This window comes from Thalassococcus lentus, from assembly GCF_028023555.1.
GTDB lineage: Bacteria > Pseudomonadota > Alphaproteobacteria > Rhodobacterales > Rhodobacteraceae > Thalassococcus_A > Thalassococcus_A lentus.
Genome location: NZ_JAQIOY010000004.1, coordinates 172553 through 227516, shown reverse-complemented (window position 1 = coordinate 227516; position 54964 = coordinate 172553). Strand labels below are relative to the sequence as shown.

Here is a 54964-nt window from a genome sequence, read left to right as displayed (position 1 = left end):
TTCTGGATCTCAAGAAAATCGATGACTTTCTCGACCTTTTCGCGGTTCGCGATCTCTTCGTCCCGCGCCTTACCCCACCAAAGCGCCTGACTGAAAACACCGGCCTTCATATGGGTCAGACGCCCGGTCATGACGTTGTCCAGAACGCTCATGCCTTCAAAAAGGGCGATGTTCTGAAACGTCCGAGCCACCCCCATGCGAGCCACTTCAAAAGGCTTCATCGGCGGGCGCTTGGCCCCCTTGTACCAAAGCTCTCCAATAGTCGGTGTGTAAAACCCGCTGATGATATTCAGCATCGACGACTTCCCGGCACCATTGGGTCCGATGATCGCGCGGATTTCCCCTTCCCGAATATCAAAAGAGATATCGTTGATCGCGGTTACCCCGCCAAACTTCAGGGTAATGTCACGCATCTCCATCAACACGCCACCAATCTGGCGTCCGTCTTCGGTGACGTACCCTTCGCTAGTATCCAGCATCACGCACCCTGCTTCTTCTTTTGAAAAATACGCATAGAACCACCCGCCTCACAGGCTGCAGGTCCACCCGCAAAAGCACCTGCGGGATGGCGGGCGGGGCGATGTTCGCAGAACAAGCGGCCCGTCATTCCGCTGCCATCCTTTGACCCGCCGGCACCACCTTTGCGTCGCGGATCTCAAGCGTCGCGGTGATCTTGCCCTTACGACCATCTTCATAGGTCACTTCGGTCTCGGTATAGATCTCATTGGACCCGTCATAGAGCGCGTTCACCAGATCTTCGAATTTCTCGCCGATGATCTTGCGGCGCACTTTGCGGGTGCGGGTCAGCTCCCCGTCATCCGCATCCAGTTCCTTGTGCAGAACAAGGAACCGGTGGACCTGACAGCCGGATAGCATTTCATCCTGTGCCACGCTTTCGTTGACCGCTTCGATATGCTCCTGAATTGCACCCAGAACCTGCGGATGACCCGCCAGTTCCTGATAGGACGCATAGGCAATGTTGTTGCGTTCGGCCCAGTTCCCAACCGCCGTCAGATCGATGTTGATAAAGGCAGTGCAGCGGTCTCGGCCCGCGCCAAAGACCACGGCTTCCAGAATGTTGGGATAAAACTTCAGTTTGTTTTCAACATACTTGGGTGCAAACATGCCCCCATCAGCCATTTTGCCCACATCCTTGGCCCGGTCGATGATCCGCAGATGCCCGGTCGCATCTTCGATAAAGCCCGCGTCCCCCGTGGCCACCCAACCTTCAGGGTCTTTGGTGTCGGCGGTGCTTTCGGCGTTTTTGTAGTACTCCACAAATGTTCCCGGCGAGCGGTAGTACACCTCACCATTGTCGGCGATACGCAGTTCGACGCCTGGTGCAGGAACGCCCACGGTATCGCTACGCACCTCGCCATCCGGCTGGATGGTGATAAAGACCGAGGCCTCTGTCTGACCGTACAGCTGTTTGAGGTTGATGCCCAAAGACCGATAGAAATCAAAGATTTCCGGGCCAATCGCTTCACCGGCCGTATAGCCCACGCGCACCTTTGAGAACCCCATTGCATTCTTGAGCGGGCCGTAGACCAGAAACTCGCCCAGACGGTATTTCAGACGGTCCAGCCCATTGACACTTTCCCCATCCAGAATAGCCGGCCCGACCTTGCGCGCATGTTCCATGAAGTATTTGAACATCCGCTGCTTGAGCGGGCTCGCATCTTCCATCCGGATCATGATCTGCGTCAGCTGTGTCTCGAACACGCGGGGCGGAGCAAAGTAGTAGCTCGGGGCGATTTCGCGCAGATCGGTCATCAGTGTATCCGCCGATTCCGGGCAATTCACGCAAAAGCCTGTCCAATAGGCCTGACCGATGGAAAAGATGAAATCGCCCACCCAAGCCATGGGCAGATAAGCCAACACCTCGTCGTCACGGCGCAGATTGTCGAATTCCGAACTGCTTTTGCCACTCTCGATGATGTTGCGGTTGGACAGAACCACCCCCTTGGGTTTGCCCGTCGTGCCCGAAGTATAGAGCATCACGCAGGTGCTGTCGTAGTCCAGCTCAGCCTGCCGGCGTTCCAGTTCCGGTGCAAATTCATCCCGCGCTGCGCAGCCCTGTTCCTGTACGTGGCTGAACTGGTGCAACTGGCTGTGATCATATTTACGCAGGCCCCGTGGGTCGACGTAGATCATATGCTCGAACTGTTGCAGTTGATCCTGGATTTCGATGACCTTGTCGACCTGTTCCTGATCGGCGGCGATGACGAAGCGTGCCCCACAATGGCTCAGCACGTATTCCATTTCTTCGGCCACAGCGTCCTGATAGAGCGGAACCGGAACTGCACCTACCATCTGAGCCGATACCATCGACCAGTACAGCGATGGACGATTGCGACCGATGATGGCGATGTAATCGCCTTTGTTGACCCCAAGGTTCAACAGCCCGAGCGCCAGCGCTTCGATTTCCTCGGCAGCTTCGGCCCAGGTCCAGCTTTGCCAGATCCCAAATTCCTTTTCGCGATAGGCCGGGCAGTCGCCAAAAGCCTTCGCGTTGCGGTGCAACAAAGCCGGAACCGAACGCAGTCCCTCTGCGCCCTCAGACAAGTACCCCAAAATTCTCCTCCCTTTGCCTTTCAGGCCTAAGCCATCGGCATAACCCATTTTCCGGGTAGATCGCTAATATTTCGCGATTCTTACGCGTAGTTGACCAAGGAGAAGCGTCACGGTCAACGCAATAATATTATTTATTAGTGCTGCATCAAATGCAGAGTGTTGCGCTACGGGTTTCGGGCAGCCGATTTAGACGACGATCAAACCACGGCTGAGCGCTCGTGCGACAGCATGGGTTGTGTTCATCGCACCCAGTTTGAAACGTGCGCTTTCCACGTAGACGCGCAATGTGTGTTCCGAGATCGATAATGTATCTGCGGCCTGCGCGCGGCTGTATCCGATGGCCAGCATCGTCATGGCTTCAACCTCTCGTGGGGACAGGGTCGGCGCCGGTTCGGGCGTGCGCCCCGGTTCCAGGTCCAGCGCCTTTTGATTGAAGTAGTGCGCCATCAGGATCAGGTCGCGCCGGCTGCTTTCGGTGAAAACCTCCCACGCCTCGTCGGAACAGGTCGTGCTGACGGTGAAAAGCGCGAACTGCCCGTTCGGGCCACGGATCGGGATCGAAAACCCCTGATTGCCGACCCCATGCGCAATCGCATCACTCAGAAAGGCACGGGCTGCCTTGCCGGACCAGTCCAACCGTTTCCAATCGACCGGATGGAACCGCTGGTAGCACCCCTGCACCACCGGATCGATCCGCAGATAACCCTTTTCCAGATAGCGAGCGACCCAAACAGGGTCATACGTGCCGCAACCGTATTGTTCGCCGGAACTGCTGACCCAGTGATAAACGATGTGATCAACACCGAGCCGGTCCCGCAGTTCGGTTATGACAGCTTGCAACTCATCAAGCGTTTCCGCGCACTCCAGTCGCCCGATCAATGTGTCGAGCTGCGGTATGCTCCCCAATAATCCCAAGAGGCTTTCCCTTCCCAAGGGACGTCATTTCAGCCTGGGCAACAAATGTTGCATCTTCGAGCTGAGCCGCCAAAGACGGCAGCCCGTTCGCGCGCGCAAAGGTCTTCAGGTCTGTCAGTACGTCCAGTATCCAATCTTGTCCCATGGAAAGCCTCGCTCAGATTTAGTTAACGATGAATTAATACAACCATAACATGCGGTGATTTTGGTTAACATTCGCGTAATTCTCCTCCCCAATTCTGGGGAGGGAGCAAATCGGAATGCATTGAATTTGAATAAAACGCCCCCAAAACGGAAACACCCGCGTCGCTCTTTGCGATTCGCGGGTGTTCCAATTTCGCCTTTTGCCGTGTCACACGGCGGGCTTGTTTACTTGCGCGCTTCGAGCGCGTCTTCAAGTGTCCGCAGGCCGGTTGTTGGGGCCTGAACCAGAACCGACATGTTGCCCGGCTTGTGTTCATTGCGCAGCATCTTGGTATGGGCCTGCGGAATTTCGTTCCACGGGAACACCTCGGACATGCACGGATCCAGACGGCGCTCGACCATCAGGTGGTTCGCGGCCGAGGCCTGCTTGAGATGGGCAAAGTGGCTACCCTGAAGGCGCTTTTGGTGCATCCAGGTGTACCGCACGTCAAAGGTACAGTTGAAACCGGTCGTACCTGCGCAGATCACAACCATGCCGCCCTTTTTGCAAACGAGGTTCGAAACCGGGAAAGTTGCCTCACCGGGATGTTCGAACACCATGTCAACGTTGTTGCCCTTGCCGGTGATTTCCCAGATCGCCTTGCCAAAGCGGCGCGCTTCTTTGAACCACGTGTTGTATTCCGGCGTGTTGACGGTTGGCAGTTGACCCCAGCAGCTGAAGTCTTTGCGGTTGATGACGCCCTTGGCACCCATATCCATGACGAACTGGCGCTTGTCTTCGTCCGAGATCACGCCAATCGCGTTTGCACCGGCCGTGTTTGCCAGCTGGATCGCATAAGATCCCAGACCACCCGAAGCACCCCAGACCAGAACGTTCTGACCGGGCTTGAGGTCGTGCGGCGCGTGGCCGAACAACATCCGGTATGCAGTGGCCAGTGTCAGCGTGTAGCAGGCGCTTTCTTCCCATGTCAGGTGCTTGGGACGCGGCATCAACTGCTGCGCTTGCACCTTGGTGAACTGGCTGAAAGAGCCATCCGGAGTCTCGTAGCCCCAGATACGCTGGCTGGGTGACATCATCGGGTCACCACCGTTGCATTCTTCGTCGTCGCCGTCGTCCTGATTGCAGTGGATCACGACCTCGTCGCCGACTTTCCAGCGAGTCACTTTCTCGCCGACTTTCCATACGATCCCAGAAGCATCCGAACCGGCAATATGGTACGGCGCGCCATGCCCATCAAAGGGGCTGATCGGCTGACCCAGACCGGCCCAGACACCGTTGTAGTTCACGCCCGCAGCCATAACCAGAACCAGCACTTCATTGCTGTCGATTTCCCAGGTGTCTACGACTTCCTGCTCAAAGCTCTGCTCAGGCTCACCGTGGCGTTCGCGGCGGATCGCCCAAGCATACATTTTTTTGGGCACGTAACCCAGCGGCGGCATCTCACCGATCTCATACAGATCTTTTTCGGGCGCATCGTACTGTGCGATGCCGTTTTGAACGTCCAGAGCCATGATGGGCCTCCTGTAATTGCGTGCCGTAGAGTGGGCGTTCTGCGCTGCAGAATCGAATTGATGGGGAACGAATACGCGCCACAAAGTAACATTGCAACCGTTTTGCACCCCATTTTGTAATTTTATAACCCCGCAACCGCAGAATACCCTTCGCGCGCGCGGCATTTTTTGTCTCAGGTCCACAGGTTACCTGTTCCGATCGCCCTTTACCTCGTGCAGGCGGCTGCCTAGGCTGCCGGAAACAGGAAAGGCTCACCATGGCAACCGGCAAGAATATTCGGACCTATTTCAACGGCCAATGGCACGATGGCGACGCCATGATCATGCGCGCCGGTGATCACGGTGCGTGGTTGGGTTCATCGGTGTTTGATGGTGCCCGCCGCGTTCAGGGAAAGACACCGGATTTGCAGGCACATTGCGCGCGTGTGAACCGTTCGGCCGAGGCCTTGATGATCACGCCAACCGTGACGACAGAAGACATGGTGCAAATCGCGCTCGAAGGGCTTTCGGCCTATTCAGATGATGCCGCCGTTTATATTCGCCCAATGTATTGGGGCATCCATGGAGACGCGTCAGCCATTGTTCCAAGCAAGGCCGAAACCGGTTTTGCCTTGTGTCTCGAAGAAATCCCAATGGCACCGGACACCGCATCTGTAACGCTTGGTCGCACCCAGTTCCGCCGTCCTGTGATGGAAGACGCCGTGGTCAATGCCAAGGCCGGATGCCTCTACCCCAACAATGCCCGCATGCTCGCCGAGGTGCGCGCACGCGGTTTTGGCAATGCGTTGGTGGCAGATGCCATGGGCAATGTCGCAGAAAGCGCGACCGCCAATGTCTTTATGGTCAAGGACGGTGAGGTTTTCACCCCCATCGCCAACGGCACGTTCCTTGCGGGCATCACACGGGCGCGGCACATGACAAATATGCGTGCCGACGGAATGAACGTGCATGAATGTGTTCTGAGCTTTGAAGATTTCGAACAAGCTGATGAAATCTTCTTGTCGGGGAACATGAACAAAGTCACAGCTGTGACAGGGTTCGAAGACATTTCCTACCAGTCTGGCCCGATCACCAAGAAAGTCCGTGAGATGTATTGGGATTGGGCCGCTTCGTCGCCAGTCTAAGCAGAGCGCGCAACCGCCCGGGAACATTCCGGCAGCCGCCGTCTGGTTCTGGCCTTTGGGTTCTGGCCTGTGGGTCCTTGCCACTGCCTGAACCCTCGGTCATGATTGCAGCCAAGGGAGATCGCCATGCGCAAGTTTCTAGTCGTGCTCGATGACAGCCGTGAATGCCTGAATGCCATGCGCTTCGCGGCGATGCGCGCGTCTCATACCGGTGGCGGCGTCGCTGTCCTGTCGGTTATCCCGCCCGATGAGTTCAACCATTGGATCGGCGTCGGGGAAGTGATGCGGGAAGAAGCGCGCGAACGTATTCATGCCCATTTCGAGGTCTTTGCCAAATGGATGCGCGACAAACAGCACGTTGATCCCGAGCTGATCATTCGCGAAGGCGACGCGGTGCCCGAGATCATCGCCCATGTTCAGGGCGACCCTGAGGTTGGCGTGCTTGTTCTGGGCGCGGCCTCGGACAAAAAGGGCCCGGGCCCGCTGGTCACCCAACTGACCAAGAACTCTGGTTCTTTGCCGATCCCGATCACGATCGTGCCCGGCGATCTGAGCAAGGAACGGCTTGAAGCCATCACCTAAGCCTTCACAAAGCAAGTTTAGAACCGTTCCAATCCTTGACGCTGGCCCCTGCCGAGCGCATATTCCACCTGACCCCAGAAAAGGTGCGATCCAGATGTTCATTCAAACAGAATCCACGCCAAACCCGGCAACGCTCAAATTCCTGCCCGGCCAGACTGTTCTGGAAATGGGCACAGCGGATTTTCCGAGTTCCGATGCCGCCTCGGCTTCGCCGCTCGCGCAGCGGCTGTTTTCCGTCGAAGGTGTGACCGGCGTGTTTTTCGGAACCGATTTCGTCACCGTTACAAAAGAAGACAGTCAGGACTGGGATCACCTGAAACCAGCCATTCTGGGCGCGATCATGGAGCATTTCCAATCGGGCCAGCCTGTCATGGCCGATGGCGCTGCACAGGCCGGTGGTCATGCCGAACACAGCGGCGAAAACGCCGAGATCGTCGGCCAGATCAAAGAGCTGCTCGACAGCCGTGTCCGTCCGGCAGTCGCGCAGGACGGCGGCGACATCACCTTCCACGGATTTGAGCGTGGAGTCGTTTACCTGCACATGCAAGGCGCATGCGCAGGGTGTCCTTCGTCGACCCTGACGCTGAAGATGGGCATTGAAAACCTGCTGCGTCACTACATCCCCGAAGTGACCGAGGTGCGCCCGGTCGCGGTGTAATGTCCGATCAGGCCGAACAGTTTACAGCGCGCTGCTATTGCGGCGCGCTTTTTCTATCCATGAGCGGGCCAGCGGATCCGGTATGCTATTGCCACTGCAAGGATTGCAAACGGTGGACGGGCGCCGCTGCCCCGGCTTTTGCCACCTTTGACCCGACCGTTGTGCGCTGGCATCCTTCTGAGCCGGAACCCTTTGTCACCACGACCGGTGTTCAACGGTGGACCTGCCAGACCTGCGGATCAGCTATGGCTGCGCGCTTCGACTACCTGCCCGATCAGGTCTATGTTCCGCTGGGTGTGATAGACCAGATCGAGAGACTTGCACCCACCCTGCACTGCCATGCGGAATCGCGGCTGGCTTGGCTCGACGAATCCTGCAAACTACCAGAGCATAGTGGCTCTGGCCGCGACGCCTTGATGCGCGGCCAAGATTGACGGGCACGTCATGACCGAAAAAACAATCGTGGAAAACGTGAATCACCCCGGCCACACCGAACGTGTGGACAGCGCGAAATACTATGCGATCCGGAACCTGATGCTGCAGGCCCTTCCCAAAGGCCCACCCGGCATGACGGCGGCCCAGATCAAGCAGGCCCTGTTGCCGAACGTCCCGCAGGATTTGTTCCCGGAGGGCAAAGCACTGGGCTGGTGGGCAAAGACAGTGCAATTGGATCTGGAAGCCAAAGGGCTGGTGCAACGTGCCGCGACGCGACCTCTGACGTTCTTTGGAACGGAATGACAGTGTTGCGCCCGTTCAGGCACAAGGTCATAAGCGCCCCATGATCCTGGGTTTTGACACATCAGGCCGCTACATCAGCGCCGCACTTTGGGACGGGACAGAAATCGTTGCGGACCGCTACGAGGAGATGGCTCGCGGTCAGGCGGAACGGTTGTTTCCGCTGCTCGACGAATTGCTGACTGATGCCGGACAAACGCTGCAAGATCTGAGTGCGATCGGGGTGGGAACGGGCCCCGGAAATTTCACCGGGATTCGTCTGGCCGTATCCGCTGCACGCGGCTTGGCGTTGTCTTTGGGCGTTCCCGCAGTTGGCGTGAACCTGCTCGAAGCGCTGGCCCTTGGATCGCAAAACCCGGTTTTGGCCTGTTTGGATGCGCCTCGTGACGCAGTTTATGTTCAAGGGTACGGCACAGCGACCCCTATTCAACCGCAGCAAATCAATGCCGCCGAGGTTCCCTTGGGCTGGTCTGAAACGGGACTGACCTGCATCGGCTCGGGCGCCGAGGCAGTGGCCGAGCGGTTAGGCGCGACAGTGTCACCCGCAGCATTTGCACCCGGTTTGGCCATTGCCCGCATTGCTGCGCAACGCTGGCATGACGATCCAGCGCGCCCGGCGCCATTCTATCTGCGCGCTGCAGATGCCGCCCCGTCCAAGGAACAGGGACCCGTTATTCTGGATCACAACGCATGATCACACCTGAACGCCCCGATCCGCAAAGGCTCGCGCGGGTGCATGCGGCGTGCTTTCCCGACGCACCGTGGAGCGCGGATGATATTACATCTTTTCTGGACAAGGACGGAGTGCTTTGGGTCACAACGCCAGACTCCGCCGGATTTGTCTTACTTGGAACGGTGCCGCCCGAAGGTGACATTCTGACGATTGCCGTAGACCCGGCTGTTCAGCGTGAAGGCCACGCGACACAGCTGCTGCATCAGCTTTTCCAGCTTTGCGAGAGCCGTGGGATCGAAACCTTGTTCCTGGAGGTTGGCGCGGACAACACCGCGGCCCGTGCGCTTTATGAAAAAACGGGTTTTGCCGAGGTCGGTCGCCGTAAGGGATATTACGGCAAGGCGGATGGCACGCGTCAGGACGCGTTGATCCTCAAACGAACAATCGAGACGCAAACGAACCCAACGTAAGCCGGTTCGCAGATGCAAAATATCAAGAATCGGTTGCCATCCCCGTCCGGCGCGGCCTTAATTGCTGCATCGCGAAGAGGCGGCCGCTTCAGGCCGCCCAAAACCATCTGGGAGCAAACCATGACATTCTTTGCAAAGACCCTAGGCACTGTTGCTGCTCTGGCCCTTTCGGCCGGTGCTGCACTGGCCGATCCAGCCCTGATCTACGACTTGGGCGGCAAGTTCGACAAATCCTTCAACGAAGCAGCCTTCAACGGCGCTCAGCGTTGGGCCGAAGAAACCGGTGGCTCCTACCGTGATATCGAACTGCAGTCCGAAGCACAGCGTGAGCAGGCCCTGCGCCGCTTTGCCGAAGCGGGCTTCAACCCGGTTGTGACAACCGGCTTCTCGATGTCTTCCCCGATTGCGGCCGTCGCAGCTGACTACCCTGACACCAAGTTCGTCACCATCGACGGATTTGTTGATCCCGGCGAGCACCCCAATGTTCTGTCGATCCTTTTCTCTGAGCACGAAGGATCGTACCTCGTTGGCATGATGGCCGCGCAGGCGTCCACCTCCGGCACAATCGGTTTTGTCGGCGGTATGGACATTCCGCTGATCCGCAAATTTGCTTGCGGCTATGCGCAGGGCGCCAAGGCGGTTAACCCCGACGCAACCGTTATTGCGAACATGACCGGTACAACACCAGCCGCGTGGAATGACCCGGTCAAAGGGTCCGAACTGGCCAAGGCACAGATCAGCCAAGGCGCTGACGTGATCTTTGCTGCTGCTGGCGGCACCGGTCTGGGTGTTCTGCAAACCGCAGCAGACGAAGGCATCCTGTCGGTCGGCGTAGACAGCAACCAGAACTACCTGCATCCGGGCAAGGTTCTGACGTCCATGCTCAAGCGTGTGGACGTAGCTGTGTTCGAATCCATGACGCAAGGTGCAGATCTGGAAACCGGTGTCAAAGTTCTTGGCCTGGCACAGGAAGGTGTCGGCTATGCACTGGATGACAACAACGCCGCTCTGGTCAGCGACGACATGAAAGCAGCCGTAGACGCGGCCCGCGAGCAGATCATCGCAGGTGACCTCGCGGTTCACGACTACACCAGCGACGACAGCTGCCCGGCGCTGAATTTCTAAAATACCACGATTTGTGGCATAGTGCGGGTCGCGCCAGCAGGCGCGGCCCGTTTTGGTTTTGTAGAGCAGGGTTGGCTCATGCTACGTCGTGACTTTTTAAGATCTGGGTTGGTGGCCGGAGCCTTTGGCCTGTGCTTTTCGAACAAAGCCTCTGCCGCGACGGATGGCTTTTATGTTCCGGCGGAACATGCACCGCACGATTTCACTTTGATGCAATGGCCTGCAAGCCGCTTTGTCTATACGGACGCCAACGAACTGGCCGAGGTACAGGCAACCATTGCCCGGATCGCTTCGACGATCTCTGAGTTTGAACCTGTCGTACTGTTGGCGCACGCTGATCTGCACAGCGAGATTCGGCCTCAACTGCCGAGTGCCGTCACCCTATGGGATATCCCGACCGAGGACCTTTGGGCCCGTGATTCCGGACCATTGTTCGCCCGTGATGCACAGGGAAATCTCGCGATCCGGCACATCCGGTTTAACGGCTGGGGCAGCAAGCAGGTGCATCAGAACGACAGCCAAATCGCCGAGCGCGTTGCAAACAGGCTGGACGTGCCCTTGCTGCAATCCACCCTGACAGGAGAGCCCGGCGGCGTCGAACAGGACGGGACCGGAACCTTGATCGCGCACGAAAGCTCGTGGCTGAATGACAATCGCAATCCATCCATGACGCTCGAACAGATTAGTGACGCATTGTTAGAAGCTTACGGGGCAAAGCGTATCCTGTGGGGGCCCGGTGTTTACGGATTGGACATCACCGATTTCCACATTGATTCACTGGCACGGTTTTCTCGTCCGGGCGTCGTGCTGATGACCCTCAGCGAAATGGAAACGGGTGAAGACCCCTTTCATGACGCTGCCGCCGAAATGTTTGATATTCTGAATGATGACAAAGACTTGCAGATCGAAGTTCTGCCAGAACCTGAAACGCCAAGACTACGTGAACTGGACGCCGTAACCGCCTATGCAAACTTCTATGTTTGTAATGGCGCCGTCATCGCCCAGCAATTTGGCGATCCGGAAACCGACAGCATCGCAAAGGACGCGTTGCAGCGGCATTTCCCCGAGCGCGACGTGATCATGCTGAACGCCGATCCGCTGGCCCGGATCGGCGGCGGGGTGCATTGTGCCACGCGTGAAGTGCCCGCCGTCTGAGCGCAATCGCGGTCGACGCTGCGGAAAGCGTTCAAGTGGTGTTGCGCAGCCCGGTCAAGCGCGTAAACTCGCCCCAAGCCATCGACTCCCTCCCTGCCAGCCGGAGCCCCCGACATGACCACCACAGCCCCCGCCATCGAGCTCAAGGGCATATCCAAAGCCTTTGGCCCCGTGCAGGCAAACAAAGACATCTCGATCCGCGTCATGCCCGGAACGATCCACGGTATTATTGGCGAAAACGGGGCCGGAAAATCGACACTGATGTCGATCCTCTACGGCTTTTACAAAGCGGACGCCGGTGAGATCTTTATCGGCGGGAAAAAGACGGAAATCCCCGACAGCCAGGCCGCCATCGCCGCCGGCATCGGCATGGTATTCCAACACTTCAAACTCGTGCAGAACTTCACCGTTCTTGAGAACGTCATCTTAGGTGCAGAAGATGGCGGATTGCTGAAACCGTCGCTGGCCAAAGCCCGCGGCGTGCTCAAACATCTGGCCGAAGAGTACGAGCTGAATGTCGATCCGGACGCGTTGGTCGAAGACCTTTCAGTTGGGCATCAGCAACGCGTGGAAATCCTCAAGGCGCTTTATCGCGAAGCGGACATCCTGATCCTCGATGAACCAACCGGTGTGCTAACACCTGCCGAGGCGGATCACCTGTTCCGCATTCTTGAAGGGCTGCGCGCCGAGGGCAAAACCATTATTCTCATCACGCACAAGCTGCGCGAGATCATGGACATCACCGACACGGTCAGTGTCATGCGACGCGGCGAGATGACCGCGACCGTCAAGACATCCGAAACATCCCCCGAAGAACTTGCCGAGCTTATGGTGGGCCGCAAAGTGCTGCTGCGTGTCGACAAAGTTGCCGCAACGCCCGGCGCGCCTGTGCTTGAGGTCGAAAACTTGCGACACACGGACAGCAGCGGTGTTGAACGGCTCAAAAGCATCTCTCTCAATGTTCGGGCTGGCGAGATTCTCGGGATTGCGGGTGTTTCCGGAAACGGGCAGTCCGAACTGCTTGAAGTACTGGGCGGGTATCGAGACGCGACCGGGACGGTGCGTGTGAATAGTCAGGACATTGACCTGACCGGGCGCTATTCCGACGGACAAAGCCGCCGCGCCCGTGGCATCGCACATGTACCCGAAGACCGGCAGCACGAAGGGCTGATCATGCCCTATACTGCGTGGGAAAACACGGTGTTCGGCTATCACCGCGACCCGTCCTGGCAAAAAGGCCTTCTGATGGACAACGCTGCCATCAAGGCCGAGGCCGCTGCCAAGATGGAGCGGTTTGACGTGCGACCACCGAATCCGAACCTTGCTGCTCGCAATTTTTCAGGTGGCAACCAGCAAAAGGTCGTGCTGGCCCGCGAAATCGAGCGCAACCCCGAGGTACTGCTGATCGGTCAGCCCACACGCGGGGTTGATATTGGTGCAATTGAGTTCATCCACCAGCAAATCGTTGCGCTGCGCGACAGTGGCAAGGCCATCTTGCTGGTTTCAGTCGAGTTGGACGAAATCATGTCGTTGTCAGACCGGATTGCCGTCATGTTCGACGGTCAAATCATGGGCGAACGGCTTCCGTCGGAAACAGACCAGACAGAACTGGGCCTGTTGATGGCCGGTGTCACCGAGATGCCAGCGCGGGCGTCGACTGGGCAATCGAACGGGGCGGAGGCGCAGACATGATCAACTGTCCGACACACCCCGCCCCCAAGCAGGAGCAACATCATGGATAGAATGCCTGCTTGGGCCGACGCAGTCCTCGTCCCTCTGATTTCAATTATTCTGGCGGCGTTCCTGTCTGCATTGGTGATCCTCGCGATCGGGGAAAACCCCATTGAGGCCTTCAAGCTTATGGTCGAAGGCGCGCTGATGAAATCCAGCGGTTGGGGCTACACGCTCTATTACGCAACGAACTTCATGTTCACCGGTCTGGCGGTCGCGGTCGCTTTCCATGCGCGCATGTTCAACATCGGTGGCGAAGGTCAGGCAATGATCGGCGGTCTCGGGGTTGCGCTGGTCTGTCTCTATATCCCGTTTCCGCACTGGGCATTGGCCTTGATCGCCGCAACACTGGGCGCGGCAGTCTTTGGGGCGGCCTGGGCCTATATTCCGGCAATCCTGCAGGCCAAACGCGGCAGTCACATCGTGATCACCACGATCATGTTCAACTTTATCGCGGCCGCGGTGCTCAACTATGTGCTGGTGAACATGCTGCGCCCCAAAGGCGCTATGGAGCCAGCAACCGCCGGCTTCCCCGAAGCCACGCATCTACCCACATTCTTTGACATGTTCGGCAGCCCGGAAAACCCGCTTTTCCGTTCCGCACCCGCCAATGTCACTTTCTTCATCGCTGTCGCGGCCTGTATCGCTGTTTGGGTTCTGATTTGGCGCACGCGTCTAGGCTATGAAATCCGCGCCTTTGGCCATTCGGAAACAGCAGCCAAATATGCCGGGATTTCCCCGACCCGTATCATCGTTATAACGATGCTGATCTCAGGTGGACTGGCTGGGCTTATGGCGCTGAACACCACCATGGGTGAAGCAGAACGGCTGGTTCTGAATGCGCCCGAAGGGGCTGGCTTCATCGGGATCGCAGTCGCGCTGATGGGTCGGTCGCATCCATTTGGCGTGTTCCTTGCCGCGCTGCTCTTTGGGTTCTTGTATCAGGGCGGGGCTGAACTGGCCTTTTGGGCCAACATCCCGCGTGAACTGGTCACGGTGATCCAAGCCTTGGTCATCCTCTTTACCGGCGCATTGGACAACATGGTGCGCATGCCGCTCGAACGCCTGTTTCTCGCCCTGCGGAAGGATAGCTGACATGGATCTCGACACCATCATCCAGGTATTGGACAGCACTATCCGCCTGAGCACCCCTTTGCTGCTGGCCTGTCTTGCTGGTCTTTTTTCGGAACGCGCAGGGATATTTGACATTGGCCTCGAAGGCAAAATGCTCATGTCGGCCTTTTTCTCGGCGGCGGTTGCATTCACCACCGGATCTGTCTGGCTGGGACTTCTGGCTGGCGTCGCCGCGTCCTTGGTCATGAGCGCCATTCACGGGCTAGCGTCGATTACCTTCCGCGGCAACCAGCTGATCTCTGGCGTGGCGTTGAATTTTCTCGCTTCGGGAATGACGGTGCTGATCGCGCAGGACTGGTTCAGTCAAGGCGGGCGTACGCCTTCGCTTATCGGGGCGGGGCGGTTTTCAGAAATCACCTTGCCACTGGCGGAAACATTCAGACCCATTCCAGTCTTTGGGCCCATCTACGCCGACCTGATTTCAGGCCATTCAATCCTTGTCTACGTCGCCTTCGCCTGCGTTCCGCTGACATGGTGGGTTCTGTTCCGTACGCGTTTTGGCCTGCGGCTGCGTGCAGTTGGCGAAGCACCCGAAGCGGTGGATACAGCAGGAATTTCAGTGACTGGCCTGCGGTTTGCCGCAGTCATGATCTGCGGTGTGCTCTGCGGCATTGCCGGGGCCTATCTGGCCACAGGCCTTCAGGCCGGGTTCGTGCGTGAAATGACAGCAGGCCGCGGCTACATCGCGCTGGCGGCGCTGATCTTTGCCAAGTGGCGGCCATGGTACGCCATGGGAGCTTGCCTTCTGTTTGGCTTCCTTCAGGCCATCGCACTGCGCTATCAGAATATCGATCTGGGTGCCTTTACCGTACCCGTTCAGTTCATGGATGCCCTGCCCTACATTCTGACCGTGGTTATTCTGGCAGGCTTTGTCGGCAAGGCTATCCCTCCACGCGCAGGCGGCGAGCCCTACGTCAAGGAACGGTGATCTGTCAGGTCGTTGCCATCGTAAATCAATAGGTCCAGTTTCACTGGCCTCATAAGTCCTAAGCCAGACTGCGGCTTTGCTGCACTTGCAAAAGCACGAAGCTTAGGACTAGGAAGAGCCATGCAGGTCTACCTCCCCATTGCCGAGGTATCGGTCAACGCCTTTCTTTTGCTAGGCCTCGGTGGACTTGTGGGCATCCTTTCGGGAATGTTTGGCGTCGGTGGCGGGTTCCTGATGACGCCCCTGCTGTTCTTTATCGGCATTCCCCCGGCCGTGGCCGTTGCCACCGAAGCCAACCAGATCGTTGCTTCGTCTTTTTCCGGGGTCCTAGCGCACTTGAGGCGAAAAACCGTCGATCTCAGGATGGGGACGGTGTTGCTGATTGGCGGCCTCATTGGCGCTGCCCTTGGCGTCATGGTGTTCAACTACCTGAAATCGCTGGGCCAAGTCGATTTGCTGGTTAAGCTTTGCTACGTCGTTTTCCTAGGCATTATTGGCGGCTTGATGTTCATCGAGAGCCTGAATGCCCTGCGCAAATCCAAGAGCGGCGCAGTACCCAAACGCAAAAAGCACACGTGGATTCACAAGCTGCCCCTGAAAATGCGGTTCCGCACTTCCGGGCTCTATATTTCGGTGATCCCGCCTTTACTGGTCGGTGTGGCGGTCGGCGTTCTTGCTGCAATCATGGGTGTCGGCGGCGGCTTTATCATGGTTCCCGCGATGATCTACCTGTTGGGCATGCCCACCAAGGTTGTGATCGGAACCTCGCTGTTTCAAATCATCTTTGTGACCGCTTTCACCACGCTGCTTCACGCAACCACCAACTACACCGTCGACGTGATGCTGGCTGTCCTTTTGTTGGTCGGCGGCGTCATCGGAGCGCAGATCGGCGCGGTGCTGGGCGCCAAGCTCAAGGCCGAACAGCTGCGCATTTTGCTGGCGATCATGGTGCTGGCCGTGTGCGGGAAGCTGGCCCTTGATTTGTTGCTGCAGCCATCCGAGTTGTTCTCAATTGGAAGCGGAGGCCACTGATGCGCCTTCTGCTTGTTCTGCTGACGCTTTTTGCCCTGCCGCTTCGCGCAGAAGAAGTCGTGCTGGGTCTAAGTCAGGATAGCGTTTCCATCTCGACCAATTTTGATGGCTCTGAAATCCTGATCTACGGCGCGATCAAGCGTGAAGCACCGATCCCCGATGGCGACCCCCTGCAGGTTATCATCGCTGTTGCCGGTCCTTCGCAGGCGCTGACCGTACGGCGCAAGGAGCGCAAGTTTGGCATCTGGGTCAATACAGATGCTGTGGAAGTGGACGCAGCGCCCTCGTTCTACGCCATCGCGACCTCCGCCCCTTGGGACGAGGTGATTTCGGACACCGAGGATCTGCGGCATCGCGTTTCAATTCCGCGTGCTATCCGCTCCGTTGGCTCGGAAATTTCAAATTCCCAGAGCTTTACCGATGCCGTGATCCGCATCCGGACAAAGTCTGAGCAATACCAGTTGCGCGAAAGTACCGTGCGCTTACGGCAGGACACGCTGTTTGACACCGCAATCGCTATGCCAGCTAACCTGACAGAAGGCGAATACCCCACACGCATATTCCTGACGCGCGGTGGGCAGGTGGTGTCGACCTTTGAGACCGAGATCGATGTCCGCAAGGTCGGTCTGGAACGTTGGCTCTATGCGCTGTCGCGGCAGCAACCACTGCTTTATGGCCTGATGTCTTTGGCGATCGCCATCGCAGCGGGCTGGGCCGCATCTGCTGCATTCCGCGTGTTGCGTTCGGGCTAAAGCCAGACTGCCGGGCTTGCATCTGCGCCTTAGGGCCGCCACCAATGGTCTTACCACGCCTAAACGCACAGCAAGAGACAGCCCGCCATGACGCGACAGCCCCCCGGAACCCGCGCGCAGTATCATGACTTTCGCATCATGCCGACCCGCTGGATGGACAACGATGAATACGGCCACATGAACAACGCGACCTATCTGTCACTGGTGGATACCGCCGTATCGCTTTGGCAGATGGATCAGGGACTGACCATTCGTGGGGCGGATGCCTTGCATTTTCTCGTTGTTGAATCGGGATGCCGCTACCATGCCGAAGTCGGTTTCCCGGACGAAATTCATGCCGGGATTCGGATCGCGCATCTGGGCCGGTCATCCATGCGATTTGAAGTTGGCCTGTTCCGAAATACCGATGACCAAGCCAGCACAGAAGCATTCTTTACGCAGGTCTATACCCAGCATGGCAGCCCTGCCCCGATCCCAGACCACGCTCGAAAGGTTTTCCAAACCATATTGGTTTGACGGACGCATCGGATATGGCAACAGCCAAAAGAAAAACGCCCGCTGACATCAGCGGGCGTTTCACTATTCTGGTCTCTGGCCGCCTTAGCGACGAATACCCAGACGTTTGATCAGGTCCTGATAGCGGGCCTCATCTTTTGCCTTGGTGTAGTCCAGCAGCTTACGACGCTGAGCAACCAACTTAAGAAGACCACGACGCGAGTGGTTGTCTTTCTTGTGGGTTTTGAAGTGCTCAGTCAGAGTGGAAATACGGCTGGTCAGGATGGCCACCTGCACTTCAGGCGAACCAGTGTCGCCTTCTTTGGTGGCGAATTCCTTCATCAGACGCGCTTTTTCTTCCGGCGTAATCGACATCGGGGTCTCCTTTCAAATCAAAGGGTTATGGCACAAGCCGGGATGTCGTCCAGCAAAGCCCATGGAGTATCTGTTCGTGCGATTGCGCGAACGGATGCGCGCGTATAGGCGATTCAGTTCCGTTTGCAAAGGGGGGTTAGGCCAGATTGGTCGCTTCAAGCCCTTGGATCAGCCAAGCGATAGCGCCTGTGCCGTGCTTTCGCCAACGAGCACCACAGCGTCCAAACCCGGCGCATCTGCGGTCGGCAGGGTGGAAACCACATGCCCGTCGAGAACAATTTCCGAGATGTTTGGATCATCTGCTGACAGTCGGATATCCAGTTCTGGTTCATCATTGGTACTGTCGTCATAGACGATCATGATCTGATCCTCGGCACTGTCGAAATCGACTAGTTCCGCGGCATCACCCGTGATCCAATGGCCCAGCACCATGGTGTCTGCGCCATCACCGCCGCTTACGACATCAGCCGTTCCAATCGCAATGGTATCGGCCCCGTCTGCCCCGTTGAGAAAGTCCATGCCATCTGCATCGGTACCGTCTGGGCCACGCTCCACACCGTTGAGCATATCATCGCCCCAACCGCCAAAGAGCGTGTCCTGACCCAGCCCGCCATCCAGTGTGTCTGCCCCTTCCCGGCCAAGCAGCGCATCATCGCCAGCGTCACCATGCAAGGCGTCATCACCAAGCCCGCCCTGAAGCGAGTCGTTTCCATCACCGCCCTGCATCAGGTCAGAACCAGAATGACCGAACAACGCGTCATCCCCGCTGCCGCCAGAAATGGTATCCCAATCGCCTTCGCCATGCAGCGTGTCTGCACCGGCATCGCCTGACAGATTGTCGGCACCAGCACCGCCGACCAATTCGTCATCATCACCACCGCCGGACAGCGTATCGTCACCGTCCGCGCCCCCGAGTAGGTCGGTCTGATCCGTTCCATTCAAAAGATCGTCACCGCTACCGCCTTCTTCGATGCGGCCAGTGCTGTCTTCTTCAACCTGGTCAACCAATCGAAGTTGCTCGAACAGGGATCCCGTAGCGGTCATGTCATCGCCGGCCTGAAGACCGGTGCCGGATGCTTCGCCTGTGCGGTCCATGGAGTCGTCTTCGGGCTCAGGGTCAGCGGTGCTGACGACAGCAACCGACCCAAGAACCATCATCCCGAGAAGACCCGCAAGAAAGAACATAAACCACGCCCTAGGTTTGAAGACCCCTGATTATCCCAGATGGCCCTGTATCAGGCAACGTCATTCGCAGATCTGGGTTAACAGGAGGCTTAATTTGGCTGCGGTGTCTGGATTTCGTCAATCAATCGGGTGGCCCATTCGCCAAGGATGGGAATGAATTCGACCTGTCCAAGCAACAATACGAGAATCGACACCAACGCCGTAGCCCCCAGAACCGATCCCAGACCAAACGCCAGACCGCGAAGAAACTGAAACCACATCAGCGCAAAAACCGAATTGTGGATACGGACAAAGCGGTGATCGTTGAAGCGTTTCACCTCTTCGGTCAGGGCCGTGACGTCCACCTGTGGTCTTTGCTCGTCTGTCATGGATATCGTGCCTCTCGTGGCCATGCCTGCGGCTGGGTATCATAGGATACATACAATGGATGGCGCGGATGGCCGTCTCGGGTCAGGCCCAGATGTCGGACATCACCGGGCAAACGCGGGGCCAGTTCCGCTGCCCGATCCAGCAATGCCCCATGAACGCCCCATGCCGCCAGCGTCATATCCGACTGCTCTGCCCAATCCATCAACAGCGCATCGTTGTCCGAACCGACGGGATCCTTCGCCTTGCGCAGGTCCTGCGGCTTGGTTGCCCGAAACGCGAAAAGGTTGGCAATCCGAAGCGCACCAAATCCAAGCGCAACAGCGCGCCTTTGACACCGTTCGATTGTCGGATCGTTGCGTTCTTCGGTAGCCGTCGAAGGGTTCAACATCACATAGAGCAACGAAGGCCCGTCGCTCCAACGGCGCTCTAGGCCGTAGCGGTAGGCCTCGCAAGACGAGTACCATGCCCTGCTGGTCTGATCCTGGTTCTGATGCGCCCGTTCTATCATTCCCGCACGCTACGCAAGGCCCGCGCCATTGACAATATCGCACCACTGAGGCCCCTTTGACGCAACCACGAAAGGCCCATCACATGAACATCGAAATGATCGAAGCCGCCGCCCGCCGACTGGAAGGCCACGCCCATCGCACCCCCATGCTGTCTTCGCCTGCGCTAGACGCTATTGCGGGACGGCGGGTCCTGATCAAGGCCGAATGCCTTCAGCATACAGGCAGCTTCAAATTTCGCGGTGGTTGGTCTGCGGTCTCTGCGTTGCCAGAGAAGGTGCGCAGCAACGGTGTGATCGCCTTTTCCTCCGGCAACCATGCACAGGGCGTCGCGAACGCGGCCCGCGCCTATGGTATCCCGGCTGTAATCGTCATGCCGTCAGACGCGCCGAATGCCAAGATTGATGGCACGCGTGCCTTGGGCGCTGAGGTGGTTCTGTATGACCGCGCCTCCGAAGATCGCGATGCGATCGGTGCAGAAATTGCAGCGGATCGGGGCCTGACTTTGATCAAACCCTTCGACGAGCCTTTGGTTATCGCAGGACAAGGCACCTGCGGGCTGGAGATCGCGCAACAGGCCGCCGAATTGGGCGTCACAGAGGCTGAGGTGCTGGTCTGCTGTGGCGGCGGTGGATTTGCATCGGGGATTGCGCTGGCGCTCGAGGCCAAAGCGCCCGCGATGCGCGTGCGCCCGGTGGAACCCGTTGGTTTTGATGATGTGGCCAGATCCCTGATCAGCGGCAAACGAGAGCGCAACGCCGTTACCTCGGGCGGGCTGTGCGATGCGATTATCAGCCCCTGCCCGGGCGAAATCACTTTTCCTATTCTGCACCGCCTGTGCGGACCGGGTGTGCTGGTAACAGACGACCAGGCACTCGAGGCAATGGGGCTGGCCTTCCGTCACCTGCGGGTCGTGGCCGAACCGGGCGGCGCAGTGGCACTGGCAGCAGCCCTGTTCAAGCCCGAAGCCGTGCAGGGCGACGCCGTTATCTGCACGATCTCGGGCGGGAACGTGGACCCAGCTGTATTTGCGCGCGCGCTTGAGACGCTTTAGCCTGCGGGCCTACTGATCTGCCAGAGCATGCTCGATCAACGTAAACCCCTCCTGAGGGGTTGGCGGGACAAAGTACTGCGAAACGCTGTGAAACTGCTCTTCGGTCACCTCGAATGGATGATCATGCCGCGCGTTCCGGTGTCGCAGCCTGTCCAGACACACCGCATCGGGAACGTTTAGCACATGCAACTCGTGCGCTGCATCCGCCGCCTCGACCAAACCGCGCATCCAACGCCGCGACTCAATCGTGTTGGCCTGAAAGTCCAGCACCACCGAAACCCCGCTCTGCAACAGCGCAACAATATGGTCTGTCAGGGTCGCGCGCAGCTTGCCGGAACAGCGCATGAAATCTTTGAGCGTTTGCATCTCATCGCCAAAGAGAATTTCAAGCCAACGATCTTCGCTGATCAGGACAGCGTCTTTGCTGGCCGCCAGTTCAGCCGCCATGGTTGATTTGCCAGAGGCAATCTTGCCGCACAGCATGAACAGCGTCGCCTGAGATCGAGACATATCAAGCCTCCTGTCACGTTCATCACTCATCGCACCGGCCCCCATTGTGCTCCTGATGGCCCAAGCACTGCCTGCGCCGACGCGCTGGACCGCCCGACGATGGCTGGCGCCTTATGGATCAGTCTATCATCGGTCAGGGCGTGGACCATGAATAACGCGAAATCCGTACGCCGGGTCAGGTTGGATGCCAAAACCGGGTCACCCACGTGCTCCGCCCAGACAGGCAGGCCTTCGCTCGGACCTTCTTCAAGGTCCGACCCGCGCACCACGGTCCAAAGACGATCCGAACTGAATACACGCTTTGTGGCTTCGATCTGATCATTCAGATCAACAACCCGCAACACGGGCCCGATCACCGTCACAAGTGCCGCAAAAGCACGCAGTTTCAGGCTGTAGCGATCCTTGCCGTCCTTTGAAATGTGCCAGCCGCAGGAAAACACCAGCCGTGCATCTGGCTCGGCAAAGTCCAGCACGGCTTGTGCTGTTCCGGACGCGTAATTGTGCACGCCCCATGGCGCCAGAACGACAAGCACACCATCACACCCCGCAACCGCGCGGCGCACAACCTGCCGATCATCCGTACGGCCGGGAAATAGCGTGATCTTGCCCTTCAAATGATCCAACTTACCGACGCTTTCGGGACGGCAGACACCGACGACCTCATATCCCAGTGCCAGCGCATGGCGCGTCATGTACTGCCCCAGCTTGCCAGAGATACCGACAATGCAAATCCGTTTCATGCCATCGCTCCCACTGCTGCTGTTTTTGTACCCGGCGCTCGGACCACCAGCCAAAGCGCAAAACCGACTTCGGACAGGGTGACAATTGCCAACAGCACAGCGCGTGTCATCGCCAGCAGGCTCGCATCAGGGAAAGCAAAGGCATAAACCGAGTCGAGCAAGTACCCACCGGCTCCAAGGATCAGCCCATAACCGATGATCTTTGGAAAACGCTCGGACCGGATGACGAGATAACCCAGAAGCACCAGATGCAGGAAAAAAAACACCTGCCAGATCCATACGCCTGCTCGGTGCATCTCTAACAACAGCCCAGCAACATCGGCGCGTTGATCGGCGCTGAAATGGATCATGACATCATTGGAATGCGCCAAAAGATCCGCGCCGGCATGGAAGAACAGCATCGCAGACATGACGCTGACCATGCTCAGGCGCGCCATGGCGGCCGCAAAGGAAAGCGTCGCAGAGACCGGACGGAACATGAAGTACAGCATGGTCATCGCCATGATCTCAAAGATCACTACCACCAGATCAGCGGCGATCCCCAAATGATAGAGGCCAGTCCGCGCCCGAATATTGGCAACAGTCGCAGCGGCATCCGCAGCCACGACGATTTGGGAGGGAACATAGGCGATCGAAAACCCGCCAAACACGGCAATGCCGAGATAGAATAGGCCAGCCCAGCGGGCGTATTCGCTGGACGCAGGATCAGAAAACCTTTGCATCACAATTCCTTTCTGCAAAGTGCACGGCTCCGTTGACGGCCAATAGGCCGCCTTGGAAACCTTTGAATTTCGGGTCTGTTTCGCTGGAACGGCCAGCGATAGATCATGAATACAGAAGACCAAACCTCAACAAAATTGACCTAATTCGCAGTTCTGGTATGCATTTTGGTATGGATTGGAATGCTGTCTCATTCGACTGGAACCGCGCCCGCGCCTTTCTCGTGACGGCCGAAGAAGGATCGCTGTCTGCTGCAGCACGGGCATTGGGGTTGGCCCAGCCCACCTTGTCCAGACAAGTCGAAGCTCTGCAGCAGGAATTGGGTGTCGTCTTGTTCGAACGCTTTGGCCGGGGTCTCGAACTGACGCCCGCCGGTGCGAACCTTGTGCAGCATGTGCGTAAGATGGGTGAAGGCGCTATGGCCTTGTCGATTGCGGCACAGGGACAAAGCGATGAAATTTCAGGCCCTGTCACGATCTCAGCATCGGATGCCTATGCAGGACTTTGGTTACCGCCCATATTGCAGGAACTTCGCCAGCGCGAACCCGGACTTGCCATCCGTGTCCTGGCCGAGAATTCCGCATCCGATTTAATGCGCCGCGAGGCCGATATCGCCATACGTAATTTCCGCCCCAAAGAGCCAGAACTGGTGGCCAAGCGCATCACTGAAACCGGGGCCGCCTTTTACGCGTCCCACGCGTATTTGGACGCAAATGGCACGATCGAAACCCCGAAAGACTGGGAAGCCGCCAATCTCGTCGTGCCGGGTGATGGAACAGATTTCGTGAAGTCACTGCAAGCCATGGGAATTCCTGTTTCCCAGCGTTCAATTGCCTTTGAGTGCAGCAGCTATCTGGCCATGTGGGAAATGGTGCGACAAGGGCTGGGAGTCGGCGTTCTGGATGTCCGGTTGGGCGATGCGGAACAGACCGTGGCGCGTGCGGCACCATCGATGGCGGATCTGGTCTTTCCGATCTGGCTGGTCGCGCACCGCGATATCCTGTCGAACCGAAGGCTCAGACTGGTGTTCGATTTTCTGGCCGATGCATTGAAAAAGCCGCCCTACAAAAGGCCTGACGCACCGTCCGGTCTAGGCTAAACGCAGCGCCGCTAGTCCAACGCCCGCGCTTCGTCGATCAGCATAACCGGAATGCCATCGCGGATCGGAAACGCCAGCCCTGCATTCTTGCTGATCAATTCCTGACGTTCTGCATCATAACGCAATCCGGCATGGGTAACCGGGCAGATCAAGGCTTCGAGCATACGGACATCGAACAGTTTTTCGCCTGTGGGCATCGGCTCACTCATTGCAACCTACCTTCTTCGCTGCCTGTGCCGCTTCGCAAAGCGATCTCGATCAGTGTAACCAATGTTTCACGCCGTGTGGACAGCGAAGGCGCTTCCAAAAGCGCTTGTTTCTCTTCGGGATCGAAATCCAGCAGCATCGACAGCGAATTGATCAGCAGTTCGTCCTCTGCCTCGCGCAGCGTATCCCAATCCGCCGACAGATCCCTTGCGGTAAAATACCGATCCAGCAATCGCATCATCGCTTCGCGGTCGAAACCCGGGTCCGCTTCGGATGAAGACTGATCGCGATCAAAGCCCTCCCAACTGACCTCGCATTTGCGATAGGGCGTAAATCCCTCAACCTCGGCCAGAACCCGAAAGCGCGAAACCCCGGACAGCGTCACCATGTAACGCCCGTCTTCCGTTTCGGAAAACTGGGTGATGCGGCCGGCGCAACCGATGCGGTGCAACCCATGGCCTTCGCGGCCTTCGATTTCATTCGGTTGCACCATCCCGATCAAACGTGTGTCGGTCTTGAGCGCGTCATCCAGCATGGCCAGATAGCGCGGTTCGAAAATGTGCAGAGGCAATCTTGCGCGCGGCAGCAAAAGAGCACCGGGCAGCGGAAAGACCGGGATCAGGTCCGGCAGGTTTGTCAGTCTTGTCATGCTAGCAAAAATAGCCCGCAGCGCAGGTCAGGCAAATATCATCGACGACAGTTTACGACGCCCGTTCAAAGCCACCGGATCATTGGGCTTGAGTGCATCGAAAATCGTGAACAGCTGCGTCTTGGCAGCGCCGTCATTCCATTCGCGGTCCCTGCGGAAAATCTCCAGAAGGTGCTCTACCGCAGCTTCACCATCCCCCTGCGCATAGAGCGCCTGGGCCAGATCGTGCCGGGCCTGGTGATTGTCAGGATCGGCTTCCACGGCGGCGGTCAACTCGGCCACCGGGCCAGCATCGGCCGCCTGCTTGGCCAGTTCCAACTGCGCATGAGCGGCCTCGACCTCGGGGGATTCCGAAATTTCAGCCGGGGCGCCGTTCAGGATCGCCTCGGCCTGTTCCAGATCGTCCATGGCAATATGTGCCCGCACCAGACCGCCATAGGCTTTGGCGTTGTTGGCGTCTTCGCCCAGAATGGCCGCAAAGGTCTGCGCGGCGTCAACAGCCGCCCCCTGCTCCAGCATTTCCTCGGCGGCTTCGATGGCTTCATCCAGACCGCCCGAGGCGTCGCCGCCCGAAGCCTGAACGACACGATCTATGAAGGCCTTGATTTCAGATCCCGGCAATGCGCCCTGAAAGCCGTCAACTGGCTGTCCCTGCCAGAACGCGTATACCGTCGGAATCGACTGGATCTGCAACTGACCCGCGATCATCTGCGCCTCATCAACGTTGACCTTGACCATCTTGACCGCACCGCGCGCCGCGGTCACAGCCTCTTCGAGCAAGGGACCAAGCGTTTTGCACGGTCCACACCAAGGGGCCCAGAAATCCACGATCACCGGGGTTTTCATCGACGCATCGACAACCTCGGCCATGAACTCTGCCTCGGAAATATCCTTGATCAGATCACCGGCTGGCGCCGGTCCACCATTTCCACCACCAAGTTCGATCATCGTCGCCTCCATCGGCCTGCATACGTGTTGTTTGGTAGATGGCGCAGCATGGGGCCGGATGCAAGGGCAGGCACGTAGCTCAGGGCCGCTTTACAGATCCAGTGTCGCAAAGACCGGCGCGTGGTCTGATGGTTTTTCCCAGCCCCGGGCGTCGCGCAGGACGCGGCTGGAGTGCGCCGCATTCGCGATGTCAGGTGTGGCCCAGACGTGATCCAGACGGCGGCCCTTGTCTGCGGCGTCCCAATCCTTGGCGCGGTAGCTCCACCATGAATAAAGCTTGCCCTCTGGCACATCCTTGCGCGTGACGTCGACCCAGGCCCCTGCGTCTTGTGTAGCACCCAGCGCGTCGACCTCGATCGGCGTGTGCGAGACAACCTTGAGCATCTTCTTGTGGTCCCAGACGTCTTCTTCCAAAGGGGCAATGTTGAGATCGCCGACGAGGATCGACTTTTCCGGGCGATTTGCGTGAAACCAGTCGCGCATCTCCGACAGGTAGTCGAGCTTTTGACCGAACTTGATGTTCTTTTCCCGATCCGGAATATCGCCGCCCGCCGGGACGTAAAAGTTGTGGATCGTCAGGCCATTGTCCAACTGCCCTGCCACGTGTCTGGCATGGCCCAGCTGGGCGAAATCTTCGGCAGCCACTTCTCGGATTGGCAGTTTCGACAAGATCGCAACACCGTTGTAGCCCTTTTGCCCGCGGGCCACCATATGGCCGTAGCCCAGCGCTTCAAAGCCTTCCATGGGGATCTTGTCGACCGGGCTTTTGCATTCTTGCAGACACAAGACATCCGGCGCTTCTTCGCGCAGCAGTTTTTCAACCAGTCCAGCCCGCAAACGGACGGAATTGATGTTCCAGGTGGCAAGGGTGATAGGCATGGCGGCTCTCCTGTCAGCAAGAGCCGCAACTTGCCTTGGTGCATGCGGGACTGCAACCGCAGATGCAGTCGTCAGACATCCGATCCGGGAGAATCAATGCCGCCGCCGGTACCGGTCAGTCCGCCACCGCCGTTTCCACCGGTGCCACCACCCGTGTCTCCGATTCCATCCAGTCCAATGCCTCCGCCAGACGCGGACTGGTCATAGCCATATCCTTCGGCTCGGGGGGATGGGAATTCGGCCAACATCAGATTTTGCCATTTGCGCAGGTATCGCAGCAGTTTCTTGAATTCAGGATCCGTGCTTTCGATAAAGGCCTTGGTTTCACGCATGGCCTGTTGCTTGCGATCGACCGGGACATGGCTGAGGTCAAAGGTCGTGTTCCAGCGTGGGCCGCCCAGCCATACAGCCGCAAACATCAGTTTGGCTGTTAGGTCAGGCGTGCCGCCAGCCACAAGCCCATCGTAGAACATGATGTGCACGTCTTCCCATCGGCCGTTCTGAAAGTTTGCCCCCGTCTCGTTGCCAACCCCGCAATAGGCATCATGCACAGCGGCCGCATTGATAAATGTCTCAGAGGTCGGGTCGCCAACGATTGCTGTGAAGATCGGCGGAATGGACGCACCATCTGTCAACGTGCGCGGTGGCGCGACCCACTGCCGACCGCGCGCATCGACAAAGCGGAGCTGCTCAGCCGTCGGAAAGAATTTGTAGGGTCGCCGGGGAATAGTCACCGGCGTATCCAGCACCCGAAGCGGCGCAAGGTTAAAGCGGCAACCACCCGACGCGTTCGTCGCGCAGGTTACCGATGGGCCGTCAACGGATTCCAAGTCTTCAAGAGTGAGAACCGCACAGCCGGAAAGTCCAAGCGCAAGCGCGCCGCAAATTGCAAATCGAAGCATAAATTTCTTCCACGTGTTCTAATGTGGCAAAAAGCTAACGGATTCGCGGCTTGTCCTGCAAGTGCTCCAAACCGGTCAGGGGGGATAGAATGACCCAACGTTACGAAAACAGGCAAATTGCACTGCATTGGATCATCGTGGTGCTAATCGCCCTGCAATTCGTGTTGCATGATCCAATTTCCGAGGCCTTTGACGAGGTCGTAGACGGCGCTGCGCCTGCCTTCAGCCCGTTTGTCGGATTGCATATCTTCGTCGGGTTTTGCGTTTTTGCCTTGATGCTGGTGCGTCTGAACCTGCGCATGTCACTAGGTGCGCCCCCGGCCCCCGATGCAGAACCCCCGCTTTTTCAAAAGCTGGCCAAGATTGCCCATTGGGCATTCTACGCGCTGGTGATTTGCATGCCGGTCAGTGGCGCGGTTGCGTGGTTCAGAGCGTCAGAATCCGCAGCCGATGCGCATGAGGTCATGAAATTCCTGCTGCTGGCCCTGATCGCTGCACATGTCGGCGGTGTGGTGGTTCATCAGTTTGTCTGGAAGACAAACCTGATCCAGCGGATGTTGCTCAAACGCTGACAGCTGGGTGCTTAAAAGGCCACGCCTGCGTAAAGCACGATATTGGCATAGGGCGTTGCCTCACCGGTGCGCACAACGGCGCGGGCGTCGCCGCACAGCCGTTTCAGCGTTTCGTGCGAAACGCGTTCGCACTGCAGTCGATCTTCAAAACCCGACGCAACCGGGCCTTCTGCTTCGCTTGCGATGACGGCCCGTTCCGTCACCATTTCCCCCAGGACAGCATCCAGAACCGGCCAGATCGCCGGTGTTCCGACCGTCACCGCCAAATCAATGCACGGCACCCCTTTCGGGACAGGCAGACCAGAATCGCCGATCACCAGACTGTCACCATGGCCAAGCGCCGCGATCAGGCCTGCAAGTTCTCGTTGAAGGATGCCGTGTTTTTTCATTGTCCGCCCTCAAGCTCGTCCAGCAGGCCCTGTGCGCAGCTTTCGATCAGCCGCAACGCCCCATCGAAATCACGAGTAAAATACGGGTCGGGCACATGATCCATGCCCAGATCTGGCGCATAGTCGGTAAAAAGGACCACAGGTGCGCCTTTGGACCCAGCCAAAGACTGCAGATCCGACATGTTCTCCGTATCCATGGCAATGATCTTGTCAAAGGATTCGAAATCCTGCGGCCGGACCTGCCGGGCACGCAGCGAAGACAAATCGTAGCCGTACTGTTCGGCCGCCTCTTGCATGGGCGCATAGGGGGGCTTTCCCACATGCCAGCTTGCGGTACCGGCGCTGTCCAGAACCACGTCGATCCCGCGCCGCACAGCCATGGTGCGTACGACGCCTTCGGCGGTCGGAGACCGGCAAATGTTGCCGAGACAAACGAAAAGGATACGTTGGGTCATACCCCGGCCTAGCGTGGGGCAAGGTTCAGAGCAAGGGAATAGCCATGGCAGACAAGATCGTCATCCTGACCGGCGCGGGCCTTTCGGCCGAAAGCGGGCTGGGAACCTTTCGCGATGAAGGTGGGCTTTGGGCACAGCACAAAATCGAGGACGTCGCGACCCCGGAAGGGTTCCAGCGCAACCCGGATCTGGTGCATGCGTTCTACAATGCAAGGCGCAAACAGGCTGCAGAAGCCACCCCCAATGCGGCGCATGTTGCTTTGGCGAACCTGCAAGAACAGCACAAAGGCGAGGTCGTGATCGTCACTCAGAATGTAGACGGTCTGCACGAAGCGGCCGGTGGCCGGGCCATACATATGCACGGCGTGCTTGACGGCGCGCTCTGCGCGGCCTGCGGTCACCGATGGCCAGCGCCTGCGGAAATGGCGACCGGGCAGATATGTCCGGCCTGCAGCGCACCAACCGCACGTCCCGATATCGTCTGGTTTGGGGAAATCCCCTATCACATGGAGCAGATTGCAGATCATCTGCAGGATTGTGATCTGTTTGTCTCCATCGGCACGTCGGGTCAGGTCTATCCTGCGGCGGGTTTTGTGCAGGAGTCGCGAATGTTTGGCGCGTCTACATTGGAGATCAACCTTGAACGGACCGACACATCCGGTGTTTTCGATCGCCATATCGTCGGCCCGGCAACGCAAACCGTTCCGGCCTGGGTTTCGGAAATCCTAGGATGATTTTGGCCCAATGCCCTAAAAAACGGGGGCATTGGGCAGATCAACACGATCAGTTGTCGTGGTTCATGTGATTGTGACCCATTCCGTGTTTGGGCTTACGCTCCAGATCCACCGGAATTTCGATAACCGTTTCGCCTGCGGTTTCGAAGACAAGGGTCACTGAAACAGTTTCATCCTGTACGAAGGGCGACTTGAGCCCCATGAACATCACATGATCGCCGCCGCGGGCCAGCATGTGTTTTCCTCCGGCCGGAATGACAAAGCCTTCTTCGACCTCAGTCATTTTCATGACCCCACCGCCCTGATCGATGTGGGTGTGCAATTCAACGCGCACGGCCGCCTCTGAACGAACGGCAACAAGACGATCATCGGCGTCACCGGTGTTTTCGATCACCATGAAGGCCGCACCCGTCTTGGCATTGGGCGTGGCAGAGCGCGCGTAGGCATCGTGCACAGTGATTTCAGCGATGGCCGGTGCGGCCATCAAAGCAGAGGCAAAGGCCCCCACAAAAAGAGCTTTCAGTTTCATTTCAATAGTATCCCAGTTTGACTCGTTTGTGTTTCGGACTCAAACAAGGACGGGCGGGCCCCGCGCGTTCGCAGCCAACACGGCCTGCGGATCTGCTGCCAGTGATTCTATGACATGAGCGCGTGCAACCGGCACGATGCGGGTCACAAGGATGAACGGATCAATTGCGCTCGTGTCAAACAGCGAAAGCGCACAGTCCGGACACAGGTGCACCGCACCCGTTGGCTGGCCTTCGGCATCCACCAAAACCGTGTAGCTGCCCTGACCGGCGCAGATCACCATCGCGCCGACAGGCGCAGACTGGCCCTTCGCGGCGGCCATGGTCACGCTGGTCATCGTCAGGATGCAGACCAGAAATCCGGTCATTATGCTGCGCACAATCGGCTTCATACAGGTTAGCTATGCGCTCGCTGCCAGAATTCCAAAGCGACAAAAGGAAACAGCCCCGCATCAATGATGCGAGGCTGTTTGCCTTGAAAACGTCTAAGGATCAGGCGGTTGCCTGTGCCTTTGCGATCTCTTTCTTGACCTTCAGAGCGCGGTCGGACAGCTCGGTGTCCTTGGCTTTGGCCAGGTACTTGTCCAGACCACCGCGGTGATCGACCGAACGCAGTGCGTGCGCCGAGATGCGCAGCTTGATGCCACGGCCCAGCGTTTCGGACTGCAGGGTCACATCGTTCAGGTTTGGCAGGAAACGACGCTTGGTCTTATTGTTGGCGTGGCTGACATTGTTGCCAGTCATTGGGCCCTTACCGGTCAGTTCGCAAACGCGCGACATGGGTACATCCTCTTGCTTCGGGCCTTGGCTCATGGGCCCCGGCCAATATCAAAGGGCGCCCCATCAGCGGCGCCCGGAATCTCGTCGCGCTTCCTTAGACCCCCCGCCCCATAGCGTCAAGCCTCAAGCGGGCTGTCCGGCGCTCCGGACGTCGATATCTGCAAGTAGCGCTCCAAAAGCTCAGAAGCTGCGGCCGTCGGGGTGGTCGTTCCGTTTTCAACCTGTACTGCCAGCGCTGCCATGGCACCACTGACCGGCTCGCGCCGCAAGCGGGCCAACAGGCCTTCCTGCACCTCTGCCTCGAACCAGTACCGGGCCTGCGCAGCCCGTCTTGCGGCAAAGTGCCCTTCGGTCTTTCGCCAGTCCGACAGCTCTTGCATATCCTCCCAGGCCTTGGACAATCCGCTGTCTTCCAAGGCCGACACCGTCATCGCGCGTGGATAGCCTTCGGGGTCTTGAGGGCGTTTTCTCAGCAGGCGCAATGCACCTGCGTAGTCGGCGCAAGTGCGCGTCGCGGCTGACTTGAGATCCCCATCCGCCTTATTGACGAGAATCAGATCCGCCATTTCCATGATACCGCGCTTTACGCCCTGCAATTCATCCCCGCCAGCCGGTGCAAGCAACAGCAAGAACAGGTCGGACATTTCCGCCACCACGGTTTCCGATTGGCCCACACCGACGGTTTCGATCAGAATCGCATCAAAGCCCGCCGCTTCACACAGATCGATTGCCTCGCGGGTACGGCGGGCCACGCCGCCCAAGTGGCTTTGACTGGGGGACGGGCGAATGAATGCCAAGGGATCGCGGCTCAGCCGTTCCATCCGGGTTTTGTCCCCCAGAATAGAGCCGCCCGAGCGCGCCGAACTCGGATCAACCGCCAGAACGGCCACACGCAAGCCCTGCCCTGTCAGCATGCATCCGAAACTTTCGATAAATGTGCTTTTGCCCACCCCAGGCGTGCCGGACAGGCCCACCCGCAGCGCCTGCCTGTCGTGCCCGCGCAATCCTTCGAGCAATTGTGCCGCCATGTCGCGGTGCTCTGCCTTTTGGCTTTCCACCAATGTGATGGCGCGGGCCAGTGCGCGGCGTTCGCCGGCAAGAATACGGGATTTCAGATCGTCCAGGTCCATGCCCTTTCCTTTCCCGTGATCGCGAAAATGTCCAGTGTCGCCGCGCGCCCGAGCCTATCTGTCGCGGAAAAAAGCATAAACCCGTTCTGCCAGTGCTTCGCTCACACCTTCGACTGCCTTCAGGTCAGCCAGATTGGCACGGCTGACAGCCTTGGCCGAGCCGAAGTGCGCCAGCAACGCGCGTTTTCGGGCAGCCCCCACACCGGGCACTTCGTCCAATGGATTGGCGCTGACAGCCTTGGACCGTTTTGCCCTGTGCGTCCCGATTGCGAAACGGTGCGCCTCGTCGCGCAGCCGCTGCACGAAATAGAGCACCGGATCATTGTGCCGAAGCGCAAAGGGGCGTTCGCCGGGCCGATGGAATTCTTCCTTGCCCGCATCGCGGTCAATGCCCTTGGCAACACCGACGAACGGAACATCTTCGACGCCGTGCTCTGCCATGATCTCGGCCACGGCGCTGACCTGCCCCGCGCCGCCATCGATCAGCATCAGATCGGGCCACAGCCCCTTGTCCCGGTCCGGATCTTCCTTGAGCAGACGCTTCAATCGGCGATGAAGGACTTCTTTCATCATGCCAAAGTCATCGCCGGGCGTGAGGTCTTCACCCTTGATGTTGAACTTGCGGTATTGGTTCTTGAGATAGCCATCCGGTCCGGACACGATCATCGCGCCGACGGCATGTGCCCCCTGGATGTGGCTGTTGTCGTACACTTCGATCCGATCGGGTGGTCCGTCCAGTTCAAAAGCCTCGGCTAGATCGCGCAGCAACTTGGCCTGCGTTGCGGTTTCGGCCATGCGCCGTGCCAGACTTTCGCGGGCGTTGCGCAATGCACCGTCCACAAGCTCGGACTTCTCACCGCGCTGCGGCACAGCCAGTTCCACTTTGCGCCCCAGCTTGCCGCTCAGGGCCTCTGACATAAGGTCATCATTCTCGATGCCGTGCGACAGCAGGACCAACCTCGCGGGGTCTTTCTGGTCGTAGAACTGTCCGAGAAATGCTTCCATCACCTCTTCGGCGCTGACGTCATCGCCGACACGCGGGTAGAAATCCTGATTGCCCCAGTTCTGGTTTGCCCGAATGAAGAACACCTGAACACAGGCCTGTCCGCCTTCCATATGCAGCGCAATCACGTCCGCTTCGGTGACCCCCTGCGGATTGATCCCTTGCGCCGTCTGAACCTGCGTAAGCGCCCGGATGCGATCCCGAAGCGCCGCAGCGCGTTCGAATTCCATCGCCTCTGACGCTTCGTGCATCTGGTTTTTCAAAACTTCCTGAATCTGGGTCGACTTGCCCGACAGGAAACGCTGCGCATCGGCGACGCTGTCCGCATAGTCGGATTCTGAGATCTTGCCGACACAAGGGCCACTGCACCGTTTGATCTGATACAAAAGACAGGGGCGGCTGCGGCTGTCGAACATGGAGTCCGTGCAATTGCGCAGCAAGAATGCGCGCTGCAACTGGCTGAGCGTTCGGTTCACGGCCCCCGCGCTGGCAAAGGGCCCGTAGTAGCTTCCCTTGTCCTTTTTCGAACCGCGATGTTTTCGGATTTGCGGATAGGCGTGGTCGGTCACGAGGATATTGGGAAAGCTCTTGTCGTCACGCAGCAGCACGTTGAACTTGGGCTTCAATTGCTTGATCAGATTCTGCTCAAGCAAAAGCGCTTCGGTTTCTGTCCGCGTGGTCAGAAACATCATCGAAGCGGTTTCCGAAATCATCCGCGCGATACGCCGGGAATGGCCTGTTGGACGGGCGTAGTTACTGACCCGTGCGCGCAGGTTTCTGGCCTTGCCCACGTACAAAACGCGGCTTTGGTCATCCAGCATCCGATAAACGCCCGGACTGCTGTCCAGCGTCTTCAGGTACCCCTGCACGACCGTGTGTCCACGCTCCGGTGTCTGGTCAGGCACATCCTTGGTCATACTACACCCTCGAAAGGTCGCCCCATAGTTGTCAACGCGCTGATTCCGCCCTTCCGCTGCAACGATGTGCCTCGCAATTCAAGAACGAATACATCCCCGTTAGTTGTGGATAACTCTGTAGGCAAAATCTAGACAGTCCGGTTTTTTCGTTGTTTTCGGCAGACTTCGCAAAAATGCCTATTTTTTAGGCAGTTTTATAACCACTTGATCCTAAACGGAAAAAATTTTGACGTACGACAAGTTATTGAGTTCTTTAAACTTTTTGTAACGCTTTGGTAACCAAAGTGAATGCGGTGCACAACTTACCGTTGGGGCAAGCTATTCAACGTCCACGACGTCAGGCGTTTCCCAAGATAGGTGTTGCCCCCCATCAATGCAAAGCAACTGCCCCGTTACCGATGGCGCATCCAGAAAATACCCCAGTGCCGCAGTGATATCATCAGGGTTCGCGCCGCGCCCCAAAACGGTTGCCGCGCGTTGAGCCGCAAATTGTTCAGCTGTTTGCCGACCGCCCTGCAGGGTCGGACCCGGCCCAATTGCATTGACCCGCACATCCGGCGCCAAGGCCTGCGCAGCTGTCTGCGTAAACGCCCAAAGGCCCATCTTTGCAATTGTGTAACTCATGAATTCCGGCGTCAGTTTGCGCACACGCTGATCAATCATATTAACGACCAGAGCCTGTGGCATCGGCTCTCCGTTATCGTCAACGGTGGCTTTTGGGGTTTGCGCGGCAAACGCTTGCGTCAGAGCAACCGGCGCGCGCAGATTGCTTTCCATATGGCGATCCCAACTGCGCCGATCCGCGGTTTTGATGTCGTCGTATTCGAAAACAGATGCGTTGTTGACCAGAACGGACAATGGTCCGCCCAAACCTTCAACCGCGCTGGGCACAAGGCCCTGAACCTGTGACTCGTCCAGCAGGTCTGCTTGCAAAACCGCCGCCTGACGTCCAAGCGCCGAAATCTCGGCTTTCAGCGCTTCGGCCTCGTCTTTTGAATGCGCAAAGTGGATCGCGACATCGTACCCGCGTCCCGCAAGGTACAACGCCATGGCGCGCCCAAGGCGTTTCGCGCCGCCGGTTACCAGAGCACGGGGGGCTGATGCTTGCATGTCAGGTTCCTTTGTTCCGGGCCGGTCAGGCAACCAGCACAAAACCCACATAGCTCAGATACAGCACCGACAAGAGCACACCCCAAACGAGCGTGAGATCCCGCCGGAAGAAGACAAAGGGGATCAGCGCCAGCGAAGCGGCCAACATCACCCAGATATCAAAGCGCAGCAGAGCCCGGTCAACTTCCATTGGTGCAATCAGGGCCGCAACCCCGATGATCGCCAACAGGTTAAACATGTTCGAGCCGATCACGTTGCCGATCGCCACATCCGCCTGCCTGCGGATCGCTGCCATAACAGTCGTGGCGAGCTCTGGCAAAGAGGTGCCCAAAGCGACGAGCGTCAGACCGATGACCCGGTCGGGAACGCCATACATCAGGGCGATTTCCCGTGCGCTATCGACCAGCAAATCCGCCCCAAGCGGCAGGCCGACAATTCCGAGCAAAAGAAATAGAATGATCTTCCACCACGGCATGTCGGGGTCAGCACCTTCGGGTTCTTCCAGATCCTCGTCGGCTTTGCCGGCGCGCCTGTGGGCCAGTGCTTCGCGCAGTTGATCCCCCAGGATCAGTGCCAGCGCCACCAGCAGAATGATCCCGGCAATCCAGTCAAATACACCACGATATGCCAGCCCGATGAACAGACCGGTACCGAGCATCATCTGGACATAACTCTTGCGGGTGTCGTGTTCCGAGGTGTGCATCACCGCGATCAACGCGGGCACACCCAGCACCAGCAAGACATTGGCAGTGTTCGAGCCGATTACGTTGCCCAGCGCAATACCCGGCACGCCTTCCAACGCCGCTTTGATAGAAATCAGCAGTTCAGGCGCGGATGTCCCGAACGCCACGATGGTCAATGAGACGATCAGTGCAGGTATTCCGACGCGCAAGGACAGGTTGACCGCCCCTTTGACCAGCGCATCGCCCGCCAGAAGCAGGATCACAAGCCCGAGACACGCGTACAGAAATACCATTTCAAGTCTTTCCCTTGCCACAGGCACAAGGGCCGCGCCCTATCCGAAACCGTCCACAGGACGAACACCGCTTGGAAGCGATCTGCTTGGCGCCCGGCACTTTGAGTTTGCCGAACATAGCCAGCACACCCATAAAAATCAGGAAGAGTGATACAATCTTGATGATCACGTCAGAGTCCAAACCGTGCAAACTGCGCACGCTCCTCGATTTCGCCCAAGGCACCCTGAACCGCCTGCACACCGATCCGGGGCAGCAGAGGACGTTTTTGATCAAGACGGCGAAACTGCACCTTGTCTCCGAACCGGCTCTTCATTGTCGGCACCAGATGCCCGATCCCGTCGGCCAGCCCCACATCGACCGCCGAGGATCCGATCCAGACCTCGCCAGTGAACAGATCAGGGTCTTGTGCCAGCTTTTCGCCACGCTGTGTTTTGACCTGACCAATGAATGTTTCGTGCAACTGTCCCAGAAGCCTGTTCAATCGCGCAACGTCTTCTTCTTTTTCCGGGCTGAACGGGTCCATCATCGATTTGCTTTTTCCGGCTGTGTAGATGCGCCGCTCAATACCCTGCCGTTGCAAAAGGACATGCGCGCCAAAGCCGGACGAAATGACCCCGATGGATCCCAGAATTGAACTGGGGTCAGCCCAGATTTCATCCGCGCTGCAAGCCAGCCAGTATCCTCCCGAGGCCGCCACGTCTTCGACGAATGCGAACACCGGCACTTCGGTTTCTTCAGAAAGACGGCGGATGCGCGAGCCGATCAGCGAGCTTTGAACCGGGGACCCGCCGGGCGAGTTCAGTTCAAGCGCGACCGCGGCAGGTTTGCCCCTGCGAAACGCCTTTTCCAGAAGTGGTGCAACCGACCGGTCACTCAGGGAGCCACGTCCACCAACGCCTATCGCGCCTTGCAGGCGCACAACGTTGACCAGCGGGTCCGATTTCACAAAGGGGATCCAGCGTTTCATGAAGCCCCATGTAGAATGAGCCTTGGCGACAAACAAGAGATCGACAAAAAGAAGAAACCGTTGTGGCCCAGCCGCCCGCATTTGACCCGCTGGAAATGCCGCAAAACACTTTGCAACGGGGTGAACCCAAAGTCGCGCGCCGGTCAGAAGAAGCTCTGCGGGTCGATATCAATTGCCATGCGCAGATCGCCCTTGAGTGTGACCTGCGCGGCCCAATCGGCCAATGCAGATTGCAAGGGCGCGCCCTTGTCAGCCTTGACCAGCAACCGAACGCGATGCCGCCCCCGAACCCGCGCAATCGGCGCAGGCGCCGGACCGTACACCTGCGCTCCGATCCGGCGCAAAGGGGCGTCGTTTCGCGCCAGATGGTTCCCCAGATCAAAAACGGACTGCACATCCGGCCCCGACAGGATAACGCCCGCCAAGCGACCATAGGGCGGCATCCCGGCAGCGCGGCGCTCGTCGGCTTCGGCTGCCCAGAATGCCTCTTCATCGCCGCTCAGAATGGCACGTATGACAGGATGCTCCGGCTGAAACGTCTGGAGCAGAGCCTCGCCCGGTTGTTCGGCACGACCAGCACGGCCCGACACTTGCCGCATAAGCTGAAACGTGCGTTCCGCCGCCCGCAGGTCCGACCCCTGCAAACCCAGATCAGCGTCGATCACCCCAACCAAGGTCAGCAAAGGAAAGTTATGTCCCTTGGCCACGAGCTGCGTGCCGATGATGATATCGGCACCCCCGGCAGCGATCGTTTCAATCTGCGCCTTCAGTTCACGCGCGGTTCCATAAAGATCCGAGGACAACACCGCGATCCGCGCATCCGGGAAAACGGCCTGCGCCTCTTCCGCCAACCGTTCAACACCCGGCCCGACAGCCGCCAGACGGTCTTCGGCCTCGCAAGAGGGGCACACATCAGGGATCGGTTTGCTTTCACCGCATTGATGACAAACCAGCCGCTTCAGAAAACGGTGCTCCACCATGCGTGCGTCGCAATGATCGCAACCGATTTGCTGACCACAGGCACGGCACAATGTGACCGGCGCATATCCACGGCGGTTGATGAACAGCAAAGATTGCTGACCCGCCTCCATGCGTTTGGCCACGGCCCGTTGCAAGGATGGGGAAATCCAGCGGTTGGCGGGCAATTCTTCGCTGCGCATGTCGATGGCGCGCATCTCGGGCATGACGGCTTCGCCAAAGCGGGAGGTCAGTGTCAGCCTTTGATACTTGCCTGCATCAGCATTGGCCCAGCTTTCCAGGCAAGGCGTCGCGGTCGCCAGCACCACCTGTGCGCCAATCAATGAGGCCCGAAGCACCGCCATATCCCGCGCGTTGTAAAGAACGCCCTCTTCCTGCTTGTAGGACGTGTCGTGTTCTTCATCGACAACGATCAGGCCCAAACGCTGAAACGGCAGGAACAGGGCAGATCTTGCGCCGATCACCATTTGCGCCTGCCCTTGAGCCACCATTTTCCAGACCCGCCGCCGCTCTGTCAGTGTGACCCCGGAATGCCATTCAGCGGGCTTTGCCCCGAAACGGGCCTCGACCCGTGTGAGAAATTCGGCGGTCAAAGCGATTTCGGGCAACAGAACCAGCGCCTGCCTGCCGGTCCGCAAGGCTTCGGCCACAGCCTCGAGATAGACCTCGGTCTTGCCCGAGCCTGTAACGCCCTTGAGCAAAGTTGTCCCGTAGGTCTGTGCCCGCTGCGCGCTGCGCAGCGCTTCGGCCGCTTCGGTTTGATCGGGCGTCAGTGTTTTTGAACCATAGTCGGCATCAAGCAAGGCAAACGGTGTGTCACGGGGGCTTTGTTCTTCGGCGATTGCGCCGGTGCTGACCAGCCCCTTGACGACAGACGTTGTAACACCTGCGGCTTCTGCAAGCTCCTTCAGGGTCAGCGCTAGCCCGCCCATTTCCCGCGCAGCGTCCAGAACGCGGGTGCGTGCGTCTGTCATACGAGCCGGCTCGCCCTCACCCAGTCGGTAGACCTTTCGCATCGAAGGGGGATCACCCAACCCCGGAGCGCGCGTGGCCAGCCGCAGCATGGCCGACATCGGCGTCAGCGTATAAGCGCCCGCGCGCTCAAGAAATTCGCGCATCTCATCCCGCATCGGTGCTGCGTCCAGCACCCGGATTACACTGCGCGCCTTGGCCAGATCAAACCCACCTTTGCCAGCCCCCCACACCACACCCAAGACCTTGCGCGGACCAAGAGGCACCTCGACGAAAGCGCCAAGATGACAACCACCTTCGGGCGCCTTGTAGTCGAGCGCACGGTCCAGCGGCTGCGTTGTCAAAACGCCGACCAATGTGCCTTCTTCAAAGAAAGTTGCCATTCAGGGCGCCTTTCGCGCTTTAGCAGTGATACCCGGGACGAGCCGATTTGTTAGCGCAAACACCATGCCCTTTCCGCCCGCGCTTATCTGGGTTAAGACACGCATCAGTAAATGCCAAGCCCGCGCGTCCCGAGCGGGCACATCAAGGAGAGCCTCCATGAAATTCTTTGTCGACACAGCTGAAATCGACGCAATTGCCGAGTTGAACGATCTGGGCATGGTGGACGGTGTGACCACCAACCCTTCGCTGATCAAGAAATCCGGCCGCGATATTTTGGAAGTGACCAAGGAAATCTGTGATCTGGTTTCCGGCCCTGTGTCGGCCGAAGTGGTTGCGCTGAAGGCAGATGACATGATCGCCGAAGGCCGCAAACTGGCAGAGATCGCCGAAAACATCACTGTCAAAGTGCCTCTGACATGGGATGGCCTCAAGGCCTGCAAAGTGCTTTCGGGCGAAGGTAAAATGGTCAACGTGACCCTGTGTTTCTCGGCAAATCAGGCCCTTCTGGCCGCAAAAGCAGGCGCGACGTTCATCTCTCCGTTTATTGGTCGTCTTGACGATCTGAACCTTGATGGCATGGACCTGATCGCTGACATCCGCGAAATCTATGACAACTTCGGTTTTGAAACGCAGGTTCTGGCGGCGTCCATTCGTTCGGCCAACCACATGAGCGAATGCGCCAAGATCGGCGCGGATGTTGCCACCGCCCCTCCCGGCGTGATCAAGGCGATGGCCAACCATGTTCTGACCGACAAAGGCCTCGCGCAGTTTGTCAAAGACGCCGAGTCCGCGGGAATCAAGATCGTCTGATCCGAACGTCTGGCCATTTTGTGGTCAGATATTGAACAAGCAATGCGCCCGCTCGTGATCCGAGCCGGCGCATTTTTTCATGAATGGGCTTTAAAGGAGTTCCAGCAATCCCGCTTCGACTGCGATCCAGGCTGCCAAACCGCTAAGAACCGCGCCCAACAGGTAGGGCAACACTGTCAGCAAGACATTCTTGGGCGGACCGGGGAACAACTCGGATTCGATCCTGCGCTTGATCTGGGGCGGCGGCACAACGTCTTCGATCTCTTCCGCAAAGCCGGAAAAGTACAAGGACCATGCGGCGACATCCTGTTCCAGCTGCACATCCGAGGCCAGTCGGACCTCGAACATGGCCCTTTCGTCCTCGGGCAAAAGCCCCAGAACGTATTCGCCCGCAGCGGCATCCCACAGATCGGTTTGAGCGGCATCCATCGACGTGGTCATCAGCTTAGACAATCGCGTAGTTGCAGAAGGCTGGAGCGGATCCAACCGCGCGCGGTTTCCGGGCTGACGCCATCAATCCGGGCGATATCCGAATAGTCCACCCCGTCCAGATATGCCGCCTTCATCATGGCCCCGTGCTCAGGCGGCAAGGATTTCATGCAATAGGCAAGCGCCTGCGCCTCGCTGGACGCCATCGCCAGTGCTTCGGAATCGAACGACAGGCGATCGGGAAAGTCCGTGACGGCCGGTTTCGCGGGCGATCCGTGCTGCTTTAGATGATCGACCGCCGCTTCGCGCGCCAAGGTAATCAACCAAGCCATCGGCGAAAACCCGTTCGCCCGATACTGACCGGCGCCTTGCCAGACCTTGCAATAAACCGATTGAAGGACATCTTCGGCCAAGCCCGGTTCGTGCAAAACCCGAAGGCAGACCGCGAACAACTTTGGTGATGTTTGCCCGTATAGTTTTTCAAAGGCTGCCCGGTCCCCCATGGAAACGCGTGCAATCAATGTCTCTAATTCATCTTTCGACGTCATATTTTTGGCTCGCCTTCGGCCTGCTTCCCCTTGCCCATCGTCTCGATATGAGGCACGAGGGTGCCGACATTATAGGCTTCGGGTAGAAGGACAACTCCAACATGGCGGACGGCACGATCGATATCAACGCGAAACCCACAGAAGAGATTTCCGTCCGCGAAACTTTTGGGATCGACAGTGACATGACGGTGCACGGGTTCCCGGATCGTTCGGATCGCGTTCCGGATCTGGACAGCACCTACAAATTCGACCCTGACACCACACTCGCAATTCTAGCCGGTTTTCGCAACAACCGTCGTGTGATGATCCAAGGTTACCACGGCACCGGTAAATCCACGCACATCGAACAGGTGGCGGCCCGTTTGAATTGGCCCGCGGTTCGCGTGAACCTCGACAGCCACATCAGCCGGATCGACCTGATCGGCAAGGATGCGATCAAACTGGTGGACGGTAAGCAGACCACCCAGTTTCAGGAAGGCATCTTGCCATGGGCGTTGCGCAACCCGACTGCCATTGTGTTCGACGAATACGATGCGGGCCGCGCGGACGTTATGTTCGTGATCCAGCGTGTTCTGGAAACGGACGGCAAACTGACGTTGCTAGACCAGAACGAAGTGATCACCCCGCACAAGTATTTCCGCATCTTTGCGACAGCCAACACTGTTGGTCTGGGCGACACGACTGGTCTGTATCACGGCACACAGCAGATCAACCAAGGCCAGATGGACCGCTGGTCTCTGGTTGCGACGCTGAACTATCTGTCCATCGACGCCGAAACAGCGATCGTTCTGGCCAAGTGCCCGCACTACAACAACGAAAAGGGTCGCAAGACCGTACGCCAGATGGTGACTGTCGCGGACTTTACCCGCCGCGCCTTTATGAACGGTGAGTTGTCGACCGTGATGTCGCCACGGACCGTTATTGCGTGGGCCCAAAACGCGGAAATCTTCCGTGACACGGGATATGCATTCCGCCTGTCCTTCCTCAACAAGTGCGACGAGCTGGAACGCCAGACCGTGGCCGAGTTCTTTCAGCGTTGCTTTGACGAAGAGCTTCCCGAAAGTGCGGCGAGCCTCAGCCTCGGCTGATCGAAACTTACGATTGATGGGAAAAGGGCGGCGCTTGCGTCGCCCTTTTTCTTTGACCCGTGCCCGCAGATGCAAATGACCTTCTGCCTCGGCTGTTACCGGACAGTCACATCTAGTTAAAAGTTTTCATTTCGCTCAACATATAGAACATATTTTACCGCTAATGTTTAATTCATGGGCGGTTTGAAAACATATCTCGCCGGTTTGGCCTTTGCCTGTGCTTCGTTCAGCGCACAGTCAATGCCGTCTGATCCCCGCGAACAGGTCCAGCTTTTTGCATCCTGCGCAGGTCGTTTTTCAGCACAGATGGAATATGCGTGGCTCGTCGGGCATGACGGCGCTGACGAACGGGCGCGGCGGCATACATTTGTCACGCTTCTGGATGCCGTATTCCCGGCCTCGGATACGGGCCTGACCGGCCCCGAAGTTCTGGACATCCGGATCAGGGCCAAGCATGCGCAGGCCCGATTGCTGCAAACTGCACGCTTTGATCAGAACGGCGAACGCTCAGCCCGTGCACGCGCCCGAGCCCAAGAGCTGACCGCGCTGTGCAACGCCCTGATCTTAAGCTGACGATACAGCCTGTCAGCACTAAACCCATAAAATTGCTGCCCCGTTGACCAGCACGCCACGAATGAAGCCGCGTAATTTTTCGTCACTTCGAAAATTGTACGGATGAAAATTGCAGCCCTTTGAATTTCAGTATTCCATTGTATGCCGCACTGCCCTATTGTGTTTCCTATGGGAAACACGTCGCAGAGATCCAGCCAGATCCGCGCAACGCTGATTGCACTTGCCGTCTCGGCTGCGGGCTACATGCCCAATCCTGCTGTCGCCGCTGGCGTCACTGAGCAGGCCGCATTTTTTGCCGCCTGCATGGGGCGCTACACCGCTCATCTCGATCACCAGCGCATGCACGGCCAAGAGGCCCCGACGGTGCGTGAAAAACGCGACATCTATGCCGACTTGCTCGGCGCGATTGAACAAGACGCTCACGCCGCCGGTCTGGATCCGTCAGGACTTTCGCAATTCCTGACCCGGGCACGGACGATGCAAGAACGGCTTTTGGTGGTCGCGCAATACCACGTTGACCCGCGCCGCGCGGATATAGCGGCGGCACAAGTCCGCCAACACATGCGCCAGTGCGATGCGATGATCCTTGGTTAACGGCCCCAGCCTTGCATAAGCAGCCGGAAACCGCGCTGTAAAAACCACGGCGCGAAGCCCTCGAACAGGGCACAAGGCTCTTGCCAATTGCCGCCGGACCGTGGAAACCATGATCCATGGCACAACAGTCCGACAACCCCGCCGATCCCTTTAAGAAAGCCCTTGCCGAGGCAACCAAGGTCATGGCCGACGACCCTGAGTTGTCAGTCAGCTACACGGTCGATCCATCCGGGGTATCGGGCGACTCAATGCGCTTGCCGCAAGTCAGCCGCCGTATGAGCCGCGACGAAGTCATGCTGGCGCGGGGCACAGCCGATGCGCTGGCGCTGTACCGTCGTTACCACGATGCGGGCACGCACGCCCGGTATGCACCGCCCGGTGACATGGCGCGCGAATTGTTCGAAGCCATGGAAACCGCCCGTTGCGAAGCCATGGGCGCACGCGACATGCCCGGCACCGCCGGAAACATCGACGCCAAAATTGGCCACGAAGCAGCGCGCCGCGGTTATGGCCAAATCACCGATCCGGCTGAAATCGCCCTGCCCGTTGCTGCGGGCTATCTAATCCGTCATCTGGCCACCGGACGCGACCTGCCTTCGGATGCGGCAAATGCGATGGAGCTATGGCGCGGCTTCATGGAAAACAGCGCAGGCGACACGCTGGAGAACCTGCAGGAAACGCTGGCCGACCCTGCGGCCTTTGCCCGGTTTGCCCGCCAGATCATCACTGATCTGGGCTATGGTGATCAGCTGGGTGATGACCCGGACCAATGGGACGACGAATCCGACGAAGACGGGCAGGAAGACGGGCAAGACGAAGAGGAACAGCCCGACAGCACAGGTCAGGACGACAGCGAAGGCGAAGAATCCGAAGCTTCGCCGGAACAGTCACAGGACGAAACCCAGGATCCGAGCCAGGCTCAGGTTTCAATGGACGAAGCCGCCGATCAGGAAATGGGCGAAGAAGTCGAGATGCCCGAAGGCGAGGCCCCTCTCGATCCACCCCCGCCCCCACCGATCTCTGAGGCGGACCCGGAATACACGGTCTACAGCACAGAACATGATGAAGAGATCGCTGCCGAAGACCTTGCAGAGCCTGTTGAGCTGGAGCGTTTGCGGGCCTATCTGGACCAGCAGCTTGAACCGCTCAAGGGCGCCGTATCGCGTCTTGCCAACAAGCTGCAACGACGGCTTCAGGCCCAGCAGAACCGGTCTTGGGAATTTGATCGCGAGGAAGGTATTCTGGATGCCGGACGCCTTGCCCGTGTCGTCGCCAACCCCACGACACCATTGTCTTTCAAAGTGGAAAAAGACACCGAGTTCCGTGACACAGTCGTGACCTTGCTGCTCGACAATTCCGGATCGATGCGCGGACGTCCCATTTCCATTGCGGCGATTTGCGCCGACGTTTTGGCACGCACGCTGGAACGGTGCTCGGTCAAAGTGGAAATTCTTGGTTTTACGACCAAGGCGTGGAAAGGCGGGATGGCGCGCGAGACGTGGCTGAACGAAGGGCGCGAACAGCAACCCGGCCGCCTGAATGATTTGCGTCACATCATCTACAAATCCGCAGACGCCCCCTGGCGCCGGACACGTGATAATCTTGGCCTGATGATGAAAGAAGGTCTGCTCAAGGAAAACATCGACGGCGAAGCGCTCGAATGGGCGCACCGGCGGATGGTGATGCGCCACGAGGCCCGCAAAATCCTGATGGTGATTTCTGACGGCGCTCCGGTTGATGACAGCACCTTGTCGGTAAACCCGGCCAATTATCTGGAAAAGCACCTGCGCGATGTGATCGACATGGTCGAACGGCGCAAACAGGTTGAATTGCTGGCTATCGGGATTGGCCATGATGTGACCCGCTATTACGAGCGAGCGGTGACCATTACGGATGTTGAACAACTGGCGGGCGCGATGACCGAACAGCTGGCTTCGCTGTTTGACAGCGATCCACGCGCACGCGCGCGCGTCATGGGTATGAAGCGCGCATCCTGAACGCGCTTTGACGGCCCGTCTGGTGGACTATGCAGACCGTTCGCGCGCCGCGATCGCTTCTGGAGTTTGCGTTGCAGCCGGAGCAACTGCATAGGCAACCTTCATGGCGAGATCCTTGGACAGCATGGCTTCGAGTGCCAGCTTGAAACGCGCCTTGCGCTCGGACCGGTGGCGCAGGTTTTGCACGTCCCAGACCAACACCTCTGATCCTGCGCTCAGCCACGTGGATGCTGATGATTTCATCCCGGTCATGTAGGCCACCTCACCGACGAAGACGCCCGCAGGCATGCGAAACCGTTCCCCTTGCTTTTCAATGCTCAGGGCGCCGGTGATCACGTAGTACAGTCTGTCCACGGCTGCGCCCTCTTGCGTGATCTGCACTTCGGTTTCGTAGTTTTCCCGATAGGCCTGATTCATCAGATCCTTGAAATCACCCGGCGGCAAAGCGTTAAAGCGGTCATAAAGATCGCGGTGTTTTTTCGGTATGATCCAGACCGAATGCTGCAGCCACAGACCAATGAACCCGACGATATTGGCGGCCAGCATCAAGGCCGACATGGCGATGGCATCCCAAAGGGGCTGCTCAGCCGCTACAAAATAGTACCACAGGTACAGGGTGGATCCCATGAACAGCAGCAACCTGAGCAACATCTGGTTGATGACAAGATAGCCCGCAACAAAGCAGGCCCCGGCCGCAAGCACCAGATTCTGCGGCGTAATCCACTCGCTCATTATGTCGCCACCTTCAACACGTTAACGCGGCAAACCATGACTCCGGCGACGGCCATCGCCAAGTGTTTTTTGTCAGACCCACTGGCCAGTTTGTGACAAACCGCTATCAATAAAACGCGCGCAACCGGAGAGGCCCCATGTTTCAGACATTCCAAGAAACCGCATCGCCCGAACAAGGGCCCGCGCGCCTGCAATCGTTGCGTGCCGCAATGAAGGCGCAGGGTCTGGACGGCTTTCTTGTGCCACGCGCGGATGCCCACCAAGGCGAGTACGTGGCGCCCCATGATGAACGGCTGTCCTGGCTGACGGGCTTCACAGGATCGGCGGGCTGGTGCGTTGCGCTGCAGGATCGCGCAGGTGTCTTTGTCGACAGCCGCTATCGCGTTCAGGTCAAGGCACAGGTCGCCGATTGCTATGAACCTGTCGATTGGCCCGAGGTTTCCTTGGGCGACTGGATCGCCTCTGCTCTGCAATCCGGAAGGGTTGGGTTTGACCCATGGCTTCTGAGCCTTTCACAGCGCCGCACACTCGAAAAGGCACTGGCCAAGAACGCGCCAGAGATTGCACTGCAAGCCTGCGCCAATCTGGTGGATGAAGTCTGGTCAAATCAGCCCCCTGCCCCTGCTGGTGCTGTCTTTGCGCAGCCGGTGGATCTGGCGGGCGAACCCCATGAAAGCAAGATCGCCCGGCTGGCCAAAGACATAGGCCCGGCGCATTGTGCCGTTCTGACCTTGCCTGACAGCATTGCCTGGCTGCTGAACATTCGCGGCAGTGACATTCCACGCAACCCTGTGCCACATGGGTTTGCGCTGTTGCACAACGATGCGCGCGTTACGCTTTATATGGACGCTGGCAAACTGGAAGGTCTGAGCGATCACTTTGGCCCGTCGGTCCAAGTGAAAGCGCCCGATGCGTTCTTGTCCGATCTGGCGGACCTCTCAGGCCCCGCGATGATTGATCCGGCCAGTTGCCCGGTCGCAGTCGTCGAGGCGTTGCCCCATGATCCCATCGAAGCGCCCGACCCTTGCGCGCTGCCCAAAGCCCGCAAAAACGCCGCAGAACTGGCGGGCGCACGCGCTGCGCATTTGCGGGATGCGGCGGCCATGGTCCGGTTTCTTGCTTGGCTGGATCAGACCGCGCCGGGCGAATTGACCGAAATCGACGTGGTCACGCGCTTGGAAGAGGAACGCCGTGCAACCAATGCGCTCAGAGACATCAGTTTTGAGACGATCTCAGGCTCTGGTCCCAACGGTGCCATTGTTCACTACCGGGTGACGGACAAGACAAACCGCAAACTTCGGGAAAACGAGCTGCTTTTGGTGGATAGCGGCGGCCAATATGTTGATGGCACCACTGACATCACCCGTACCGTTGCCATCGGCACAGCCGGTGGCACCGAACGCGCTGCCTTTACCCGGGTCCTCAAGGGAATGATCGCAATTTCACGACTGCGGTTTCCCAAAGGAATGGCAGGGCGGGACATTGATCCCTTTGCACGCGCCGCCCTGTGGGAGGCCGGAATGGACTATGGCCATGGCACCGGCCACGGCGTTGGCAGTTACCTGTCTGTCCACGAAGGCCCCGCCCGTATCGCCAGCTCCGGAACCGTGCCTTTGGAAGCCGGTATGATCCTGTCCAATGAGCCCGGTTTTTATAAGGAGGGCGCCTTTGGTATTCGCATCGAAAACCTGATCGCGGTCGAAGCAGCCAGCGCCCTGCCTGGCCAGACCGTTTCAGAGATGCTGAGCTTTGAAACCTTGACCTGGGTTCCCATCGATCTGACCCTTGTAGACCCCGATTTGATGACCCCGCAGGAGCGTGACTGGCTGAACGATTACCATGCTCAGGTGCTCAAAATGGTCGCGCCCCTGCTGGATGAGGCTACACAAGACTGGCTTTTGAACGCCTGCCGCGCTATTTGACACGTTCGCGTTACATCCCTTTTGTCAGAAGGGTGGTACAGACGAAGGGGGACGTTATGAGCACAACGATCACGATCACACCTGCAGGCGGCACATGGACAATCCGGGCCGGCGGCGCCGTTATTGGCGAAACCAATGGCGCGCTTGAACTGAACGAGGGGAACTTGCCCCCAGTCATCTACTTTCCCCGTGATGACATTGCGATGGCCTTTCTGGATTCGTCAGACAAGACGACAGAGTGCTCGCACAAGGGTACGGCCAGCTATTATTCGATCGTTGCCAAGTCCAAGACATATGAAAACGCTGTCTGGTCATACGAGTCGCCCAAGGACGATGTCGCCGCAATCGCGGGCTACCTTGCGTTTCACGAGCAGGATGGCGTGACAGTAGAACAGGTTTAGGAAAACCGCGGTCAAACCCAATACTCTGTAATCAAATCGCTTTTCCGGCTGATATTGTATATCAACGGCGAAAGCGCGCACCTTTTGAGCATGAATTTTCGAACTGCTCGAAAGGAATCGCCATGCTTCGTCTTTTCACCTTCTTATTTGCCATTTTCATAGGCAGCGCTGCTGCAGCCACCCAGGCATGGGTCAATGCCCCCAAAGATGGATTTCTCAATCTGCGGACCGGTCCCGGCACGGCCTATCATGTGATCGACAAGATGCCCCACCGCAGCAAAGTTCATGTTCTGCACGCACCGGGCAAGTGGGTTAAGTTGCAGAACGCCCACGGTACAATTGGCTGGGCGCACAGCGGATGGCTGTCCAAGCACAAACCACATCCGATCAAGCACCTGCCACCAAAACCGGATGCCGTTGAATATACCATGTGGGTGCATGCCCCGGCCTACGGCGCTCTGAACCTGCGACGTGGAGCGGGAAAACATCATCCCGTGATCATGAAAATGATGCAGGGCAGCAAGGTCAAAGTGCTTGGTAAAAAGGGCAAATGGTTCTTTGTTCGCCACGTGTCAGGCCACGTCGGCTGGGCGCATTCGGCCTATTTGTCAAAGCGCAAGATGCCAACGGTCCGCCAACATCCCGGCTATTCGCAACTGCACGAACCGCATCAGCCGTCAAACCGCGACCTGCGTGACGCCATCCGGACCTGCAAACAATTGCCCGAAGCGCTGTTTCACGCCTGCATGGCCCGCGAACGCGCCCTGTTGATGGCAGAGCGTAGCGCGCGTCAGCACTGGTAACCTGTGCCACTCAGACCTTCGGCAGGCCCGCGCCTGCCGAAGCCTTGTTTTGTCTGGCTATACCGCAAAGCCGATCGCAATTTCCGGTCAGGCTGTTTCCCGAACCGTGTCGATCATCAACTTGACGTTCTCCGGATCCGCATCGGGCGTAATTCCATGGCCAAGGTTGAAAATATGCGGTCCTTTTGAAAACGCCTGCACCACGCGCCGTGTTTCGCTAACCAAGGCATCGCCGCCTGTCACCATATGCGACGAAGCAAGGTTGCCCTGGACACAGCCACCGGGCTGCACATTCTGCGCCGCCCATTCCGGGGTCACACTGTCGTCCAGAGCCACGCAATCGGCGCCTGTCGCCGCATGGAAGCCTACGTATTTGTCACCGGCCTGACGCGGGAACGCGATTACGGGCAGATCCGGGAAACGCGCCTTCATCTCTTTGGTGATGATCCGCGCGGGTTCCAGAGCATAGCGTTCAAAGTCCTCGCCCTTGAGACTTCCTGCCCAACTGTCAAAGATCTTGACCACTTCGGCCCCGGCCTCAACCTGCTTGGACAGGTAATCAATGGTCGATTCTGTCAACCTGTCGATCAACTTTTCAAAAAGCGCCCTGTTCTCTGCTTTCAGCGCATGTGCCGGTCCCTGATCCTTGGTGCCCTGCCCCGCAATCATGTAGGTGGCGACAGTCCACGGCGCGCCCGCAAACCCGATCAGCGTGGTTTCCTTGGGCAGCTCGCGCGACAGGATCCGAACGGTCTCATAGACCGGATTCAGCGTGTCATGAATCATGTCACCCCGACCCAATTTATCGAATTCAGCATCCGTGGTGACCGTGGTCATGCGCGGGCCTTCGCCCGTCACAAACCAAAGATCGACGCCAAGCGCCTGAGGCAAAAGCAAAATATCGGCAAACAGGATAGCCGCATCAAACCCATATCGCCGGATTGGCTGCAAGGTCACTTCGGCGGCCAGTTCGGGGTTGTAGCATAAAGACAGGAAATCACCGGCTTCGGCGCGCGTCGCCCGGTACTCAGGCAAATATCGGCCTGCCTGCCGCATCATCCAGATGGGCGGTGTCGGCAGAGTTTCACCAGCAAGGGCACGCAAAATCGTCTTGGTCATGGGGCATTCCTTTTGTCCTTCCCCCTGCGTTGCCTCTCAGAAGCGCTATGTCAAGACAGAGGGCATTGTCAGGGCAAGTTGACACGTCTAAACCTTGAGACATGACGCTTCAACTCCCCACTCCCGACTCTCCGCTCAAGATCGGAACCCGCGGTTCACCGCTTGCATTGGCGCAAGCCCATGAGACCCGCGACCGGCTTGGCACTGCTTTTGACCTGCCGCCCGAGGCCTTTGAGATCGTCGTGATCAAGACCACAGGTGACGACCGCAGCCTGATTGATGCCGATCGCCCGCTGAAGGAAATCGGAAACAAAGGCCTGTTCACCAAGGAAATCGAAGAAGCCATGCTGTCGGGCGCGATTGATATCGCCGTGCATTCGATGAAAGACATGCCGACCGTGCAGCCTGACGGGTTGGTGCTGGACTGTTATCTGCCTCGCGAAGATGTACGGGATGCCTTTATCAGCCCCGAGTTTTCATCCCTCCACGATCTGCCACAGGGGGCAACAGTGGGCTCTTCGTCACTGCGCCGCCGTGCGCAGTTGCTCAATCGCCGCCCTGATCTTCAGGTCGTAGAGTTTCGTGGCAATGTCCAAACGCGTTTGAAAAAGCTGAACGAAGGCGTGGCCCGAGCAACCTTCCTCGCCATGGCCGGGCTCAACCGGATGCACATGGACGAAGTGCCGAAACACGCAATCGACACAAACGACATGCTGCCGGCAATCGCACAGGGCGCCATCGGCATCGAAAGACGGATCTCCGATGACCGCTGCGCAGAAATGCTTGGTGCGATTCACGATCTTGAAACCGGTCAGCGGCTGGCTGCGGAACGGGCTTTCCTCTTTGCGCTGGACGGCTCGTGCGAAACGCCCATCGCCGGATTGGCAGAGTTCTCATCCGAAGGCCTGCGCCTACGCGGTGAAGTGCTGCGACCCGACGGCTCGGCCTCGCATGCTGATGAAATCAGCGGCGCTATTGCAGATGGCCCGGACATGGGAAAGGCGCTGGCCGAACGGCTTCTGGCCGCAGCCGGTCCTGGCTTTTTCGACTGGCACGCGTAGGCGGCGGATTCTGGGACGGTGGGCGGGGCGCATTTCGGCCCCGCCGAAACAGCGCCGTTCCCGTCAAAGCGTCAAAATGGTCTGCCCGGTGGTCTTGCGCGCCTCGAGCGCCCGATGCGCCTCGGCTACGTCTTCAAGGGCAAACCGTTGCGATATCTTGATCTCAACCGCCCCGGACTGGACCTTGTCGAACAACATCGCCGCCATATCCTGACATGCCTGATGATCCGCAATATGTGTGAACAGTGTTGGGCGGGTGATCTTGAGTGAGCCCTTCGGGCCCAGCAGACCAATATTAAATGGCGGCACAGGGCCTGATGCGTTTCCAAAGGAAATCATCATACCCAAGGGCTTCAAACTGTCCAACGATCCTTCAAAGGTGTCTGCACCAACCGCATCCATAACCGCATCCACGCCCGCGCCATCTGTCAGCTCCTGCACACGGGCGGCCCAGTCTTCAGTGCGATAGTTGATGCAGGCATCCGCCCCATGGGCGAGCGCCAGAGCGCATTTTTCATCAGTGCCCGCGGTTCCGATCAGTCGAATGCCCTCAGACCGGGCCCACTGGCAGGCGATCAATCCGACTCCGCCGGCCGCTGCATGAAACAAAACGGTATCGCCCGCCTTCAGCGGTGTGGTGCGATGAAAAAGGTACTGAACCGTCAGTCCCTTGAGCATCATGGCGGCGCCCTGCTCAAAACTGATCTCATCAGGAAGCTTGCACACCTGCGCGGCAGGCATCACCCGCGCTTCGCAATAGGCCCCGGGCGGCATGGAGGCATAGGCCGCCCTGTCGCCCACGGACAGGTGTTTCACGCCTTCTCCCACAGCCTCGATCACGCCGGAGGCTTCCATCCCCAGAGCTGCAGGCATCTGGAGTGGATAAAGCCCGCTGCGCTGATACACATCGATAAAGTTCAGACCGCAGGCCTTGTGCGCGATGCGCACTTCGCCCTGTCCCGGCTCACCCACCGGCCGGTCAACCAGCGCCAGCGCATCTGCGCCGCCGTGTTCTTCGATGATGACTGTGCGCGCCATGCGAGCCTCCCTCAGTTGTTCATTCCTTCGGCGAAAAGATGTTCCGCTTGGCCAAATGGGCAAGGTTGGAATTCAGAATGAAGCCTTTCTCGCCTTTGCCTCGCATATGTCCCAACGTTCCGATCAAAACGGCAAATCCGGTCGCAATCATCGGGACCAGCACGACCGCCAAACCAACCAACAACACCGAAAAGATCAGCTTGGCACCAGAACCGCTTGCGTCAAACGGGTTCAAGATGAACGCAAGAAAAACCAATACCAACAAGGCCACGAGACCCGTCAGAACCGAACCCAAAACCTTGGATGTCGGAACACCCGCTTCGGCCATGGTGCGTTCGACCAGGAACTTCGAGCGCAGGTTGGCAAAATCCAGAACAGATTGGACTGCGGTTCCCAGAAATGGAACAAAAGCCGCTGCTTTGACCCATTTATTATTGTTGTACTTCAGTCGCTCTGTGGCTCTCACGAATTTGCTGACATCATCTTCTGCAAAATCACCAGACATAGTCGAACCTCTTACTCTATTTTCAACACGATTTTCCCAATATGCCCCGAGCTTTCCATGCGCGTATGCGCGCCCGCAGCATCCTCCAGCGGATATTCGGAATCCATCACAGGCGCAATTACCCCTGACGCCAGAAGCGGCCAGACTTTTTGCCTCAGCGCATCGGCGATGCGCGCCTTGGCCAGATCGCTCTGCGGTCTGAGTGTGCTGCCTGTGATGGTCAGTCTGCGCATCATGACCTGCGCAAAATTGAGCGCGACCTTCGGACCTTGCAAAAACGCAATCTGGACCAGCCGACCGTCATCATCGAGCGCACGGACATTGCGCGGCAGGTAGTCGCCCCCAACCATATCAAGGATCAGGTTCGCGCCTCCTTCGGCGCGCAAGACCTCGACAAAATCCTCTTGCTTATAGTCGATGGCGCGTTCAGCCCCCAGATCCACACAGGCCGCACATTTCTCTGCTGTTCCGGCTGTCGCAAACACCCTTGCGCCAAACTGATGGGCCAGCTGGATCGCTGTTGTGCCGATCCCGGATGAGCCGCCGTGAACCAGAAACCGTTCACCGGCCTGCAAGCCGCCCCGTTCGAATACATTGGTCCAGACCGTGAAATAGGTCTCTGGCAGGCACGCGGCCTCTTTCAGACCCAGCCCATTGGGCACCGGCAGACAGTGCGCGGCGGGTGTTGCGACGTATTCGGCATATCCGCCGCCCGGCAACAAGGCGCAGACAGCATCCCCAACCAGCGGCCAGGATACCCCTTCGCCCACGGCAACAACCTCGCCCGAGGCTTCCAATCCCGGCAGATCAGAGGCACCAGGCGGCGGTGCATAGCTGCCAGCGCGCTGCAGAGCGTCGGGTCGGTTCACACCTGCATAGGCAACACGTATCACGACCTGCCCGTGGCCCGGTTGCGGAACCGGGCGGGTACACAGCTGCAAAACCTCGGGTCCGCCTGCTTCGGTGATTTCGATTGCCCGCATTTGTTCTGCCATGTCGCGCCCTTTCTGACTCAAACCTTTGGCTGAGACTGTGACGCAATCAGGCAGCGGCAGCAATCAATCTGCTTATATTCCGCCACCGCCGGGCAGGTCCCCGCGGCGCGTGGCACTTGGCGCTTTGATCGACGACAGAATGCGTCCCGGCCCAGCCATCAATTTCGAGACAAGCGGGTTTCTTGCAGCCGCCGCTTTGGCGCCTTCAAACCGCATCACATCCTCGATCCGGCGATCCAGAAAATCCCAGGTTGCTTGGTTGTCCAGCGAATCGTCGCCAAGCCAATACAGGACTGTCGAAGAATAGACCGCCGACAGCGTTGCTCGTTTTGTGTAATAGTTGAAATCGCGGCTGGTATCGCCAAGCGCGTTCCAAATCGCGTCAGAGGTTCCCCAAATAAGTTTGGCCCCATCCGCAGCATAAAGCGGAAGCGCGAACAGAGTCGTGCCGCGCCGCACTGCTTCGCGATCATCCACTGCTTCGATTCGAGCACGCACAGCAAAGATCACCTTTTCCCGAAACCGCATCCCATCCAGCGTCGCGGCCTCCAGGCGGTCCATCATCTGGGCGT

Annotated in this window: 63 protein-coding genes (2 of these 63 cut by a window edge); 28 read left to right on the top strand and 35 right to left on the bottom strand. The window is 58.3% G+C overall.

All coding sequences use genetic code 11. The features are described 5' to 3' along the window. The 4 genes from PFY00_RS13815 to ccrA form a co-directional block, all read right to left on the bottom strand. On the bottom strand, nt 1–479 hold the 5' portion of the coding sequence (locus PFY00_RS13815; RefSeq protein WP_271433158.1) for an ABC transporter ATP-binding protein. Its footprint begins 337 nt before the window's first position; only the first 479 of its 816 coding nucleotides appear in the window; it begins with the start codon at nt 477–479; its stop codon lies off the left edge, out of view. Between the two features lie 124 nt (nt 480–603). After that, a complete protein-coding gene (locus tag PFY00_RS13810; protein ID WP_271433212.1) occupies nt 604–2565 on the bottom strand; it encodes an AMP-binding protein in 1962 nt (653 codons plus the stop codon). 195 nt (nt 2566–2760) lie between these two features. Beyond that, nucleotides 2761–3453, bottom strand: a complete 693-nt coding sequence (locus PFY00_RS13805; RefSeq protein ID WP_408648467.1) for a helix-turn-helix transcriptional regulator — start codon at nt 3451–3453, stop codon at nt 2761–2763. 405 nt (nt 3454–3858) lie between these two features. Next, nucleotides 3859–5145: a crotonyl-CoA carboxylase/reductase gene (gene ccrA, locus PFY00_RS13800; protein ID WP_271433157.1), complete on the bottom strand. Its 1287-nt coding sequence runs from the start codon at nt 5143–5145 to the stop codon at nt 3859–3861. A gap of 257 nt (nt 5146–5402) precedes the next feature. Here ccrA and PFY00_RS13795 point away from each other — a divergent pair, with 257 nt between their 5' ends. From PFY00_RS13795 to PFY00_RS13725, 15 genes are all read left to right on the top strand, one after another. Further along, nucleotides 5403–6269: a branched-chain amino acid aminotransferase gene (locus PFY00_RS13795; RefSeq protein ID WP_271433156.1), complete on the top strand. Its 867-nt coding sequence runs from the start codon at nt 5403–5405 to the stop codon at nt 6267–6269. A 126-nt stretch (nt 6270–6395) separates the two neighbouring features. Continuing rightward, entirely contained in the window at nt 6396–6851 is a 456-nt protein-coding gene (locus tag PFY00_RS13790; RefSeq protein ID WP_271433155.1) for a universal stress protein, read from the top strand. Between the two features lie 94 nt (nt 6852–6945). Further along, the gene (locus PFY00_RS13785; RefSeq protein WP_271433154.1) at nt 6946–7509 is read left to right on the top strand and encodes a NifU family protein; all 564 of its coding nucleotides are present in this window, start codon (nt 6946–6948) and stop codon (nt 7507–7509) included. Continuing rightward, complete coding sequence (locus tag PFY00_RS13780; RefSeq protein WP_456300438.1) at nt 7509–7943, top strand: GFA family protein; 435 nt, start codon at nt 7509–7511, stop codon at nt 7941–7943. Before PFY00_RS13785 ends, PFY00_RS13780 begins: the two co-directional genes overlap by 1 nt. A gap of 10 nt (nt 7944–7953) precedes the next feature. Beyond that, nucleotides 7954–8247, top strand: a complete 294-nt coding sequence (locus PFY00_RS13775) for a DUF6958 family protein (protein WP_271433152.1) — start codon at nt 7954–7956, stop codon at nt 8245–8247. A gap of 40 nt (nt 8248–8287) precedes the next feature. Beyond that, nucleotides 8288–8938, top strand: coding sequence for a tRNA (adenosine(37)-N6)-threonylcarbamoyltransferase complex dimerization subunit type 1 TsaB (tsaB, locus tag PFY00_RS13770; RefSeq protein ID WP_271433151.1), 651 nt, complete (start codon nt 8288–8290; stop codon nt 8936–8938). Next, nucleotides 8935–9387 (top strand): ribosomal protein S18-alanine N-acetyltransferase, encoded by a 453-nt coding sequence (gene rimI, locus PFY00_RS13765; RefSeq protein WP_271433150.1) that lies wholly within the window; start codon nt 8935–8937, stop codon nt 9385–9387. Before tsaB ends, rimI begins: the two co-directional genes overlap by 4 nt. A gap of 120 nt (nt 9388–9507) precedes the next feature. After that, the gene (locus PFY00_RS13760) at nt 9508–10512 is read left to right on the top strand and encodes a BMP family lipoprotein (RefSeq protein ID WP_271433149.1); all 1005 of its coding nucleotides are present in this window, start codon (nt 9508–9510) and stop codon (nt 10510–10512) included. A 78-nt stretch (nt 10513–10590) separates the two neighbouring features. Next, the gene (locus PFY00_RS13755) at nt 10591–11667 is read left to right on the top strand and encodes an agmatine deiminase family protein (RefSeq protein WP_271433148.1); all 1077 of its coding nucleotides are present in this window, start codon (nt 10591–10593) and stop codon (nt 11665–11667) included. A gap of 114 nt (nt 11668–11781) precedes the next feature. After that, nucleotides 11782–13359 (top strand): ABC transporter ATP-binding protein, encoded by a 1578-nt coding sequence (locus tag PFY00_RS13750; protein WP_271433147.1) that lies wholly within the window; start codon nt 11782–11784, stop codon nt 13357–13359. A gap of 42 nt (nt 13360–13401) precedes the next feature. Next, the gene (locus PFY00_RS13745; RefSeq protein WP_271433146.1) at nt 13402–14493 is read left to right on the top strand and encodes an ABC transporter permease; all 1092 of its coding nucleotides are present in this window, start codon (nt 13402–13404) and stop codon (nt 14491–14493) included. A gap of 1 nt (nt 14494) precedes the next feature. Continuing rightward, nucleotides 14495–15460 carry an ABC transporter permease gene (locus tag PFY00_RS13740; protein WP_271433145.1) on the top strand — a complete coding sequence of 322 codons (966 nt, stop codon included), beginning with the start codon at nt 14495–14497 and terminating at the stop codon, nt 15458–15460. A gap of 120 nt (nt 15461–15580) precedes the next feature. Then, nucleotides 15581–16492, top strand: a complete 912-nt coding sequence (locus PFY00_RS13735) for a sulfite exporter TauE/SafE family protein (protein WP_271433144.1) — start codon at nt 15581–15583, stop codon at nt 16490–16492. Beyond that, entirely contained in the window at nt 16489–17244 is a 756-nt protein-coding gene (locus PFY00_RS13730; protein WP_271433210.1) for a TIGR02186 family protein, read from the top strand. The genes PFY00_RS13735 and PFY00_RS13730 overlap by 4 nt, the downstream gene beginning before the upstream one ends. 87 nt (nt 17245–17331) lie before the next feature. Continuing rightward, a complete protein-coding gene (locus PFY00_RS13725; protein ID WP_271433143.1) occupies nt 17332–17760 on the top strand; it encodes an acyl-CoA thioesterase in 429 nt (142 codons plus the stop codon). A gap of 84 nt (nt 17761–17844) precedes the next feature. On the opposite strand, the gene rpsO is transcribed toward PFY00_RS13725, so the two are convergent. The 4 genes from rpsO to PFY00_RS13705 all read right to left on the bottom strand — a co-directional run bounded on the left by rpsO (nt 17845) and on the right by PFY00_RS13705 (nt 20176). After that, nucleotides 17845–18114: a 30S ribosomal protein S15 gene (gene rpsO / locus PFY00_RS13720; RefSeq protein WP_271433142.1), complete on the bottom strand. Its 270-nt coding sequence runs from the start codon at nt 18112–18114 to the stop codon at nt 17845–17847. A gap of 168 nt (nt 18115–18282) precedes the next feature. Next, on the bottom strand, nt 18283–19299 hold the full coding sequence (locus PFY00_RS13715) for a calcium-binding protein (protein ID WP_271433141.1): 1017 nt from the start codon (nt 19297–19299) through the stop codon (nt 18283–18285). Nucleotides 19300–19388: 89 nt separating this feature from the next. Next, a complete protein-coding gene (locus PFY00_RS13710; RefSeq protein ID WP_271433140.1) occupies nt 19389–19667 on the bottom strand; it encodes a DUF5665 domain-containing protein in 279 nt (92 codons plus the stop codon). After that, nucleotides 19664–20176 (bottom strand): DUF1643 domain-containing protein, encoded by a 513-nt coding sequence (locus PFY00_RS13705; protein WP_271433139.1) that lies wholly within the window; start codon nt 20174–20176, stop codon nt 19664–19666. Before PFY00_RS13705 ends, PFY00_RS13710 begins: the two co-directional genes overlap by 4 nt. An 83-nt stretch (nt 20177–20259) precedes the next feature. Here PFY00_RS13705 and PFY00_RS13700 point away from each other — a divergent pair, with 83 nt between their 5' ends. Next, on the top strand, nt 20260–21228 hold the full coding sequence (locus PFY00_RS13700) for a threonine ammonia-lyase (protein ID WP_271433138.1): 969 nt from the start codon (nt 20260–20262) through the stop codon (nt 21226–21228). Between the two features lie 9 nt (nt 21229–21237). Here the strand turns inward: PFY00_RS13700 and PFY00_RS13695 are convergent, their stop codons facing one another. The 3 genes from PFY00_RS13695 to PFY00_RS13685 are packed head-to-tail and all read right to left on the bottom strand — an operon-like array spanning nt 21238 to nt 23200. Beyond that, on the bottom strand, nt 21238–21738 hold the full coding sequence (locus PFY00_RS13695) for an AAA family ATPase (RefSeq protein WP_271433137.1): 501 nt from the start codon (nt 21736–21738) through the stop codon (nt 21238–21240). 26 nt (nt 21739–21764) lie between these two features. Beyond that, nucleotides 21765–22478 (bottom strand): NAD(P)H-binding protein, encoded by a 714-nt coding sequence (locus tag PFY00_RS13690; RefSeq protein WP_271433136.1) that lies wholly within the window; start codon nt 22476–22478, stop codon nt 21765–21767. Then, a complete protein-coding gene (locus PFY00_RS13685; protein ID WP_271433135.1) occupies nt 22475–23200 on the bottom strand; it encodes a DUF4386 domain-containing protein in 726 nt (241 codons plus the stop codon). Before PFY00_RS13685 ends, PFY00_RS13690 begins: the two co-directional genes overlap by 4 nt. Before the next feature lie 170 nt (nt 23201–23370). Here PFY00_RS13685 and PFY00_RS13680 point away from each other — a divergent pair, with 170 nt between their 5' ends. Further along, entirely contained in the window at nt 23371–24297 is a 927-nt protein-coding gene (locus PFY00_RS13680) for a LysR family transcriptional regulator (protein ID WP_271433134.1), read from the top strand. Between the two features lie 11 nt (nt 24298–24308). On the opposite strand, the gene PFY00_RS13675 is transcribed toward PFY00_RS13680, so the two are convergent. From PFY00_RS13675 to PFY00_RS13655, 5 genes are all read right to left on the bottom strand, one after another. Further along, a complete protein-coding gene (locus PFY00_RS13675; protein ID WP_271433133.1) occupies nt 24309–24506 on the bottom strand; it encodes a Trm112 family protein in 198 nt (65 codons plus the stop codon). After that, the gene (locus PFY00_RS13670) at nt 24503–25153 is read right to left on the bottom strand and encodes an LON peptidase substrate-binding domain-containing protein (protein ID WP_271433132.1); all 651 of its coding nucleotides are present in this window, start codon (nt 25151–25153) and stop codon (nt 24503–24505) included. Before PFY00_RS13670 ends, PFY00_RS13675 begins: the two co-directional genes overlap by 4 nt. 27 nt (nt 25154–25180) lie before the next feature. Beyond that, on the bottom strand, nt 25181–26101 hold the full coding sequence (gene trxA / locus PFY00_RS13665) for a thioredoxin (RefSeq protein ID WP_271433131.1): 921 nt from the start codon (nt 26099–26101) through the stop codon (nt 25181–25183). A 90-nt stretch (nt 26102–26191) separates the two neighbouring features. Beyond that, complete coding sequence (locus tag PFY00_RS13660) at nt 26192–26980, bottom strand: exodeoxyribonuclease III (RefSeq protein WP_271433130.1); 789 nt, start codon at nt 26978–26980, stop codon at nt 26192–26194. Between the two features lie 71 nt (nt 26981–27051). Then, nucleotides 27052–27882 carry a DUF1353 domain-containing protein gene (locus PFY00_RS13655; RefSeq protein WP_271433129.1) on the bottom strand — a complete coding sequence of 277 codons (831 nt, stop codon included), beginning with the start codon at nt 27880–27882 and terminating at the stop codon, nt 27052–27054. 89 nt (nt 27883–27971) lie between these two features. Here PFY00_RS13655 and PFY00_RS13650 point away from each other — a divergent pair, with 89 nt between their 5' ends. Further along, the gene (locus PFY00_RS13650) at nt 27972–28454 is read left to right on the top strand and encodes a cytochrome b (RefSeq protein ID WP_271433128.1); all 483 of its coding nucleotides are present in this window, start codon (nt 27972–27974) and stop codon (nt 28452–28454) included. Between the two features lie 11 nt (nt 28455–28465). Here the strand turns inward: PFY00_RS13650 and rbsD are convergent, their stop codons facing one another. Further along, a complete protein-coding gene (gene rbsD / locus PFY00_RS13645) occupies nt 28466–28843 on the bottom strand; it encodes a D-ribose pyranase (protein WP_271433127.1) in 378 nt (125 codons plus the stop codon). Beyond that, entirely contained in the window at nt 28840–29298 is a 459-nt protein-coding gene (locus PFY00_RS13640) for a low molecular weight protein-tyrosine-phosphatase (protein ID WP_271433126.1), read from the bottom strand. Before PFY00_RS13640 ends, rbsD begins: the two co-directional genes overlap by 4 nt. Nucleotides 29299–29342: 44 nt before the next feature. Between PFY00_RS13640 and PFY00_RS13635 the strand changes: the two genes are divergently transcribed. Continuing rightward, nucleotides 29343–30032: an NAD-dependent deacylase gene (locus PFY00_RS13635; RefSeq protein WP_271433125.1), complete on the top strand. Its 690-nt coding sequence runs from the start codon at nt 29343–29345 to the stop codon at nt 30030–30032. A gap of 49 nt (nt 30033–30081) precedes the next feature. On the opposite strand, the gene PFY00_RS13630 is transcribed toward PFY00_RS13635, so the two are convergent. The 9 genes from PFY00_RS13630 to PFY00_RS13590 all read right to left on the bottom strand — a co-directional run bounded on the left by PFY00_RS13630 (nt 30082) and on the right by PFY00_RS13590 (nt 39776). Then, the gene (locus PFY00_RS13630) at nt 30082–30561 is read right to left on the bottom strand and encodes a copper chaperone PCu(A)C (RefSeq protein ID WP_271433124.1); all 480 of its coding nucleotides are present in this window, start codon (nt 30559–30561) and stop codon (nt 30082–30084) included. A gap of 39 nt (nt 30562–30600) precedes the next feature. Continuing rightward, entirely contained in the window at nt 30601–30951 is a 351-nt protein-coding gene (locus PFY00_RS13625; RefSeq protein WP_271433123.1) for a hypothetical protein, read from the bottom strand. Nucleotides 30952–31051: 100 nt separating this feature from the next. Next, nucleotides 31052–31339, bottom strand: a complete 288-nt coding sequence (gene rpmB / locus PFY00_RS13620) for a 50S ribosomal protein L28 (protein WP_271433122.1) — start codon at nt 31337–31339, stop codon at nt 31052–31054. Between the two features lie 116 nt (nt 31340–31455). Continuing rightward, complete coding sequence (gene meaB, locus PFY00_RS13615; protein ID WP_271433121.1) at nt 31456–32469, bottom strand: methylmalonyl Co-A mutase-associated GTPase MeaB; 1014 nt, start codon at nt 32467–32469, stop codon at nt 31456–31458. Between the two features lie 54 nt (nt 32470–32523). Then, nucleotides 32524–34389: an excinuclease ABC subunit UvrC gene (gene uvrC, locus PFY00_RS13610; protein ID WP_271433120.1), complete on the bottom strand. Its 1866-nt coding sequence runs from the start codon at nt 34387–34389 to the stop codon at nt 32524–32526. Between the two features lie 318 nt (nt 34390–34707). Then, complete coding sequence (locus tag PFY00_RS13605; protein WP_271433119.1) at nt 34708–35499, bottom strand: SDR family oxidoreductase; 792 nt, start codon at nt 35497–35499, stop codon at nt 34708–34710. 25 nt (nt 35500–35524) lie between these two features. Next, nucleotides 35525–36475 (bottom strand): calcium/sodium antiporter, encoded by a 951-nt coding sequence (locus PFY00_RS13600; RefSeq protein WP_271433118.1) that lies wholly within the window; start codon nt 36473–36475, stop codon nt 35525–35527. A gap of 170 nt (nt 36476–36645) precedes the next feature. Beyond that, a complete protein-coding gene (locus tag PFY00_RS13595; protein ID WP_271433117.1) occupies nt 36646–37443 on the bottom strand; it encodes a S49 family peptidase in 798 nt (265 codons plus the stop codon). 143 nt (nt 37444–37586) lie between these two features. Then, the gene (locus tag PFY00_RS13590; RefSeq protein WP_271433116.1) at nt 37587–39776 is read right to left on the bottom strand and encodes a primosomal protein N'; all 2190 of its coding nucleotides are present in this window, start codon (nt 39774–39776) and stop codon (nt 37587–37589) included. Nucleotides 39777–39933: 157 nt separating this feature from the next. Here PFY00_RS13590 and fsa point away from each other — a divergent pair, with 157 nt between their 5' ends. Further along, on the top strand, nt 39934–40587 hold the full coding sequence (gene fsa, locus PFY00_RS13585) for a fructose-6-phosphate aldolase (protein WP_271433115.1): 654 nt from the start codon (nt 39934–39936) through the stop codon (nt 40585–40587). A gap of 90 nt (nt 40588–40677) precedes the next feature. On the opposite strand, the gene PFY00_RS13580 is transcribed toward fsa, so the two are convergent. After that, nucleotides 40678–41028 (bottom strand): hypothetical protein, encoded by a 351-nt coding sequence (locus PFY00_RS13580; RefSeq protein WP_271433114.1) that lies wholly within the window; start codon nt 41026–41028, stop codon nt 40678–40680. Further along, complete coding sequence (locus PFY00_RS13575; RefSeq protein ID WP_271433113.1) at nt 41028–41564, bottom strand: sigma-70 family RNA polymerase sigma factor; 537 nt, start codon at nt 41562–41564, stop codon at nt 41028–41030. Before PFY00_RS13575 ends, PFY00_RS13580 begins: the two co-directional genes overlap by 1 nt. A 101-nt stretch (nt 41565–41665) precedes the next feature. Here PFY00_RS13575 and cobS point away from each other — a divergent pair, with 101 nt between their 5' ends. The 4 genes from cobS to cobT all read left to right on the top strand — a co-directional run bounded on the left by cobS (nt 41666) and on the right by cobT (nt 45816). Next, the gene (cobS, locus tag PFY00_RS13570; RefSeq protein ID WP_271433112.1) at nt 41666–42652 is read left to right on the top strand and encodes a cobaltochelatase subunit CobS; all 987 of its coding nucleotides are present in this window, start codon (nt 41666–41668) and stop codon (nt 42650–42652) included. Nucleotides 42653–42826: 174 nt separating this feature from the next. Continuing rightward, nucleotides 42827–43225 (top strand): hypothetical protein, encoded by a 399-nt coding sequence (locus PFY00_RS13565; RefSeq protein ID WP_271433111.1) that lies wholly within the window; start codon nt 42827–42829, stop codon nt 43223–43225. A gap of 168 nt (nt 43226–43393) precedes the next feature. After that, nucleotides 43394–43819, top strand: coding sequence for a hypothetical protein (locus tag PFY00_RS13560; RefSeq protein ID WP_271433110.1), 426 nt, complete (start codon nt 43394–43396; stop codon nt 43817–43819). A gap of 116 nt (nt 43820–43935) precedes the next feature. After that, the gene (gene cobT, locus PFY00_RS13555) at nt 43936–45816 is read left to right on the top strand and encodes a cobaltochelatase subunit CobT (RefSeq protein ID WP_271433109.1); all 1881 of its coding nucleotides are present in this window, start codon (nt 43936–43938) and stop codon (nt 45814–45816) included. 27 nt (nt 45817–45843) lie between these two features. On the opposite strand, the gene PFY00_RS13550 is transcribed toward cobT, so the two are convergent. Further along, nucleotides 45844–46548: a cyclic nucleotide-binding domain-containing protein gene (locus PFY00_RS13550; RefSeq protein ID WP_271433108.1), complete on the bottom strand. Its 705-nt coding sequence runs from the start codon at nt 46546–46548 to the stop codon at nt 45844–45846. A gap of 137 nt (nt 46549–46685) precedes the next feature. Between PFY00_RS13550 and PFY00_RS13545 the strand changes: the two genes are divergently transcribed. The 3 genes from PFY00_RS13545 to PFY00_RS13535 all read left to right on the top strand — a co-directional run bounded on the left by PFY00_RS13545 (nt 46686) and on the right by PFY00_RS13535 (nt 49674). Then, nucleotides 46686–48470 (top strand): aminopeptidase P family protein, encoded by a 1785-nt coding sequence (locus PFY00_RS13545; RefSeq protein WP_271433107.1) that lies wholly within the window; start codon nt 46686–46688, stop codon nt 48468–48470. Nucleotides 48471–48526: 56 nt separating this feature from the next. Further along, the gene (locus tag PFY00_RS13540; RefSeq protein WP_271433106.1) at nt 48527–48871 is read left to right on the top strand and encodes a DUF427 domain-containing protein; all 345 of its coding nucleotides are present in this window, start codon (nt 48527–48529) and stop codon (nt 48869–48871) included. 122 nt (nt 48872–48993) lie between these two features. Continuing rightward, on the top strand, nt 48994–49674 hold the full coding sequence (locus PFY00_RS13535; RefSeq protein ID WP_271433105.1) for an SH3 domain-containing protein: 681 nt from the start codon (nt 48994–48996) through the stop codon (nt 49672–49674). An 87-nt stretch (nt 49675–49761) separates the two neighbouring features. Here the strand turns inward: PFY00_RS13535 and hemE are convergent, their stop codons facing one another. Further along, nucleotides 49762–50793, bottom strand: a complete 1032-nt coding sequence (hemE, locus tag PFY00_RS13530; protein WP_271433104.1) for a uroporphyrinogen decarboxylase — start codon at nt 50791–50793, stop codon at nt 49762–49764. Nucleotides 50794–50894: 101 nt separating this feature from the next. On the opposite strand from hemE, the gene hemC reads away from it, so the two are divergent. Next, nucleotides 50895–51854, top strand: coding sequence for a hydroxymethylbilane synthase (hemC, locus tag PFY00_RS13525; protein ID WP_271433103.1), 960 nt, complete (start codon nt 50895–50897; stop codon nt 51852–51854). Between the two features lie 63 nt (nt 51855–51917). On the opposite strand, the gene PFY00_RS13520 is transcribed toward hemC, so the two are convergent. The 4 genes from PFY00_RS13520 to PFY00_RS13505 form a co-directional block, all read right to left on the bottom strand. Further along, on the bottom strand, nt 51918–52892 hold the full coding sequence (locus PFY00_RS13520; RefSeq protein ID WP_271433102.1) for a quinone oxidoreductase family protein: 975 nt from the start codon (nt 52890–52892) through the stop codon (nt 51918–51920). A gap of 19 nt (nt 52893–52911) precedes the next feature. Further along, nucleotides 52912–53397, bottom strand: coding sequence for a hypothetical protein (locus PFY00_RS13515; protein WP_271433101.1), 486 nt, complete (start codon nt 53395–53397; stop codon nt 52912–52914). 11 nt (nt 53398–53408) lie between these two features. Next, nucleotides 53409–54392 (bottom strand): NAD(P)H-quinone oxidoreductase, encoded by a 984-nt coding sequence (locus PFY00_RS13510; protein ID WP_271433100.1) that lies wholly within the window; start codon nt 54390–54392, stop codon nt 53409–53411. Between the two features lie 72 nt (nt 54393–54464). Continuing rightward, nucleotides 54465–54964, bottom strand: the 3' portion of a protein-coding gene (locus tag PFY00_RS13505; RefSeq protein WP_271433099.1) for a COQ9 family protein. Its footprint extends 181 nt past the window's final position; the window shows 500 of its 681 coding nt (coding positions 182–681); the start codon falls outside the window, past its right edge; the stop codon is at nt 54465–54467.

Coding starts and splice junctions, on each gene's coding strand:
- PFY00_RS13700 (WP_271433138.1), top strand. CDS start 20,260: ATGAACATCGAAATGATCGAAGCCGCCGCCCGCCGACTGGAAGGCCAC.
- PFY00_RS13680 (WP_271433134.1), top strand. CDS start 23,371: ATGGATTGGAATGCTGTCTCATTCGACTGGAACCGCGCCCGCGCCTTT.
- PFY00_RS13635 (WP_271433125.1), top strand. CDS start 29,343: ATGGCAGACAAGATCGTCATCCTGACCGGCGCGGGCCTTTCGGCCGAA.
- uvrC (WP_271433120.1), bottom strand. CDS start 34,389: ATGACCAAGGATGTGCCTGACCAGACACCGGAGCGTGGACACACGGTC.
- PFY00_RS13510 (WP_271433100.1), bottom strand. CDS start 54,392: ATGGCAGAACAAATGCGGGCAATCGAAATCACCGAAGCAGGCGGACCC.
- PFY00_RS13675 (WP_271433133.1), bottom strand. CDS start 24,506: ATGAGTGAGCCGATGCCCACAGGCGAAAAACTGTTCGATGTCCGTATG.
- PFY00_RS13795 (WP_271433156.1), top strand. CDS start 5,403: ATGGCAACCGGCAAGAATATTCGGACCTATTTCAACGGCCAATGGCAC.
- PFY00_RS13660 (WP_271433130.1), bottom strand. CDS start 26,980: ATGCCTATCACCCTTGCCACCTGGAACATCAATTCCGTCCGTTTGCGG.
- PFY00_RS13685 (WP_271433135.1), bottom strand. CDS start 23,200: ATGCAAAGGTTTTCTGATCCTGCGTCCAGCGAATACGCCCGCTGGGCT.
- PFY00_RS13790 (WP_271433155.1), top strand. CDS start 6,396: ATGCGCAAGTTTCTAGTCGTGCTCGATGACAGCCGTGAATGCCTGAAT.
- PFY00_RS13655 (WP_271433129.1), bottom strand. CDS start 27,882: ATGCTTCGATTTGCAATTTGCGGCGCGCTTGCGCTTGGACTTTCCGGC.
- PFY00_RS13750 (WP_271433147.1), top strand. CDS start 11,782: ATGACCACCACAGCCCCCGCCATCGAGCTCAAGGGCATATCCAAAGCC.
- PFY00_RS13520 (WP_271433102.1), bottom strand. CDS start 52,892: ATGGCGCGCACAGTCATCATCGAAGAACACGGCGGCGCAGATGCGCTG.
- PFY00_RS13755 (WP_271433148.1), top strand. CDS start 10,591: ATGCTACGTCGTGACTTTTTAAGATCTGGGTTGGTGGCCGGAGCCTTT.
- PFY00_RS13565 (WP_271433111.1), top strand. CDS start 42,827: ATGGGCGGTTTGAAAACATATCTCGCCGGTTTGGCCTTTGCCTGTGCT.
- rpsO (WP_271433142.1), bottom strand. CDS start 18,114: ATGTCGATTACGCCGGAAGAAAAAGCGCGTCTGATGAAGGAATTCGCC.
- PFY00_RS13740 (WP_271433145.1), top strand. CDS start 14,495: ATGGATCTCGACACCATCATCCAGGTATTGGACAGCACTATCCGCCTG.
- trxA (WP_271433131.1), bottom strand. CDS start 26,101: ATGATCGAACTTGGTGGTGGAAATGGTGGACCGGCGCCAGCCGGTGAT.
- PFY00_RS13760 (WP_271433149.1), top strand. CDS start 9,508: ATGACATTCTTTGCAAAGACCCTAGGCACTGTTGCTGCTCTGGCCCTT.
- PFY00_RS13595 (WP_271433117.1), bottom strand. CDS start 37,443: ATGAAACGCTGGATCCCCTTTGTGAAATCGGACCCGCTGGTCAACGTT.
- ccrA (WP_271433157.1), bottom strand. CDS start 5,145: ATGGCTCTGGACGTTCAAAACGGCATCGCACAGTACGATGCGCCCGAA.
- PFY00_RS13715 (WP_271433141.1), bottom strand. CDS start 19,299: ATGTTCTTTCTTGCGGGTCTTCTCGGGATGATGGTTCTTGGGTCGGTT.
- PFY00_RS13630 (WP_271433124.1), bottom strand. CDS start 30,561: ATGAAACTGAAAGCTCTTTTTGTGGGGGCCTTTGCCTCTGCTTTGATG.
- PFY00_RS13560 (WP_271433110.1), top strand. CDS start 43,394: ATGGGAAACACGTCGCAGAGATCCAGCCAGATCCGCGCAACGCTGATT.
- PFY00_RS13625 (WP_271433123.1), bottom strand. CDS start 30,951: ATGAAGCCGATTGTGCGCAGCATAATGACCGGATTTCTGGTCTGCATC.
- cobT (WP_271433109.1), top strand. CDS start 43,936: ATGGCACAACAGTCCGACAACCCCGCCGATCCCTTTAAGAAAGCCCTT.
- PFY00_RS13735 (WP_271433144.1), top strand. CDS start 15,581: ATGCAGGTCTACCTCCCCATTGCCGAGGTATCGGTCAACGCCTTTCTT.
- PFY00_RS13745 (WP_271433146.1), top strand. CDS start 13,402: ATGGATAGAATGCCTGCTTGGGCCGACGCAGTCCTCGTCCCTCTGATT.
- cobS (WP_271433112.1), top strand. CDS start 41,666: ATGGCGGACGGCACGATCGATATCAACGCGAAACCCACAGAAGAGATT.
- PFY00_RS13580 (WP_271433114.1), bottom strand. CDS start 41,028: ATGACCACGTCGATGGATGCCGCTCAAACCGATCTGTGGGATGCCGCT.
- PFY00_RS13535 (WP_271433105.1), top strand. CDS start 48,994: ATGCTTCGTCTTTTCACCTTCTTATTTGCCATTTTCATAGGCAGCGCT.
- meaB (WP_271433121.1), bottom strand. CDS start 32,469: ATGGACCTGGACGATCTGAAATCCCGTATTCTTGCCGGCGAACGCCGC.
- tsaB (WP_271433151.1), top strand. CDS start 8,288: ATGATCCTGGGTTTTGACACATCAGGCCGCTACATCAGCGCCGCACTT.
- hemE (WP_271433104.1), bottom strand. CDS start 50,793: ATGACCAAGACGATTTTGCGTGCCCTTGCTGGTGAAACTCTGCCGACA.
- rimI (WP_271433150.1), top strand. CDS start 8,935: ATGATCACACCTGAACGCCCCGATCCGCAAAGGCTCGCGCGGGTGCAT.
- PFY00_RS13780 (WP_456300438.1), top strand. CDS start 7,509: ATGTCCGATCAGGCCGAACAGTTTACAGCGCGCTGCTATTGCGGCGCG.
- PFY00_RS13515 (WP_271433101.1), bottom strand. CDS start 53,397: ATGTCTGGTGATTTTGCAGAAGATGATGTCAGCAAATTCGTGAGAGCC.
- PFY00_RS13650 (WP_271433128.1), top strand. CDS start 27,972: ATGACCCAACGTTACGAAAACAGGCAAATTGCACTGCATTGGATCATC.
- PFY00_RS13670 (WP_271433132.1), bottom strand. CDS start 25,153: ATGACAAGACTGACAAACCTGCCGGACCTGATCCCGGTCTTTCCGCTG.
- PFY00_RS13590 (WP_271433116.1), bottom strand. CDS start 39,776: ATGGCAACTTTCTTTGAAGAAGGCACATTGGTCGGCGTTTTGACAACG.
- PFY00_RS13545 (WP_271433107.1), top strand. CDS start 46,686: ATGTTTCAGACATTCCAAGAAACCGCATCGCCCGAACAAGGGCCCGCG.
- PFY00_RS13550 (WP_271433108.1), bottom strand. CDS start 46,548: ATGAGCGAGTGGATTACGCCGCAGAATCTGGTGCTTGCGGCCGGGGCC.
- PFY00_RS13785 (WP_271433154.1), top strand. CDS start 6,946: ATGTTCATTCAAACAGAATCCACGCCAAACCCGGCAACGCTCAAATTC.
- hemC (WP_271433103.1), top strand. CDS start 50,895: ATGACGCTTCAACTCCCCACTCCCGACTCTCCGCTCAAGATCGGAACC.
- PFY00_RS13775 (WP_271433152.1), top strand. CDS start 7,954: ATGACCGAAAAAACAATCGTGGAAAACGTGAATCACCCCGGCCACACC.
- PFY00_RS13605 (WP_271433119.1), bottom strand. CDS start 35,499: ATGCAAGCATCAGCCCCCCGTGCTCTGGTAACCGGCGGCGCGAAACGC.
- PFY00_RS13710 (WP_271433140.1), bottom strand. CDS start 19,667: ATGACAGACGAGCAAAGACCACAGGTGGACGTCACGGCCCTGACCGAA.
- rpmB (WP_271433122.1), bottom strand. CDS start 31,339: ATGTCGCGCGTTTGCGAACTGACCGGTAAGGGCCCAATGACTGGCAAC.
- PFY00_RS13695 (WP_271433137.1), bottom strand. CDS start 21,738: ATGTCTCGATCTCAGGCGACGCTGTTCATGCTGTGCGGCAAGATTGCC.
- rbsD (WP_271433127.1), bottom strand. CDS start 28,843: ATGAAAAAACACGGCATCCTTCAACGAGAACTTGCAGGCCTGATCGCG.
- PFY00_RS13600 (WP_271433118.1), bottom strand. CDS start 36,475: ATGGTATTTCTGTACGCGTGTCTCGGGCTTGTGATCCTGCTTCTGGCG.
- PFY00_RS13705 (WP_271433139.1), bottom strand. CDS start 20,176: ATGATAGAACGGGCGCATCAGAACCAGGATCAGACCAGCAGGGCATGG.
- PFY00_RS13540 (WP_271433106.1), top strand. CDS start 48,527: ATGAGCACAACGATCACGATCACACCTGCAGGCGGCACATGGACAATC.
- fsa (WP_271433115.1), top strand. CDS start 39,934: ATGAAATTCTTTGTCGACACAGCTGAAATCGACGCAATTGCCGAGTTG.
- PFY00_RS13690 (WP_271433136.1), bottom strand. CDS start 22,478: ATGAAACGGATTTGCATTGTCGGTATCTCTGGCAAGCTGGGGCAGTAC.
- PFY00_RS13575 (WP_271433113.1), bottom strand. CDS start 41,564: ATGACGTCGAAAGATGAATTAGAGACATTGATTGCACGCGTTTCCATG.
- PFY00_RS13725 (WP_271433143.1), top strand. CDS start 17,332: ATGACGCGACAGCCCCCCGGAACCCGCGCGCAGTATCATGACTTTCGC.
- PFY00_RS13640 (WP_271433126.1), bottom strand. CDS start 29,298: ATGACCCAACGTATCCTTTTCGTTTGTCTCGGCAACATTTGCCGGTCT.